56 protein-coding genes (1 of these 56 running past the window's edge) are annotated in these 57,350 nt (G+C 60.2%); 14 read left to right on the top strand and 42 right to left on the bottom strand.

The annotated features are described in order from the left end of the window. The 6 genes from VKV28_06265 to VKV28_06290 all read right to left on the bottom strand — a co-directional run. A partial coding sequence (locus VKV28_06265; GenBank protein ID HLH76399.1) for an alpha-amylase family glycosyl hydrolase occupies positions 1–653 on the bottom strand: 653 nt, incomplete at its 3' end. After that, positions 650–2,587 carry an alpha-1,4-glucan--maltose-1-phosphate maltosyltransferase gene (locus VKV28_06270; GenBank protein HLH76400.1) on the bottom strand — a complete coding sequence of 646 codons (1,938 nt, stop codon included), beginning with the start codon at positions 2,585–2,587 and terminating at the stop codon, positions 650–652. The genes VKV28_06265 and VKV28_06270, both read right to left, overlap by 4 nt. 183 nt (positions 2,588–2,770) lie before the next feature. Continuing rightward, positions 2,771–3,856, bottom strand: coding sequence for an LLM class flavin-dependent oxidoreductase (locus tag VKV28_06275; GenBank protein ID HLH76401.1), 1,086 nt, complete (start codon positions 3,854–3,856; stop codon positions 2,771–2,773). A gap of 35 nt (positions 3,857–3,891) precedes the next feature. Continuing rightward, positions 3,892–5,211, bottom strand: coding sequence for a Rieske 2Fe-2S domain-containing protein (locus VKV28_06280; protein HLH76402.1), 1,320 nt, complete (start codon positions 5,209–5,211; stop codon positions 3,892–3,894). A 225-nt stretch (positions 5,212–5,436) separates the two neighbouring features. Further along, positions 5,437–6,816, bottom strand: a complete 1,380-nt coding sequence (gene dnaB / locus VKV28_06285; protein ID HLH76403.1) for a replicative DNA helicase — start codon at positions 6,814–6,816, stop codon at positions 5,437–5,439. A 141-nt stretch (positions 6,817–6,957) separates the two neighbouring features. Continuing rightward, positions 6,958–7,653: a rhomboid family intramembrane serine protease gene (locus VKV28_06290; protein HLH76404.1), complete on the bottom strand. Its 696-nt coding sequence runs from the start codon at positions 7,651–7,653 to the stop codon at positions 6,958–6,960. 226 nt (positions 7,654–7,879) lie between these two features. Between VKV28_06290 and VKV28_06295 the strand changes: the two genes are divergently transcribed. The 4 genes from VKV28_06295 to dapB all read left to right on the top strand — a co-directional run bounded on the left by VKV28_06295 (position 7,880) and on the right by dapB (position 10,823). Next, a complete protein-coding gene (locus VKV28_06295; GenBank protein HLH76405.1) occupies positions 7,880–8,500 on the top strand; it encodes a DUF1054 family protein in 621 nt (206 codons plus the stop codon). 30 nt (positions 8,501–8,530) lie between these two features. Next, entirely contained in the window at positions 8,531–9,523 is a 993-nt protein-coding gene (locus VKV28_06300; GenBank protein ID HLH76406.1) for an NAD(P)H-dependent glycerol-3-phosphate dehydrogenase, read from the top strand. Between the two features lie 14 nt (positions 9,524–9,537). Continuing rightward, positions 9,538–9,750, top strand: a complete 213-nt coding sequence (locus VKV28_06305) for a hypothetical protein (protein ID HLH76407.1) — start codon at positions 9,538–9,540, stop codon at positions 9,748–9,750. A 275-nt stretch (positions 9,751–10,025) separates the two neighbouring features. Next, on the top strand, positions 10,026–10,823 hold the full coding sequence (gene dapB, locus VKV28_06310; GenBank protein HLH76408.1) for a 4-hydroxy-tetrahydrodipicolinate reductase: 798 nt from the start codon (positions 10,026–10,028) through the stop codon (positions 10,821–10,823). A 70-nt stretch (positions 10,824–10,893) separates the two neighbouring features. Here the strand turns inward: dapB and VKV28_06315 are convergent, their stop codons facing one another. The 12 genes from VKV28_06315 to VKV28_06370 all read right to left on the bottom strand — a co-directional run bounded on the left by VKV28_06315 (position 10,894) and on the right by VKV28_06370 (position 24,805). Beyond that, positions 10,894–11,724, bottom strand: a complete 831-nt coding sequence (locus tag VKV28_06315; GenBank protein HLH76409.1) for a cytochrome c oxidase assembly protein — start codon at positions 11,722–11,724, stop codon at positions 10,894–10,896. Positions 11,725–11,742: 18 nt separating this feature from the next. Continuing rightward, positions 11,743–12,063 (bottom strand): cytochrome C oxidase subunit IV family protein, encoded by a 321-nt coding sequence (locus tag VKV28_06320; protein HLH76410.1) that lies wholly within the window; start codon positions 12,061–12,063, stop codon positions 11,743–11,745. Further along, positions 12,060–14,531: a cytochrome c oxidase subunit I gene (gene ctaD / locus VKV28_06325; protein HLH76411.1), complete on the bottom strand. Its 2,472-nt coding sequence runs from the start codon at positions 14,529–14,531 to the stop codon at positions 12,060–12,062. Before ctaD ends, VKV28_06320 begins: the two co-directional genes overlap by 4 nt. A gap of 7 nt (positions 14,532–14,538) precedes the next feature. After that, positions 14,539–15,588 carry a cytochrome c oxidase subunit II gene (coxB, locus tag VKV28_06330; protein HLH76412.1) on the bottom strand — a complete coding sequence of 350 codons (1,050 nt, stop codon included), beginning with the start codon at positions 15,586–15,588 and terminating at the stop codon, positions 14,539–14,541. Continuing rightward, a complete protein-coding gene (locus VKV28_06335) occupies positions 15,585–16,736 on the bottom strand; it encodes a hypothetical protein (protein ID HLH76413.1) in 1,152 nt (383 codons plus the stop codon). Before VKV28_06335 ends, coxB (VKV28_06330) begins: the two co-directional genes overlap by 4 nt. Continuing rightward, the gene (locus VKV28_06340) at positions 16,733–17,254 is read right to left on the bottom strand and encodes a cytochrome c (GenBank protein HLH76414.1); all 522 of its coding nucleotides are present in this window, start codon (positions 17,252–17,254) and stop codon (positions 16,733–16,735) included. Before VKV28_06340 ends, VKV28_06335 begins: the two co-directional genes overlap by 4 nt. Then, positions 17,238–17,750 carry a DUF3341 domain-containing protein gene (locus tag VKV28_06345; protein ID HLH76415.1) on the bottom strand — a complete coding sequence of 171 codons (513 nt, stop codon included), beginning with the start codon at positions 17,748–17,750 and terminating at the stop codon, positions 17,238–17,240. Before VKV28_06345 ends, VKV28_06340 begins: the two co-directional genes overlap by 17 nt. Beyond that, positions 17,747–19,081: an NrfD/PsrC family molybdoenzyme membrane anchor subunit gene (nrfD, locus tag VKV28_06350; GenBank protein ID HLH76416.1), complete on the bottom strand. Its 1,335-nt coding sequence runs from the start codon at positions 19,079–19,081 to the stop codon at positions 17,747–17,749. The genes VKV28_06345 and nrfD overlap by 4 nt, the downstream gene beginning before the upstream one ends. Before the next feature lies 1 nt (position 19,082). Then, positions 19,083–21,989, bottom strand: a complete 2,907-nt coding sequence (locus VKV28_06355; GenBank protein HLH76417.1) for a molybdopterin-dependent oxidoreductase — start codon at positions 21,987–21,989, stop codon at positions 19,083–19,085. Positions 21,990–22,000: 11 nt separating this feature from the next. Further along, on the bottom strand, positions 22,001–22,522 hold the full coding sequence (locus VKV28_06360) for a cytochrome c3 family protein (protein ID HLH76418.1): 522 nt from the start codon (positions 22,520–22,522) through the stop codon (positions 22,001–22,003). Between the two features lie 13 nt (positions 22,523–22,535). Continuing rightward, positions 22,536–23,117, bottom strand: a complete 582-nt coding sequence (locus tag VKV28_06365) for a cytochrome c (GenBank protein ID HLH76419.1) — start codon at positions 23,115–23,117, stop codon at positions 22,536–22,538. Between the two features lie 158 nt (positions 23,118–23,275). Further along, on the bottom strand, positions 23,276–24,805 hold the full coding sequence (locus VKV28_06370; protein ID HLH76420.1) for a YifB family Mg chelatase-like AAA ATPase: 1,530 nt from the start codon (positions 24,803–24,805) through the stop codon (positions 23,276–23,278). A 242-nt stretch (positions 24,806–25,047) separates the two neighbouring features. Here VKV28_06370 and VKV28_06375 point away from each other — a divergent pair, with 242 nt between their 5' ends. After that, positions 25,048–25,740 carry a pirin family protein gene (locus tag VKV28_06375; GenBank protein ID HLH76421.1) on the top strand — a complete coding sequence of 231 codons (693 nt, stop codon included), beginning with the start codon at positions 25,048–25,050 and terminating at the stop codon, positions 25,738–25,740. Positions 25,741–25,759: 19 nt separating this feature from the next. Here VKV28_06375 and VKV28_06380 read toward each other — a convergent pair whose 3' ends face one another. From VKV28_06380 to VKV28_06395, 4 genes are all read right to left on the bottom strand, one after another. Then, positions 25,760–26,026: a hypothetical protein gene (locus VKV28_06380; protein ID HLH76422.1), complete on the bottom strand. Its 267-nt coding sequence runs from the start codon at positions 26,024–26,026 to the stop codon at positions 25,760–25,762. A gap of 45 nt (positions 26,027–26,071) precedes the next feature. Beyond that, entirely contained in the window at positions 26,072–26,608 is a 537-nt protein-coding gene (locus VKV28_06385; GenBank protein HLH76423.1) for a hypothetical protein, read from the bottom strand. Beyond that, positions 26,592–28,823: a cytochrome c oxidase assembly protein gene (locus VKV28_06390; GenBank protein HLH76424.1), complete on the bottom strand. Its 2,232-nt coding sequence runs from the start codon at positions 28,821–28,823 to the stop codon at positions 26,592–26,594. The genes VKV28_06385 and VKV28_06390 overlap by 17 nt, the downstream gene beginning before the upstream one ends. 295 nt (positions 28,824–29,118) lie before the next feature. Then, a complete protein-coding gene (locus tag VKV28_06395) occupies positions 29,119–29,601 on the bottom strand; it encodes an adenosine-specific kinase (protein ID HLH76425.1) in 483 nt (160 codons plus the stop codon). An 86-nt stretch (positions 29,602–29,687) separates the two neighbouring features. Between VKV28_06395 and VKV28_06400 the strand changes: the two genes are divergently transcribed. Next, the gene (locus tag VKV28_06400; protein ID HLH76426.1) at positions 29,688–30,221 is read left to right on the top strand and encodes a hypothetical protein; all 534 of its coding nucleotides are present in this window, start codon (positions 29,688–29,690) and stop codon (positions 30,219–30,221) included. Between the two features lie 39 nt (positions 30,222–30,260). Here the strand turns inward: VKV28_06400 and VKV28_06405 are convergent, their stop codons facing one another. The 3 genes from VKV28_06405 to VKV28_06415 all read right to left on the bottom strand — a co-directional run bounded on the left by VKV28_06405 (position 30,261) and on the right by VKV28_06415 (position 34,618). Further along, entirely contained in the window at positions 30,261–31,787 is a 1,527-nt protein-coding gene (locus VKV28_06405; GenBank protein ID HLH76427.1) for a hypothetical protein, read from the bottom strand. 405 nt (positions 31,788–32,192) lie between these two features. Then, complete coding sequence (locus VKV28_06410; GenBank protein ID HLH76428.1) at positions 32,193–33,266, bottom strand: sugar phosphate nucleotidyltransferase; 1,074 nt, start codon at positions 33,264–33,266, stop codon at positions 32,193–32,195. Beyond that, a complete protein-coding gene (locus tag VKV28_06415; protein ID HLH76429.1) occupies positions 33,263–34,618 on the bottom strand; it encodes a phosphomannomutase/phosphoglucomutase in 1,356 nt (451 codons plus the stop codon). Before VKV28_06415 ends, VKV28_06410 begins: the two co-directional genes overlap by 4 nt. 70 nt (positions 34,619–34,688) lie before the next feature. Here VKV28_06415 and VKV28_06420 point away from each other — a divergent pair, with 70 nt between their 5' ends. From VKV28_06420 to VKV28_06440, 5 genes are all read left to right on the top strand, one after another. Then, the gene (locus VKV28_06420) at positions 34,689–35,426 is read left to right on the top strand and encodes an SDR family oxidoreductase (GenBank protein HLH76430.1); all 738 of its coding nucleotides are present in this window, start codon (positions 34,689–34,691) and stop codon (positions 35,424–35,426) included. A gap of 81 nt (positions 35,427–35,507) precedes the next feature. After that, positions 35,508–36,572: a hypothetical protein gene (locus VKV28_06425; protein HLH76431.1), complete on the top strand. Its 1,065-nt coding sequence runs from the start codon at positions 35,508–35,510 to the stop codon at positions 36,570–36,572. 26 nt (positions 36,573–36,598) lie between these two features. Continuing rightward, complete coding sequence (locus VKV28_06430; protein ID HLH76432.1) at positions 36,599–37,300, top strand: DUF1499 domain-containing protein; 702 nt, start codon at positions 36,599–36,601, stop codon at positions 37,298–37,300. Positions 37,301–37,315: 15 nt separating this feature from the next. Then, positions 37,316–37,591 (top strand): DUF507 family protein, encoded by a 276-nt coding sequence (locus tag VKV28_06435; GenBank protein ID HLH76433.1) that lies wholly within the window; start codon positions 37,316–37,318, stop codon positions 37,589–37,591. A 4-nt stretch (positions 37,592–37,595) separates the two neighbouring features. Next, positions 37,596–37,871, top strand: coding sequence for a DUF507 family protein (locus VKV28_06440; GenBank protein ID HLH76434.1), 276 nt, complete (start codon positions 37,596–37,598; stop codon positions 37,869–37,871). Positions 37,872–38,137: 266 nt separating this feature from the next. On the opposite strand, the gene VKV28_06445 is transcribed toward VKV28_06440, so the two are convergent. From VKV28_06445 to VKV28_06460, 4 genes are all read right to left on the bottom strand, one after another. Further along, complete coding sequence (locus VKV28_06445; protein ID HLH76435.1) at positions 38,138–38,860, bottom strand: acetate uptake transporter; 723 nt, start codon at positions 38,858–38,860, stop codon at positions 38,138–38,140. A gap of 331 nt (positions 38,861–39,191) precedes the next feature. Continuing rightward, positions 39,192–40,709 carry a glucose-6-phosphate dehydrogenase gene (gene zwf, locus VKV28_06450; protein HLH76436.1) on the bottom strand — a complete coding sequence of 506 codons (1,518 nt, stop codon included), beginning with the start codon at positions 40,707–40,709 and terminating at the stop codon, positions 39,192–39,194. Positions 40,710–40,760: 51 nt separating this feature from the next. Further along, positions 40,761–42,071, bottom strand: a complete 1,311-nt coding sequence (bamD, locus tag VKV28_06455; GenBank protein ID HLH76437.1) for an outer membrane protein assembly factor BamD — start codon at positions 42,069–42,071, stop codon at positions 40,761–40,763. 65 nt (positions 42,072–42,136) lie between these two features. Further along, positions 42,137–42,799 (bottom strand): hypothetical protein, encoded by a 663-nt coding sequence (locus VKV28_06460; GenBank protein HLH76438.1) that lies wholly within the window; start codon positions 42,797–42,799, stop codon positions 42,137–42,139. Between the two features lie 170 nt (positions 42,800–42,969). Here VKV28_06460 and VKV28_06465 point away from each other — a divergent pair, with 170 nt between their 5' ends. Both VKV28_06465 and recO read left to right on the top strand, forming a co-directional pair. Next, positions 42,970–44,088, top strand: a complete 1,119-nt coding sequence (locus VKV28_06465; protein ID HLH76439.1) for an AAA family ATPase — start codon at positions 42,970–42,972, stop codon at positions 44,086–44,088. Positions 44,089–44,096: 8 nt separating this feature from the next. Further along, on the top strand, positions 44,097–44,852 hold the full coding sequence (recO, locus tag VKV28_06470) for a DNA repair protein RecO (protein HLH76440.1): 756 nt from the start codon (positions 44,097–44,099) through the stop codon (positions 44,850–44,852). A 233-nt stretch (positions 44,853–45,085) separates the two neighbouring features. Here the strand turns inward: recO and VKV28_06475 are convergent, their stop codons facing one another. The 12 genes from VKV28_06475 to coxB (VKV28_06530) all read right to left on the bottom strand — a co-directional run bounded on the left by VKV28_06475 (position 45,086) and on the right by coxB (VKV28_06530) (position 55,116). Continuing rightward, positions 45,086–46,111 carry a cytochrome d ubiquinol oxidase subunit II gene (locus VKV28_06475; protein ID HLH76441.1) on the bottom strand — a complete coding sequence of 342 codons (1,026 nt, stop codon included), beginning with the start codon at positions 46,109–46,111 and terminating at the stop codon, positions 45,086–45,088. Then, positions 46,108–47,424 carry a cytochrome ubiquinol oxidase subunit I gene (locus tag VKV28_06480; protein HLH76442.1) on the bottom strand — a complete coding sequence of 439 codons (1,317 nt, stop codon included), beginning with the start codon at positions 47,422–47,424 and terminating at the stop codon, positions 46,108–46,110. The genes VKV28_06475 and VKV28_06480 overlap by 4 nt, the downstream gene beginning before the upstream one ends. 51 nt (positions 47,425–47,475) lie before the next feature. After that, positions 47,476–47,913 carry a GatB/YqeY domain-containing protein gene (locus VKV28_06485; GenBank protein HLH76443.1) on the bottom strand — a complete coding sequence of 146 codons (438 nt, stop codon included), beginning with the start codon at positions 47,911–47,913 and terminating at the stop codon, positions 47,476–47,478. 65 nt (positions 47,914–47,978) lie between these two features. After that, complete coding sequence (locus VKV28_06490) at positions 47,979–48,419, bottom strand: DUF420 domain-containing protein (GenBank protein ID HLH76444.1); 441 nt, start codon at positions 48,417–48,419, stop codon at positions 47,979–47,981. A 26-nt stretch (positions 48,420–48,445) separates the two neighbouring features. Next, positions 48,446–48,877: a cytochrome C oxidase subunit IV family protein gene (locus VKV28_06495; GenBank protein ID HLH76445.1), complete on the bottom strand. Its 432-nt coding sequence runs from the start codon at positions 48,875–48,877 to the stop codon at positions 48,446–48,448. A 17-nt stretch (positions 48,878–48,894) separates the two neighbouring features. Continuing rightward, positions 48,895–49,527, bottom strand: coding sequence for a heme-copper oxidase subunit III (locus tag VKV28_06500; GenBank protein HLH76446.1), 633 nt, complete (start codon positions 49,525–49,527; stop codon positions 48,895–48,897). A gap of 48 nt (positions 49,528–49,575) precedes the next feature. Continuing rightward, positions 49,576–49,818 (bottom strand): hypothetical protein, encoded by a 243-nt coding sequence (locus VKV28_06505; protein HLH76447.1) that lies wholly within the window; start codon positions 49,816–49,818, stop codon positions 49,576–49,578. 211 nt (positions 49,819–50,029) lie between these two features. Continuing rightward, complete coding sequence (locus VKV28_06510) at positions 50,030–50,647, bottom strand: cytochrome c oxidase subunit 3 (protein ID HLH76448.1); 618 nt, start codon at positions 50,645–50,647, stop codon at positions 50,030–50,032. A 149-nt stretch (positions 50,648–50,796) separates the two neighbouring features. After that, positions 50,797–51,696 (bottom strand): heme o synthase, encoded by a 900-nt coding sequence (gene cyoE, locus VKV28_06515; GenBank protein HLH76449.1) that lies wholly within the window; start codon positions 51,694–51,696, stop codon positions 50,797–50,799. After that, entirely contained in the window at positions 51,693–52,625 is a 933-nt protein-coding gene (locus VKV28_06520) for a COX15/CtaA family protein (GenBank protein HLH76450.1), read from the bottom strand. The genes cyoE and VKV28_06520 overlap by 4 nt, the downstream gene beginning before the upstream one ends. A gap of 63 nt (positions 52,626–52,688) precedes the next feature. After that, entirely contained in the window at positions 52,689–54,431 is a 1,743-nt protein-coding gene (locus VKV28_06525) for a cbb3-type cytochrome c oxidase subunit I (protein ID HLH76451.1), read from the bottom strand. A 16-nt stretch (positions 54,432–54,447) separates the two neighbouring features. Continuing rightward, a complete protein-coding gene (gene coxB, locus VKV28_06530; protein ID HLH76452.1) occupies positions 54,448–55,116 on the bottom strand; it encodes a cytochrome c oxidase subunit II in 669 nt (222 codons plus the stop codon). A gap of 273 nt (positions 55,117–55,389) precedes the next feature. Here coxB (VKV28_06530) and VKV28_06535 point away from each other — a divergent pair, with 273 nt between their 5' ends. Continuing rightward, the gene (locus tag VKV28_06535) at positions 55,390–57,168 is read left to right on the top strand and encodes a long-chain fatty acid--CoA ligase (GenBank protein HLH76453.1); all 1,779 of its coding nucleotides are present in this window, start codon (positions 55,390–55,392) and stop codon (positions 57,166–57,168) included. Between the two features lie 40 nt (positions 57,169–57,208). Here VKV28_06535 and VKV28_06540 read toward each other — a convergent pair whose 3' ends face one another. Then, positions 57,209–57,350 carry the 3' portion of an ATP-binding protein gene (locus VKV28_06540; GenBank protein ID HLH76454.1) on the bottom strand. Its footprint extends 1,352 nt past the window's final position, so the window shows 142 of its 1,494 coding nt (coding positions 1,353–1,494); the start codon falls outside the window, past its right edge; it ends in the stop codon at positions 57,209–57,211.

Raw genomic sequence — 57,350 nt, forward strand, 5'->3', positions numbered from 1 at the left:
CGCTTATATAGGTAGGGCACGGCGTCCAGGCGCAATCCATCAACCCCCAGCCCTAGCCAGAAATCAACAATCCGCAGCATCTCGCGGCGTACCGCTGGGTTGTCATAATTAAGGTCAGGCTGATGAGAATAAAAACGGTGGAAATAGTACGCCTTTGCCGCATGATCCCAGGACCAGTTGGATGGCTCGAAATCCTGAAAGATTATCCGGGCGTCCTTATAACGTTCAGGATCGTCGCTCCAGATGTAATAATTGCGGAAATTGCTGCCAGGCGGTGAATTACGCGCCCGCTGAAACCATTCGTGTTGACTGGAAGTGTGATTCAAGACCAGCTCAATTACGACATGCAGGTTGCGCGCGTGCGCTTCACGCAGAAATTTGCGAAAATCGGCCAGCGTGCCGTAGTCGGGATGGACATTGGTATAATCGGAAATGTCGTAACCGTCGTCGCGCAACGGAGAGGGGAAAAAAGGCAATAGCCAGAGCGTCGTAACCCCCAGTTTGTAAAGGTAGTCAAGCTTCGCGGTGAGCCCCGCGAAATCGCCGATCCCGTCGCCATTGCTGTCGTAAAAGGAGCGCACCCTCAATTCATAGAAGATGGCGTCCTTGTACCAGAGTGGATCGGAAGGTGAGTAGCCTCCGTTGCGTTTCATAAACGGCCGTCAACCCGTAAAATGTGCGCCGGCTCGATGACCGGGTCCAAGCGAACGTAGTTGCGGTCGCCCCATTCATAGACCGCACCAGTGAGCAAATCGGTCACCCGATAGCGTTGTCCAGGGGCCACGCCCACCACCTCTGGGGGCACGAAAGCGGTGCAATAATGAGCCTGGAAAGGATCGAGGTTGACAGCAACGAGGATAACGTTGCCCAAATCGGCAGTTGCTTTTGCATATAGAATTATGTCTTCACTGTCGGTGGTTAAAAAGCGCAAATTGGTAAACTCACGTAGCGCGGGGTTGGCGTTGCGAATCTGGTTGATCAGCGCTACGAACTCCTTGATATTTCCCTTCCGATTCCAATCACGAATTTTTATCTGGTATTTTTCCGAAGCCAAATACTCCTCTGTTCCCGGTTCTGCTTCATTTTCGCACAGCTCGAAACCGCTGTAGATACCATAGGCGGGGGAAAGGGTTGCCGCGAGTATGAGGCGCATCTTGAAAGCCGGCGCACCGCCCGTCTGAAGAATCGGACTTAGAATATCGGGAGTGTTCGCGAAAAAATTGGGGCGGAAAAAATCGCTTACCGCGGGCTGCGTTAGTTCGCTCAAATAGTTGGTCAACTCAACCTTGGTATTTCGCCAGGTGAAATACGAGTAGGATTGAGTGAAACCGGCCTTTGCCAGTGCCATCATCATTTTTGGCCGAGTGAATGCTTCGGCTAAGAATATGACGTCAGGGCGAACAGTCTGGACCTCTGCGATGAGCCAGGACCAAAACGCAACCGGTTTGGTGTGCGGGTTATCGACCCGGAAAATGCGAACCCCGTGAGCAATCCAATAGCGGACAATGTTGAGCAGTTCCTGCCGCAGCGCTTCATAATCCGACGTGTCAAAATCGATCGGATAAATGTCCTGGTATTCCTTGGGTGGATTTTCGGCATACTTGATTGAACCGTCGGGCCGATGCTGGAACCATTGCGGGTGTTGTTTGACCCACGGATGGTCGGGCGAGCATTGAATGGCAAAATCCAGCGCGACCTCCATGCCTAGACGGTTGGCGGCGGCCACGAAACGGTCGAAATCTTCGATCGTGCCCAGCGCCGGGTCAATGCTTGTGTGACCGCCCGATTGATTGCCGATCGCCCACGGGCTGCCCGGATCGCCGTCCCGGGCGTGCAGGCTATTGCCCGCCCCCTTGCGGTTGGTCTCGCCGATGGGGTGGATCGGGGTTAGGTAAACTACGTCAAAGCCCATGTCGCGAATCGCCGGCAAGCGCTGCTCGGCTTGGGCAAAGGTTCCGGAATGACCGGGCTGATCGCCCTGAGAGCGCACGAAGATTTCGTACCAAGCGCTAAAGCGCGCTTGTTCTCTATCGACAATCACACGAACCGCCGGCTCATATCGGGTCTTGTCGGGGCGTACAAGTGCGCGACCCATGGCCTGTGTCAGCTCAGGCTGCGTGACGATCGCAAGCGCCGCGGTCGCGTCGTTCAAAGGCGTGAGCTGAGCGATTGCGCGCAAGATCAGTTCAGCGTCTTCAGCTTGGGCGTAGCCATTGCTGTCGCGCAATAACGCGATCCCCTCCAGCAAATCGCCCCTGACCGCTTTGCCGGCGTGGACTTTTTTGATGAAATCACTCAGCCAGGAACCAAACCGGTCAGTCCAGGCTTCGATGGTAAAAATGTGAGGGACGTTGTCGAGAGGAACAAACTGGCCGCGCCAGCGGTCGTTGGCCAGCGCCTGCATTGGTACTTCATTGAACCCTTCAGCGTCGGCGCGTCGCCATAGCAGCGACGCTTTGAGGAGTTGGTGGCCATCGCGAAAGACGTCCGCTTCAACTATGCAGGCCTCGCCCACTACCCGTTTGATTGGATAACGGCCGCATTCGCCGCAAGGCGTTACCCCTTCAATGATAATGTGACCGACCATCTTCGAAGACTTCCCTTCAGCACCACAGTATAGCAGCGCCTTGCTTTGCCTGTCGGCACTTTTACGACCGACCGACGGCAAACAGGCAGCGCCATGCAATAAAGGCTAAAAGAAAACCTGGCTCAATCAAAGGCGGTCCGCGCTATTAGCGGTACAGTTACCGCGCGCGACGCCCTAAGCGATTTAGCGAGCGGGCGCGCGCTGTGACTGACGCAGACGGGGCATCACCTGAGCTGCAAAAGCCTCCTGCGAAGCGCGCGCCAAGTCGGCGTTCATCGCGCCCAAGTTCATCCAAGCTAGGAAATTATCAGCTCCGGTACGCTGCAGCTGGGTGGCGATGCTGCGGGCCACGGTATCGGCCCCGCCGACCACGATGATCCCGGCCTCGATAAGATCCTCAAAGCTCAAGTTTCGCTTTAGGAATGCGCGATAAAATTCGCTGTAAAATTTGGTCCCGGCCGGCCATTGCCTGATCTCACCCTTGATCCCAGGCGGGGAAAAATAGCGGAACATGTCATTGATCGGGCCTTCGCTGTCGGCGCGCGCCTGCGCGTCGGTGGCTCCAACGAACACCGGGCGAGTGACGAGAATTCGCTGGGGCCCGGCAGTGCGGCCGCGTCGCTCCATCAACTGGCGATAGAGGTCGAGCTGGCGGCAAATCGCTTCGGTCGGCACCAGGGTAAATCCCACTGAAAAATTCTTGTCCGCCGCCCAGCGAATCGTTTCGTCGCTGTAGGCGGCAGCCCACACCGGCGGGTGAGGTTGCTGCAGCGGTTTGGGTGAGACTCGCACCGGGCCCAACTGGCGGAACTGGCCGTTGAACTGGACTACATCCTGGGTCCAGGCTTGAAGCACCAGTTCCATTCCCTCCATCACTCGCGCACGTCCCTCTTCCCAGGCCAAATGGTGGCCCTCGTATTCGCGAATGCTGACCCCTCGCCCCACCCCGACATCCAGCCGTCCGCCACTGAGCAGATCCAGCATCGCGCTCTCGACCGCGACCCTGAGGGGATCGTGAAAAGACAGCACGTTGACCATGACGCCGAGGCGTATGCGCCTGGTGCGCTGTGCAAGGGCGCCAAGCAGGACGTTGGGCGAGGGAGTCAAGACTGAGTTGAAGTGATGCTCAGCAATATAGACGCCGTCAAAGCCGAGCTGCTCGGCTCGTTCCCATTCATCCAGGCGCTGAGCATAGACCGCGGCGGCAGCCTGAGGGTCAAAGGTCGAATTCGCCTTCCATTGTAAGGTATCGAACAGTGCGATGCGCATGCGGCTCCGAAACGGTGGCGCAATTGGTACGCCGACTAATAGATGACCCGGCTTTCGTGTGCGAAAGCCTCCAGAAATTGATGGAGCTCGGCGGCGGGCGAAAGCGCGCCCAGCGCGCGAACCCGATAGATCTCGCCGTGGCTGGCGGCGTACGGTTCGATTCCTTGAGTCAGGTCGCGCGCCATCTTGAGCAGAATTCGGCGCGCGGTTATCGCCGGCACATCGGAGTACACTAGATGCTCGCGGCTACGATCGACCGCGCCGGAGGCGGCGGCGCTGCCCGGCATGTTCTCCTGCAGAGCTCGATCCTGTTCATTGATGCCGTATATGCCGGTATAATTAATCCGCTTCTGCATCGCCCGGTCAATGAGGTAGTCATTGCCCTTGTTTGCTAGCGGCAGATACGTATCGATTACATAGCCGTCGGGAAGCTGGTAAGCGCCACGATGGATGCGCGGGGGAAAAGCATTGCCGTTTTCGAGGTAGGCGATTTCCTCGGCGGTAAATGGACGATCGGCCCGGTAGTTATAGCCGAAAGCCATCACATGATTGTCGTCCACCGGAACCCAGGCGCGCCCACCACGCGGAAACTCTTGGCTGGCGATGAGGCTGTACATCGGCACCAGCCAATGAGTAATCCGCCAGTAGAAGTCGCCTGAGACACGGTTGCGCCGCGCGCCGTAGCGATAGCCGTACGCAGTTTCCTCCAGAGTCATGACCGGCGAGCCGTCTGCCCCTGCGAGGACCACCGGCGCAAAGGGGCTGGTCTCCTCTTCGCGGACCATCTGACGATGAAGAAAGCTGATATGGGAGCTATCGATTTCTCCCTCCATGCCCTGCGCCCAGTTGCTGCGCTGCAACCAGCGCGAGACATGTGTATGCCCGCTGGGCGCCAAGACCCATTCGAACTCGGGCAGTTGCGGCATCTGCTTGCTGCCTCCCATGTATACCCAAATCACGCCACCGGCTTCCCGGGTGGGATAGGCTTTTAGCCCAACCTTGCGCTTGAGGCTGTCGGCGTCCTTGAGGTCGGGGACGTTGGGCACGTCCACGCAATTGCCGTCCACGTCGAACTTCCATCCGTGGTAAACGCAGCGCAGTCCGCAATCTTCATTGCGCCCAAAAAACAGCGGTGCCAGCTTGTGCGAGCAATAAGCCTCGACGATTCCTACCCGCCCCTGACTGTCGCGAAAGCCGATCAGGTCCTCGCTCAGGATTCGCAGCCGCACGGGCGCACCGTCCCTTGCCACCTCGGTTCCCAGCGCCGCCGGTAGCCAGAAGCGACGGAACAGTTCACCCATTGGGGTGCCAGGTCCGGTTTGCGTCAGCAGTCGGTTGTCTTCGTGCGACAGCATCAGAGTGTCTCTCTTCCCCAGGTAGCTTTCTTGGCCGCCAAGCTGCCAGCTGGAGCCCTTCAAACCCGATTCATAACGCGAGGATGGTCTCAATTACAAACCCCCGCCGCCGCAGAGCTGTTGTTCTTCGAAGTCGCGGAATGGCACCGGCAGGGTCGGCAAGCTGAGCGCGACGGTAAATTGCCCGATCGCAAGCCGTGTCAGGCCAGCGCGCCAGCCGCCTTGTCAGTACTCGCCCTCGACGTAACCGGCCACAGCTTCGTAATTCTCGAAGCGGGTGAACTGGTTGAGATAGGTAAGAATCGCGGTATCGGTGGGACCGTTGCGTTGCTTGGCGATGATGATTTCGGCGGTGCCCGCCGCCTTAGAGTCCTTGTGATACATCTCGTCGCGATAAACGAAGGCGATCACGTCGGCGTCCTGCTCGATCGCGCCCGATTCCCGCAGGTCGGCTAGCAACGGACGGCGGTCGGGGCGAGTTTCGACCTGGCGGTTGAGCTGCGAGAGCGCGATAACCGGCACGTTCAGCTCCTTGGCCAGGCTTTTGAGCGAGCGCGAGATTTCGGAGATTTCCTTCTCTCGCGATTCGCCCGGCCGCGAAGATCGCATCAGTTGCAGATAATCCACGATGATAAGGCCCAGGTTGTTGCTGCGCTCGCGCGCCAGCCGGCGGCATTTGGCTTTAAGCACAATGGGGCTGGTGTCCGAGCTATCGTCGATAAAAATTGGTGCCTCTGACAGTCGCGCCGCGGCCTGCGCTAGCTTTGGGAAGTCGTCACCTTTGAGAAATCCGGCGCGGGCCCGGCTGCTGTCCACGCGCGCCTCCGAACAGAGCATACGCAACACGAGCTGCTCCTTGGACATCTCCAGGGAGAAAAACGCCACCCCAACTTTGGGTTCGGCTTGCATCGCCGCATAGGCGGCGATATTCAGCGCCAACGCGGTCTTGCCCATGCTGGGACGGGCCGCGATAATGATTAAATCGGCCGGCTGGAGGCCGGCGGTAATGCGATCGAGGTCGGTGAAGCCGGTGGGCACGCCGGTGACCAACTCGCGCCGCTCGTACAATCGCTCGATCAGCTTGAGCGACTCACGCGTCAACTCCGCCATCGAATGGAAGGAGGGGCGAATCCGGCGCTCGGAAATTTCAAAAATCTTGTGCTCGGCTTCGTCCAGGAACTCGTCGGCATCGGCACGTGCTTCGTAGGCCGAGCCGGCGATCTCGGTGGCGACTGAGGCCAAGGAGCGCAGCACCGCCTTCTCGCGCACGATACGGGCATAATGGGTAGCATTGGCCGCGGTTGGAACGCGCAGCGCCAGCTCGGCAATCACGCTTGGGCCGCCCACCTCTTCCAACGCCCCTAGCCGGCGCAAGGCGTCTGTCAGCGTAATCGCATCGACCGGCTGGTTGTGATCGGCCAGATCGACCATCGCCCGATAGATCCGACGATGGGCGTCGCGATAAAAGTCCTCGGGGCTGAGGATTTCGACCACGCTGTTAAGCGCGTCGTTGTCGAGCAAGACCGCGCCAAGAACCGATTCTTCGGCTTCCAGATTTTGCGGAGGAACTCGCCGCAGAAGATCGCTGCCCGCCGCTGCCGCCACCAACCCACCACCTCGGTGCCTAAGATCGCACCCGCAATTAGATTATAGCGCCGTAAAATACTTGGCAGCTAGTCGTTCGGCAAGCTGCAAGCGATCGGAAATCGATACACTCCTCAACAGCTTGATCGGGTTGTTAACACCTCAAACTGCCACCGCCCGCCGCGCAACCGGCTTGTGATAGGCTAGCAGAGGCGCGCTTGCGACCCCAATCAGAAAGCCGCCTACATGAACCCACCAGGCGACTCCCGCGGCAGCTCCGTGTCCGCTATATAAGCCGGCGATAAGCTGGATAGCGAACCACAGCATCAGGTAAAGCAAGGCCGGCAGTTGGATAAATTCAATCAAAATAAATATTGGCAGCACAGTTTTGACCCGTGCCTTGGGAAAAAGCACCAGGTATGCGCCCAACACTGCGGCGATGGCCCCGCTGGCCCCCACCATCGGCGTGGGCGAGGCCGGATCGATCGCGACCAAGGCCAGTCCCGCGACCATCCCAGCTATCAGATAAAACGCCACATAGCGCCGAGGGCCAAATCTGGCCTCGACGGCTGGGCCGAAAATAAACAGGTAAAGCATGTTACCGGCCAGGTGCAAGATACCGCCATGCACAAACATCGAAGTGAGCAAGGTCAGCAGTGCCCAGCCTTCGCCTTTGCTCAGGGCGGTTAGTCGCGCTGGCACCAAGCCATACGTCGCGATCATGGCGGGCGCTTGGGACCCGAGGCTCAGCTGGTAGGCAAACACAGCGACGTTGACCATAACCAGCAGAAAGGTGACCGTTAAAAACCGCGGGAAGCCTAAATCGTCGTGCAAGGGAATCATCGTGCTGCATTCCACTATACCGAGCCTTCACCCACGTAGGCATACCGGCCAGTCCGGTTGAACAGATGAAACGCTTCAGCCTCGGTCACTGGCCACCCCGCTCTTAGCCAGGCGACTGGTCTGTCCTTAAGGCGCAGAGGATCCCGCTGGCGAGGCGGGGGCGGCGCCTTGGCGGCGAGTGCGTGAACCCTGTAAACTCTGGCAGCGGAAGCGGCGGCGCTCTGGAAGGAGATTAATTACGATGGCGACCCTGGGTTTTACCGGCGCGGATTTCAGAGTTTTTGAAATCGAGGGTTTCAGCCAGCGCATGGCCCAGATTTACGCCTTGGTGCGGCCCAAACTGCTGCGCCTGGGCGATGAGCTGGCCCCGGCCCTGGCGCGGCGGCTGCATCTAGAGTTTTTCCCTCATGTTGCCAAGCACGCCCGCCGCACCGTCAATCCACCGCCTGAAACCTGGTGCGCCTTTGGCCCCTCGCCCAAGGGCTACAAACGCTATCCCTACCTTGGCTTGTGCATTTCGGGCGCCGGTCTGCATGCCCGGGTAGTGGTCAAGCCCGAGGCCGACCATCGTCCGGAGATGGCCGCCGTGCTCAAACGCAAAGGTGGCGAATTGAGCCAAGGCCTGCGCAACACGCCATTGGCGCGCTACGATAATTGGGATTTCCACACCCTTCCGGCGCCGATCCAGGATATGGACGAGCTATGGGCAAGCTTGACGCAGGCGCTCAACAAGAAGACGGGTGGGATCGATATTGGTTTCGGCTGGTCCGCCAAAGATTCGCTGCGGCTGGAGCGCGATGAAATGTGCGAAGCGTTTGCCGAATTGGCACCTCTTTATAGGCTCTGCCGTTCGGCGACCTGACCGCTCTATCGCCGGTTGGGAAAGCGCTCGATGAGCGGTGGGAGCATCGTGATTCTTGGCGCTGGCGCCTGGGGTACGGCTCTGGCCGTTACACTCAGCCGGGCCGGCCGAGAAGTCACCCTCTGTCCCCATCGTGCGGAGCAAGCCGCCGCGTTGGAACGAGAGCGTGAGAATCGAGGCTACCTGCCCGGGATCGAACTGCCACCAAACCTGCGAATTAACCCTCGATGGGAACCGGAGGTGGCCGTCGCCAAGCTCATAATCGTGGCCATCCCCTCGCAGTTCGTGCGCGCCTGCCTGACTCCGTTGGGCGCGCTCTTCGCTCCTGATGCAATCGTGGTCAGTGCTACCAAGGGGCTCGAAGAGCATACGCTCGGCACGATGACACAGACGTTGGCGGAAATACTTCCTTCCAGCGCCGCCGTCGCCGCGCTGTCGGGACCGGGCTTTGCGGTTGAAATTGCACGCGGCAAGCCGGCCGCATTGGTGGCCGCGGCGCGCGATCCCGCCTGCGTGCGCATGGTACAGAGGCTGCTTGCGCAGCCGCTTTTACGCATCTACCGTAGCTCGGATGTGATCGGCGTGGAGTTGGGCGGCGCCCTCAAAAATGTGATCGCGATCGCGGCCGGCATCGGCGACGGTCTGGCCCTTGGCCTAAGCGCGCGCGCGGCCGTGATTACCCGCGGCCTGGCGGAAATGATCCGCCTGGGCAATGCGCTGGGCGCCCGCACCGAAACCTTAGCCGGCCTGTCAGGCCTTGGGGACCTGGTGCTAACCTGCACCAGCGAGCTGTCGCGCAATCATGCATGGGGCCTGGCTATCGGCGCCGGCCGCCTTCCGCGGCTGGCCCCGGGACAGGTGGCCGAAGGGGTGGTCAACACCCGATTGCTGGCGGAACTGGGCGCGCGAGCTGGGGTCGAACTGCCCCTGGTCGAGGCGGTTGGCCGGTGCCTCTATGAAGAGCAGCCGCCACGGACTATCGTTGAGAATTTGTTGAGCCGCGAACTTAAAGCGGAATTTTAGTCAAGGAATGGCGCATGGCCGACGAAGCAACCTGCAAAGCAAGCGATTGTTCTCATCAGGTAATAGCCAAAGGCTATTGCCGTAAGCATTACCGGCTGTGGAAGCGAGGCGAAATGCCCAAGGCGCGCTATCGCACCTGTACTGAAGAGAAATGCCGCAAACCACGCTTCAAGGGAAGCCTATGCGAAGAGCACTATAAGCTCGCCCACGGCAAGAAGGCCGCCTAGCGGGCTATGCGATACCTTTGCGCGGCTTGCACTTTTTCTCTTATCTGCCTGAACATAGCCGTCTGCCTGGATCGCCCCCTGGCCCCCTTCCCCACGAGGTGCCGTGGGGAAAAGCTGGAGTGGGAGTAACGTGCCGGCTCAGTCATCGCGCAGGATCCCGCCCTCGCCAGCGGCCTCGACGTACTCGATACTCACACGTCGGCGGGCCTCGCACCCATGAGAATCTCCCGCTGCTCAGAGGGAAATCAGCAATCAGCTCACGCCGTGAGGTCTTGATGACTAAGCTCATTATCACTGGAGCCGCTGGGCGAATGGGGCGCACGCTGATCTCGCTGCTAGCGCGGGAGCCTGAGCTGACGCTGATCGGTGCGGTGGAAGCGGCGGGCTCCGCGGCTTTGGGGCTGGATGCCGGTACGTTGGCGGGGGTTGAGCCCATGGGGGTGCCAATCGGCGCGGATTACGCCACGCTGGCCGCGCCCGATACCGTTACCCTGGATTTCACTAACGCTAGCGCTGCCCTAAGCCATCTGGAAATCGCCGCCGCGCGCGGTGCCGCGATCGCGATTGGCAGCACCGGCTTCGCTCCCGATATGATGGCACGTGCGCGGACGCTGGCGTCGCGTACCCGGACCCTGATCGCACCCAACATGAGTTTGGGCGTCAACGTACTCAGCCGTCTGGTCAGCGAAGTGGCCGCGATGCTGCCCGAGTTTGACGCGGAGGTGCTCGAGCTGCATCACCGCACCAAGCTCGACGCACCCAGCGGCACAGCCTTGGCTTTAGGGCGCGCTATCGCCGCTGCGCGCGGTCAAGATTTTGAAGCCAACAAGCTGCACGGTCGTCAGGGAATCATCGGTCCGCGTCCTGAAGGTCAGATCGGAGTGATGGCGCTGCGTGGAGGCGATGCCGTGGGCGATCATACGGTACTTTTTTGCGGCGGTGGCGAGCGGCTTGAGCTGATCCATCGAACCCAAAGTCGCGAAGCACTGGCCCGTGGCGCCCTGCGCGCCGCTCGCTGGCTGGCCGCTCAGCCCAACGGACTTTACTCGATGGCCGACGTGCTCGGACTGTAGCTGGCCACCCCATCAACTACGGTCTGGTCAGAAAAATACCAACCTGAAGATCACCGAGTACGCCCAACACTCAGCGGACTCGCGATAGGTGAGACACCGGAGGTAAAGTAGCTACTCCCACCGGGGGTTCGTCACGGTCTTCCCAGCTCGCCCAGCGATAGAAGATCAGACTTGCCACGCAGATCTCGTAAAAGCCCGCACCCACCCACATCATCAGGCCGCCGGCCACCTGGTCAGCAAGCGGAGAGATGCCGAAGGGATGAGGTCCCTCTAGATACCACTTATAAACTACCGTTTGCGATAGCGAAATCGGCGCAGCCACCGCAGCCATCGGAATCAGCATCGCAAACAGGTACAGCATCTGGGCCGGGTAGCTTAGTCGCGGCAGCTCGGGCAAGGGGCTAAGCAGCGGCCACCACATGATGACGCCAGCGGCCATCAGAATGATATGCGCCGTGATATGGAAATTCTCGTTGCGGCACATCAGGTCATAGACTCGTGGTGCGTGCAGCAAAGCAAGGGACAAATTGTAGATAAAAAAAGCGATGATTGGGTTCGTCACCATGCGCGCCACGGGGCGAATTCCGCGCGCCAGCATGATCGGACGCAGCATCCAGTCGCTCACGCCCAACAGCAGCAGCGGTGGCATCACCAGGCACAGGAGCAAATGTTGCAACATGTGCGCGGCAAACAGTCGGCTGTCTTCGAGCTCGTCGATTGGGCCGCACAAGGCAACCAGCATCACCATCAGGCCAGCGCCAAAAGAAAGCGCATGTAGCGTCCGGATTTTACGCCCGCTGTAATGAGCCGAGCCGGCGTAGAGGCCGGCAAGAATCAAAACTCCGATAATGACGCTGGGATGCAGGTCTTCCATCGCATCCTTGACGCCTGCGGTTTTCATCGGCCGCAGGCGATGGTCTTAGAACCCCGAAAAATAACGCATCATCAGGCCGAGAAGCACCAAAATCACGAACGCAGCCAGAAACAGGAACGGCACAAAAACGCCGCTGAAAACCCAATTGTCGTAGTGCAGATGCATGTAGAATAAAGCCACCAGCGCGAACTTGGCACCCGATAGTACCAACAGCATTGGCACCAGCACCGGGAGCAGAGCTGGGATGTACGAGATCCACACCTCGGCAGCAGTCAACGCAGTGAGGATCAGCGCCACCAGCAGGTAGGTGGCAGTGCGAGATTCGTGAATTTCGTGTTCCAGGTGACCTACAGCGCTGCCGCTCATGCCTTGGTAACCGCCCTCATCAGGTAGATTAACGAGAATATCACAATCCAGACAACGTCGACAAAGTGCCAGTAGAGAGCCGCCTCTTCCACTGCCATGTCGCGCCGGCGTTCGTCGAACCATCCGAAATAAGAAGCGCCGACCAAGCAGGATAGGATAATCACCCCGATCAGTACGTGCAGCCCGTGAAATCCAACCAGGGTGTAGAAGGTTTCGCCGAACAGATTGGTGGAAATACTGAGTCCCCGCATGTAAAAATCATGGAACTCGAAAACTTGACCACCCAAAAAGACCAGCCCCAGGAGGATGGTCGCCAACAGCCAGCGCCGGCCCCATCGGTCGGATTTGATCCGAAAGGAATCCTGCGCCAGGACCATCGTCAAGCTGCTCATCAGCAGGACGAAAGTGGTGGTGCTGGTAAGCGGAATATTGAGAATAGTTTCGGCGGTCGGTCCGACTAGGTCGCGCCCCTTGTACACCATGTAAGTGGCGATCAGCGAGGCAAAGAAGATGGACTCGGAGCCGATGAACGACCAGATCCCCACCTTGCGGTTGTCCAGACCAGTGCTTTCGCCAATCGCGCTGTGGACCTCGGCACCGGCCGCCGGATACTCGAATGCCATAGCAATCACGGTGAACACGGTCAGAAATACGCCGGTTAGCGCGATTCGCAGCCATAACAAATATCCGGCGATCGCCATGGTCATCCCCAGGGCGATCAGTAGCGGGTAGATCGACGGCGATGGCAAATGGATCTCCGTGGCTGGTTCGGCCTCCAGTGCCGCTACGCCGACGTCAGATGCGGAGGCGCCTCCGGAAATACGCCCATGGGTAGTGGCTCCCGTCCCATACTTGTCGAGCCAGAAGACATCCCGCCCATGGACGATCGGAATGCGTTCGAAGTTGTACTCCGGTGGGGGCGAGGGAATTGCCCATTCCAGCGTCCGCCCATCCCACGGATCCGCGCTGGCCCTTTCACCATCGCGCAGACTCATCGCCATGTTAATCAGCAACAGCAGGATGGCGAAGGCGATGATAAAGGCGCCCACGGTGGATAGCATGTTGAGACGGTTCCAACCCATATAGGGCAGATAGGTGTAATTACGCCGCGGCATGCCCCACGCGCCCAGCAGGTGCATCGGAAAGAAGGTGACGTTGAAGCCGATCACGGTTAGCCAAAACTGCCACTTGCCCAGCTTCTCGCTCATCATCCGGCCGGTGACCTTTGGCCACCAATAGTACAGGCCGCCGAGCAAGGCGAAGAGCGAGCCGCCGAAAAGCACGTAGTGGAAGTGGGCTACTACGAAGTAGGAATCGGTTTGCTGCAAGTCGATCGCCGGCTGGGCGTGCATGATGCCGCTTAGCCCACCCATCGTGAACTGGATGATGAAAGCCAGCGCATAAAGCATGGGGACTTTGAGGTTAAGTTCGCCGCCCCACATAGTCGCGATCCAGGAAAATATCTTGATGCCAGTGGGAATCGCGATCAGCATCGAGCTGAGCGCGAAGGCGGCATCGGCGGTCGGTCCCATCCCAACTGCGAACATGTGATGGGCCCACACGCCGTAGGACAAGAATCCGATCAGCACGGTGGAGTACGCCATCACCGGGTAGCCGAACAAAGGCTTGCGCGAGAAGACCGAAACAATCTCCGACATGATCCCGAAGGCGGGCAAGACCATGATGTAAACTTCGGGATGGCCGAAGAGCCAGAACAGATGCTGCCACAAAAGAGGCGTGGCGCCGGCCACCACGTCATAGAAATGGGCGCCGAAGAAGCGGTCCATCACCAGAAAGATCAGCCCTACAGTCAAAGGCGGAAAGGCGACCAAGATCAGGATAAACATAATGAGGACCGACCACGTGAACAGTGGCAGCCGCATAAACGTCATCCCGGGCGCGCGCATGTTGATGATGGTGACGAAGAAATTAAGCCCCGACAGAATGCTGCCCACGCCGGAAATCAAAAGGCCAAGCGACCAGAAATCGACGTTAAGTCCTGGCGAATAGTAGCGCTCGGTCAGGTTAGCATAACCAAACCAGCCTGCGTCGGGAGCGGCATTGCCCAGCCAGCCCAGATTAAGCACAATCCCGCCGCACAAAAAAATCCAAAAGCTCAGCGCGTTTATGCGGGGAAAGGCGACGTCGCGGGCGCCAATTTGCAGGGGCACGATGAAGTTGGCGAAAAAGCCCAGTCCTACCGGCATCACGACCAGAAAGATCATGGTGGTGCCGTGCATCGTAAACAGCTCGTTATAAACGTAGGCGCTGACGAAGTGCGAGTCTGGCCGCGCCAGTTGGATACGCATGAGCAGCGCTTCGATGCCCCCGAGCAGGAAAAAAAACAAAACCGTGACACCGTACAGGATCGCGATGCGTTTGTGGTCGACGGTGGTCAGCCAGCCCAGTATTCCACCGCCCTCCAGGTAGGTCTCTTCGTGGCCAATTTCTTTGGGTAAAGCCGCCATTGACTTCCTACTTAAGGCTCTCTAGGTATGCGACCAAATCCGTCAGCTCAGGGCCCCGGAGGCCCAGCGCTGGCATCTGCGCGCCCGGCTTCATAGCTTCAGGATTGGTAATCCATTTTGCCAGATTGCTTGGGGTGTTGGCGAAAGTACCGCCTGCCAGCGTGGTCCGCGTCGCGAAATGAGTCAGATCCGGAGCAATCGTGCCCGCGGAAAAGCCTTTAATCGTATGGCACGGGGTGCAAGCACTGGTGGCAAAGATGTTCTGTCCAGCCCGCACGCGGCCACCAACCGCAGGGCGCGCAGCACTGGCCATATTGGTGGCCCAGTTGTCAAATCCAACCTTCGTATCGACGAAGATGCGAAACCGCATGTTGGCATGAGAAGTGCCGCAAAACTCGGCACATTCGCCGAAATCCTCGCCGGTCTCGCTTGGAGTAAAGGTGATCTGATTGGTGTGACCGGGCACCACGTCGCGCTTGGCGCCTAACTGTGGCATCCAGAAGCTGTGGATGACGTCGGCCGAGGTTAGGATAAAGCGCACCGGGCGCCCCACCGGTAGATGAAATTCATTGGCCGTATGAATGCCATACTGGGGATAGGTTGCTTCCCACCACCATTGATGGCCAGTGATTTCAACGATGAGAGCGTTGGGCGGCGCTGTCACCTGCTGTGAGGCAAAGACCAAGCGAATGGAAGGAATCGCGATCAATAGCAGAATCAACGCGGGACCTGCCACCCAGGCGATTTCCAGCGCCAGGCTTTCAAATTCCTCCGGGGGCGGCTTTTTATCGGGTCCGGGACGGGTGGAGTACTTGACCAGAATCGCGAAAACCAGTGCGCAAACCAGGATTAGGATTGCGGTGGTCCAGACAATTACCTCCCAATACAGCCCTTGGATGGCCTTGGTCAGATCCGAATGGGCAACGAAGGTATTCGCCGGAAACTTGACGCCACAGGCGGACAACAGCGGTAACACTGCCAACATGACAGCCCAGCCAGCATGCGCCACCCGCCCGCGCAAGTCCCACCAAGCCACCAGACCTCTGCCCGCCATCATGCACCCTCCCAGGAAGCCGGACGCATCGGGGGCGAGACCCGGCGTAGACCACTGATGGCAGCCAGGCCAAACAGCCCAAAAAATCCTACTGTAATCAACACTTCAACCCATCCGAAGGGAATGTGTCGCGGCGATACCGAAGGCACCACGAGCAGATAGAGATCGATCCAGACTCCGATCAACCCCAGCACACTGACTGTGCCCAGAACAGCCGGAGTGCGCTTGCTGCGCTGCCCCATCAGAACACAAAAGGGAATCACCCACATCAGTAGCAAGGTAGCCCAGCCCAGGGCACCCCAGGGCAGGAGCTGCACCCGTGGCACGACAAAAAAGGTTTCGGAGGGAATATCGCCATACCAGATCACGATGTACTGGGAAAACAACAGGTAAACCCAGAACACCGAAAAGGCGAAGACCATCTTGCCGATGTCGTGCATCACCCCGAGGTGGGCCTCACGCTCATCGGAGCCGAGTTGCCGCTGCGTGATGATGGTCAGCAGCGCTATCGTCACCAGCGCGCTCCAGTAGGCAGTGGCAAAAATCCAGGCGCCGAACAGGGTGCTGTGCCAGCGTGGCGCCATCGACATGATCAGGTCGAAAGCCAGCATTGTGTAGACGACCGCGTACGCTCCGGCCAGCACGAGTGCCAAGCGACGTACAGCCGACGGGGGATGTTCGATATTGGCGGAATTCTCGGCCCAAGCGCGCACCTCTTCGCGCCGGGAGACGCGCACAAAGACCAAGCTCAGCAGGCACATCAGCAGAATCCCCAACCCGTCACGAGTGAAAAAGAAGGGCACGTTGAGCCAAGCCGCCTTGTCGGGGAGCGGATGGTCAACCCACACCCATAAGGCATGGCGACCGCCATACAGAACCCAGAACAGGACGAAGGCTATCGGCAGATAGCCGGCAAAGGCTTCCGCCAAGCGGTACATCGCGGCCCCGCCCCAACGCGCGTGGGTCAGGTAAAAGGAGGCCGACACCACCACGCCGCCTTGGGCGATAAACATGAAGAAAAGGAAGTTGACTAAAAACGCCTCCCAAGCCCGCTCGGAGAGGCCGTGGGTAAGCGCGACGAAGAACGTCGCCACGCCGATCAGCACCGCGACTATCAGCGCGGTCTTGGCGCCCTGGTGGTTGCCGTTCATTTCGCAGCCACCTTCCCTTGCAATGAACGCACGTAAAGTACCACTTCCCAGCGCTCCTCAGGCGACATCGCGTCGCCGTACGAAGGCATGATGTAACTGCCGTTGCGGATGGTCGCGTAGATATAGCCGTCGGTGCGCTCAGTGGGTTCGCCCGCGGTCAAATCCGCCGCCGGCTCCTTGAGCAGATGGCGCACCGTACCGTCGCCGCGCCCGTCCTCGCCATGACAGGGGCTGCAATCGTTGATCCACAGCCGCTTGCCTGCCGCCAGCACGGCGGGGGTAGGAGTGAGCGGATTTTTAAGCACTTGTGCCGCAACATCCCGAGTCATGGGCGGCTCGCCGTTGACCGCCAAAGTCCCCGGCGGCTGATTGCGCGGGGCCTCGGCCATCGGCTGGATCGCGGCACCGCGGAACATATCGATACTCCAGGGAAAGGCGTGCACCGCAGGAGACGCCACCAACAGTCCCGCCGCGCCCAGGATTAGACCCGCCGCTGCGGCTTTACGCAACCGATTCACGTACAACCTCCTCGGCGCCGGCGTTGCGGAGCAGGGTTTCGACCTTGGACCGATCGTTCTCGGTGCACGACACGGCGATGCCAAAGCGATCGCCCGCAAAACTGGGCAAGAATCCTTCCGCCGATTCCAGACGGGGAAATCGCACCAAACCAAAAAATCCGGTCAAGCCGGACAGAGCGCCGCACAGAATCATCAGCTCGAAGGCAATGATCACAAATGGCGTCAGCGACACAATGGGTTTGCCCCCCACGTAATGGGGCCAGTAAAGCGACGTCCCGATCGTCAGGGCAAAACCGCTGAGCGCGCCGATAATGCCACCGCACAGGACAATCGCTCGCACCGGACTCTTGGTATGGCCCAGCGCGGCCAAAAGCCTAGCGCAGGGAATTGGAGAAAAGACCCGCGGCTTGCGATAGCCGGCGTGGGCCAGCGCGTGCACGGCTTCGATGCATTCTTCTTCGTCGGCGAAGGCGCCGATAACCATCACCTCGCTCATGCTGCCTCCGCTGAGTCTTCCCGCAAGGCCTGGCGCAACCACCCTATCCCTTCCTTCAGTTCGGTCATCGATACGATCGGCAGGAACTTGGCAAACAGGCTGAACAGCATCAGAAACCAGGCAAAACTGCCCACAGTGATGCTGAACTCGGTGATGCTGATCTGGTATGGGCCCCATTGCGAGGGCACGAAATTTGACGACAGCGAACCGGCAATAATCACGAAGCGCTCGAACCACATCCCGATATTGACAAAGATCGAAATCACCCACACTGCTGGCATGTTGCGCCGGATGCGGTCAGAAAACAGCGGCAGCGGCGCCAAGCAGTTGCAGAAAATCATGATCCAGAAGCCGTAATTCATGTACCGCACGTGAAAGGTCATCATCTCGAAAGGATCGTGGGTGTACCACACCATGAAGGACTCGCAGGCATAGGAGTAGCTCACGATGATCGAAGTGAACAGGACTATCTTGGCCAGATTGTCCATGTGCCACAGGGTCACGACCTCTTCTAAGTGCAGCCAGCGACGCATCGGAATGAGCAGGGTCAGGACCAGCGCGCAGCCCGAGAAAATAGCCCCGGCGACGAAATAGGGCGCGAAGATGGTGCTATGCCAACCCGGCAACTGCGCCATCGCGAAGTCCCACGACACCACGCTGTGAACCGAGAGCACCAGCGGCGTGGCCAGCCCGGCGAGCAGCAAGTACAGCATCGAGTAGTGGCGCCATTGCTCGTCGGTGCCCTGCCAACCCAGCGATACGACGGAGTATAAGACGCGCCGCCAGCCCTTGGAGGCTTCGCGCGCGTTGGCTACGTCAGGAATCAAGCCCATGAATAGGAATACGATGCTGACGGTCAGGTAGGTGCTGACCGCAAACGCGTCCCACACCAAGGGCGAGCGAAAATTGGGTTGTAGCGCGCGCTGATTGGGATAGGGCAGTAGCCAATATAGAAACCAAACCCGCCCCAGATGGATCATTGGGAAGAGTCCGGCGGTCATGACCGCAAAGGCGGTCATGGTTTCGGCGCAGCGGTACACCGCGGTCCGCCAGCGGCTGCGGAACAGGTAGAGGATGGCGGAAATCAGCGTTCCGGAATGAGCAATACCAACCCAGAAGACAAAGTTGGTGATGTACACCGCCCACATGGTGGGCTGACGCAACCCGGTTACGCCCAAACCCTCGTAAATCTGCCGGGTCCAGCACAGCGCCCCCCAGACGATCAATAAAAAGAGAAAGCCAATCCACAGCCAATACTTGAACCCCGGAGTTTCCAGGGTGCGCAGTACCGCCTGGTCGATTTCGCGGTAGCTCGGCTTTGTAACAGCCACCTCAGACTTCTCCTCTGGGCCGATAGACCTGGCGCAAATAGGTTATCGCCGGGCGGGTGTTGAGCGGCTCGAGCGCTCGATAAGTGCGTATCTGATTGTCCGCTCGCCGCTGCATCACCGCGTAATCTTCATGCTTGGTGTCGCCGAAAGTAATCGCACGCGCGGGGCAGGCCTGCGCGCAGGCTGGCACAATCTCGCCGTCGCGCAAATCTCGATCCTCTACCCTCGCCACAACTTCGGCGGCTCGAATCCGCTGCACGCAGAAAGTGCATTTCTCCATCACCCCGGCTCCCCGCACGGTCACGTCGGGATTGAGCTGGAGATTGAGGGGGCTAGGAAATTCCGGATTGAACCAGTTGAAACGGCGCACCTTGTAGGTACAGTTGTTTTCGCAATAACGGGTGCCCACGCAACGGTTGTAAACCTGCAAGTTGAGCCCTTCGTCGTTGTGCGAGGAGGCAAACACCGGACAAACCGGCTCGCAAGGCGCGTGATCGCACTGCTGGCAGAGCATCGGCATGGTGTACAGCGGCGGCGCGTCGTCAGTGTTGGGAATGTAGCGCTCGATCCGAATCCACGACATGATCCGGCTCTTGGCCACCTGCTCCTTGCCCACCACAGGTACGTTGTTTTCGGCGTAACAGGCCGCCACGCAGGCACTGCACCCGGTGCAAGCGTTGAGATCGATCGTCATCCCCCACTTGTGCACCGGATAATCGACGTCCGGGTAGGTTTCCCACGGCTGTGGCAACGGCTCCTCCCACGGCTTGGGCACGATGCCAGCCTGGAAGTCGGTGAATTTCATGGTCTCCACCAGCGGCCGGTCCATCATGTTGGGCGAATACAGGGCGCTGACCAGGCTGCGGCGCATGCCTGAGCGCGTCGCCTTGACCGCTACGCTCAAACGCCCCGCCGGCAACATTGGCCAGGGATTGGCGCCACGATTACTGGCATAGCGACCGTAATGGGTATGCCCCTGACCGATCGGCACCCCAAGCGCAGCCGGATCGACCCCTCGCGTCAAATGTGCTGGCTGTTCGATCGTCACCCCGTTGGCGGTCAACTGAAGCAGGTCGCCTTCGACCACGTCCAGCTTTTGTGCCGTGTCGGGATGGATTTCCACCCAGGAATCCCAGACCACCTGATTGACCGGCTCGGGAATCTCCTGCAACCAGGGCTTGTCCGCGCCACGCCCGTCGTACCAGAAGATATGTGGATAGGAAACCATCGTGAGCGCGCCGGCTTCGGGTGCCTCGGGCAGGCTAATTGGAGTCTGGAGCGCGCCTGGCTGCACGTTGACGGCGCTTACCGGGGTGGGATTGAATACCCCGCCATGGCGCAGCGAATTGTCCCAGAACTGCTCGAAATCACCGCTTACGGCCTGGCTTTTCTGTAACTGCGACCACTTGGCTCGCACCAGCGCCTGGGTGTCGGCGTAAGGCATCGGATTGCCGGCGGCGCGGGCCGAGTCACACAGAATCTGGCCTAGCGCACGGCTGTAAACCACCGGCGTCATGGTCGGTTGACGCAGCAGATTGACGCCCGCGCGCGGTTGCGCATCGCCCCAGTCTTCCAGCCAATGATGGATTGGCAACAACAGGTGCGCGAGCTGGGCGGTTTCGTCGGGTACGCCGCCCGCCCACACCACGGTAGAAACCTTGCCCAGCGCGTCGGCAAAATGGGCGGCGGCAGGTAGGGTGAATTGCGGATTGGAGTTGATAATCAGCGCTACGTCCACCGAGCCGGCGTTCATCGCGCGTAAGATTTCGGCCCGCCGCTCAGGCGAGGTGGTGGTTGCTGATGGTGCGCTCAGGGCTACGGTTTTGCCGATATTGCCGCTTGCGGCGTTGAGCAGCCAGACCGCAACGTGAGTAGCGCTGTCGTTGGTCCCAGCCATCGCGATCGCGCCGTCGGCACGGCCGAAATCCTGAGCCATGCGCTCAATCAGCTCGGCCTTTACCCCAGCCATTTGGGCCACTTTGGCGGTTTCATAGGGGGCGACGAATTGGCGCAGCGCGCTGGCATCGATGCCCGCCTCGCCTTGCACCAGGCCATGCTCGACCATCACCCGTAGCATCGCCAACGCCACCGCAGCCTCGTAGCCGGGTCGACACGAGAACCAATGGTCGGTGCGCGATGCGGTTAGACTCATGCGCGGTCCGACGTAGTAGGCAAGTCCGAAATTGGTTCCACCAGCGTCGTGACGGGGATGGCGGAAGGCGGCGTATTGGCGGGTTAACTCCACCGGTGAGCGCCAAGTTTCCAGAAAATCGGCGCCGAAAGAGACCAACACCCGCGCCCGGTCGATCGAATAGATCGGCGTGTATTCCTGCCCGAAGCAAAAACGCAGCGCGGCGCGGTCGGCCTCATAGTCGATGGCTTCATAGTTAAGCCGCAGTTTGGAATTGAAAACCCCCAGCCATTGCTGGATCAGCCCTTCATGAGCCGGACCCATGTCGGGAGCGATCACGGCGACCCGGTCGGCACCGGCGGCACGCGCCTTGGTCAGGGCCTCGTTGAGGGCGGCCATGGCACTATCCCAGCTGATGGTTTCCAACTGATGATGATGCGAGCGCTGCTTGGGATGGACCAAACGGTCGGGATTGTAAAGGTCCTGCAAAGCCGCCTGACCGCGGGCACACAGCGCGCCGGCGCCGATAGGATCGGCGGGATTGCCCTCCAGCTTAATCGTGCGCCCTTCGCGTATCCGTGCGACCACACCGCAACCCGCCCCGCATTCGTTGCAAGCCGTGGCGTAAAAGGTCGGCATCCCCGGAATTACGTCGTCCTGGGGAATGACGTAGGGAATCAGATGGCGGGCCGCGGGTTTGCACCCGGGTACCGCCGCCGCCGCGCTGGTGGCGGCAGCCAGTTTAAGAAAGGAGCGTCGTGAGACTTCGCCTGACATTCAGCCGTCCCCTAGTAGTGGCACGTCGAGCATTGAGTGCTGACGCCCCTGCTCTTGTGGCAGTCAATGCAAAAACCCATGTTTATCTCGATCGTGGGGGTAACCCGGTCCATCGTTTCAACCGGCCCATGGCAAGTCTGACAAGCCAACCCGGCATGGATATGGGGCATGTGCCAGAAGCGGACGAAATCGGGCAAGGTATAGACGCGATTCCAGCGAATCTCGAAGGGCGCTTGCTGCCGATCGATCCAGGGCTTGCGAACCGGCTGAAGCGCCGCTTGTTCGGCGACTCCGGCATGACAGCCCTCGCAACGCTGGACCGGCGGAACCCCGGAGTTCTCCGAGCGGCGCGCGTATTCGTGGCAATATTCGCAGGGGATTTTATTGACCCCCGCGTGGATACGATGACTGAACGGAATCGGCTGCACCACGTTGGGCAACGGCGCCCACGGCCGCTGCGAAAACAGCGCGACCCCTACTCCAGTTACCAGGACCAGGAGCGCCACTACCAGCGCGCCGATTTTCGCATTCATCGCGCCGCCGCCCCTACTTGCTCTGCTGGCCTTCGATCACCGGGGTGTTGGGACCACCTGTGCCGCCGCCGTTATCGAGTGCGGGCGACAACGAGCCCCCGCTACCCAGCCGCTGCTGCAGCTTGGCCAGCGACATCCGCCCGGCATCCGCCTCATTAAGCTGCTCGCCGTTGGGCTTCTCACCGTTGGCATCCAGGATATAGGCGATGATGTCCCAATATTCATCGGCGGTCAGGCTGGCAGGTTGATCCGCAGGCATCACCGCCGAGGCGAAGTCATAAATGTCGCTGACGGTGTGGAACTGAAAATGGCGCATCACCTGATAGGGCCGCGGATTGACGGTCAGCGCGCCGGGTCCGATTAGCTGGGGAGCAGTGAGGCCTTTATAGACGTCGCCCATTCCCTGGCCATCGGGACCATGGCAGCGCGCGCATTGCAGGCGGAAGGTCTCCTGACCCTTGTTGACCTGCTCTTGAGTGAAGGCGCGCGCTCCGCTTTGCAGGAGCAACACGCCGCCCAATGCCAGCGCCGCTAGCGTGAAAGCCTTGAACCCGGCGCGGGGCAGACCCCGACAAAATTCGACAAGCTTATACATTGGTTTTGAGCGCATAAGGTTTACTTTCGGGATTAAGACATTGGTCGGGCCCTGATGCAAGTTCTTGACGCGATTTTTTATGCGCCGCTGATGTCCCCAACCGTGACACCCGCAAGCCGCGATTAGCAGATACCAAGCCTTTTGTCACCCCTTGACTCTCAGGCTACCGCCCGGTCCAGCGAGCGGTACTGGATGGCCTCGCTGATATGCGTGGCCGCGATCGGCCCGCCGCCCTCCAGATCCGCGATAGTGCGGGCCACTTTCAAAATCCGAGCGTAGGCGCGCGCGCTCAGCCCCAATCGATTGATCGCCAACTCCAGCAGGCGCTCGCCCGCGCCATCGATGCGGCAGTATTGCTCCAACTCCGCCGCCCCCATCTGGGCATTGCAATACAACCGATGGCCGGCCAGGCGCTGGAGCTGCAACTGGCGCGCATCTCCCACGCGTTGGCGAATCGTCGCCGAGGACTCCGCGCGTTGCCGCTCGGCCAGCTCGCGGTACTTCACCCCGGGCACCTCAACGTGGATATCGATCCGATCCAACAACGGCCCCGAGATCCGCGAGCGGTAGCGCTGTACCATCATGGGTGTGCAAGCGCATTCATGCTGTGGATCGGTGAAAAAGCCGCACGGACAAGGATTCATCGCTGCTACTAGCATCACGTGGGCGGGAAAGGTCAAACTCCCCATCACGCGCGAGATCGTGATTCGCCCGTCCTCTAGCGGCTGACGCAGCACCTCCAGCACGTTTTTGCGAAACTCCGGTAACTCGTCCAAAAACAGCACGCCGTGATGGGCCAGACTGACTTCACCCGGCCGCGGCATCGGGCCGCCACCGATCAACCCGGCATCGGAAATCGTGTGATGGGGTGCACGAAAGGGGCGCGTAGTGACGAGCGCCTGGCCATCGAGCAGCCCCATCGCGCTATGCACCTTGGTGGTTTCGATCGCTTCCTCGAAGGTGAGGTCGGGTAGGATGGTGGGTAGCCGCTTGGCCAGCATCGTCTTACCCGACCCCGGCGGCCCAATCATCAGCGCGTTGTGGCCACCCGCCGCCGCCACTTCCAAGGCTCTTTTGGCTTGCTCCTGACCGCGCACCTCACTGAAATCCACCGGATAGTGGCCGGCGTTGCGCAACACCTCGCCCGGGTCGCCGCGCACCGCGGTCAGCGGCCGCAAGCCATGCAGAAATTCCACTACCTCGCCGAGGCTTTCCACCCCGTAAATGGTCGGCCCCTCGCCGATCACCGCGGCTTCCGCCGCGTTGTCACGCGGCAACAGGACCGCGCTGAAGCGTTCCCGCCGCGCCAGCAGGGCGCTTGAAAGCGCCCCCTTGATTGCTTTGATGCGACCGTCCAGCGCCAATTCACCCATGATCAGATATTCTTTCAAACGATCTCGTTTAATCTGATCGCTGGCCGCCATGATCCCCAGCGCCATCGGCAAGTCGAAGGCCGACCCCTCCTTGCGCGTGTCGGCAGGCGCCAGATTGACCGTTATCCGACGGTTGGGAAAATCGAATCCCGCATTCTTAATTGCTGCCTTGACCCGCTCCTGGGACTCGCGCACCGCACCTTCGGCTAACCCGACGGTGCGAAAACCGGGGAGACCACTGGCGATATCCGCTTCGACTTCAACCCGGTAAGCGTCAACTCCAGCAAGCGCGCTGGACATGATACTGGCAAGCAAGCGGCGGTGACCCCTCCCGTATTGGTATCGGACGAATTCGGCAGAGGTAAGATAGTTACAGACGGCTACATCTTGCAAATGCGAAATGCATCCCCATTTCTTGACGAAGCGCGCCAAGGGCGTGGTTTCCGCTGCCGCTCACGCTGCGCGTGCCGACAGTATATTTGCATTCCTCTGACACCAAATTGTTGCGCTGCGCTAAAGACCAGTTCCTGATAAAATTGAGCGGCGAGGCTCAGCCAATGATTGCGATTCGAAAAAGCCAGGAGCGGGGACTAACCAAAACCAGTTGGCTTAACAGCCGCCATACTTTTTCCTTCGCCGACTACCATGATCCGAAATTCATGGGGTTTCGCAGCTTGCGCGTGATCAACGAGGACCAAATTGGCCCTGGCGGCGGATTTCCCACCCATCATCATAGCGACATGGAGATTTTAACTTACTTGGTAAGTGGCGGCCTCGAGCACAAGGACAGCCTGGGTAATGGCTCGGTTATACGACCAGGGGAGATCCAACGCATGACCGCCGGCACCGGAATCGCCCACAGCGAGTTCAATCACTCGCGCGCCGAGCCGGCTCATCTGTTGCAAATCTGGCTGCTGCCCGCGCAAAGCGGCCTGACTCCCGGCTATGAACAGCGCAGCTTCAATCCGCTGCCGGGCGCGTTACTGCCTTTGGCCGGCCCAAACGCACCAGCCACGGGGGTAACGATCCATCAGGACGCAACCTTGGCGGTGGGCTTACTCCAACCAAACCAGACTCTCGAACTAGGTTTGAGAGCAGGCCGCTTTGGATGGTTACAGGTCGTGCGTGGCGCGCTGCGCTTGGGCGAGCTGCAGCTTAAGGCCGGCGACGGCGCGGCGTTGGATTCCCAAGAAACGGCGCTGCTTCGGGCCAGCGCTGCGACCGAGCTGCTCTGGTTCGATTTGGCCTGATCGCTGAGAGGCGTGGACGCTAACCGTGCATCGGATGGTTATAGCCAAAATGACTGCCCCACAAGTATATCAACAGCTCCCAGCCAAAGCCGGCCAGCACGGCTATCAGAATTGCGTCGTCGATCCAGATCACCACTTTGCGCGCATACCCCTCGGGGATAAGCCAAGCTACCAGCCGGCCGGCTAACCCAAAGACCAGGATGGCGAAGATACCGGCCGTGGCATGCCGGGATATTGCCTGAATGTTTTCCCAATGAATCCAGTTCTCCAACGTGCCCACGGTCACCTCAACCCCACAGTCACACCCACCAGCAAGGCTGCCCGCCGGAAATCATGCGATCGAATGCGAAGGGCCGACGCGCTGGCGATGCGATAACCATTGGTTCCAACCGAACAGGAAAATTACCAACACCACCAACGCGAAGTAAGGCCAGACCTGCGTGAAACTTGCGCCGGGCACCACTATCAAGGAAAAACTGCCCTCTAGCTTCCGCGCACCCGCTGCCACTTGCAGGTTAGCCGTCCAGCGGCCGGGCCGAGCCAAGGTGATACCGCCGGCATAGAGCAGCTTGTCCGCCGCCTCCCGATGAGTCAGCCTAACGCGCAAAGATTGTGAACGCGCGCCCTCGCTTAACACCAGTACAACTCGGGCGTCGAGAATGGGCTGGAGGTCACGTGCATCCTGGACCATGACGGTCAGATCGCTTATTCCAGGGGTCAGCGGCAATGCGGGACCAAATAGGCTTACGCGCAGCCCATCCTGTGCACGGCTGAAGTAAAGGGCGCCGCCGTCGGTCCATCCCGCGCTTGGACGCAGCAGGCCCAGCAGCAACGCAAGCGCCAGGGCTGCCCTAGCGCCGCCCGCCATCGCTTCTCAGGTCGAGGGTCGCGCCGGCCGAAGTACCCATGAGCATTCCCCGCATCTGCATCGGCGCCATCACGATCCAGGTTCCGGCAAGGTACAGTGCGAGGGCCAGCACTGCCCAAGGCATCATCCGCGTCAGGACGGCGCGCGCAGGTGCGCTTTGAGCCTCGGTTAGCCGCCAGATCAGATAAAGCGAGGTCAGCAAACCGAGATCGAGTAGGACAAGGTCCACGGCGTGAAGGGTGTGCAGACCGATCGCCGGCGCCATTCCCTGCCACTGCGGTGGTCCAAACCAGCCCGGCCCAAGCTTCAGTGCAAGATTGGCCAGGACCCGCTGCATCACCGGCCACCCGCTCGCCAGACCAGCGCCGAGATGGAAGCAAAAATGGGCCGTCCACATCGCCAACCCCAGCGGAATCAGCGCCAGCGCCATGCGGCGGCGCTGTACCGTGCTCTGACGCCTTCCCGCCAGGCGATAGGCCAGAGTAGGTACTACAACCATCCCAAGTGCTAATAGGAGCGCGCTAGCTGGTAAGAGCGAGTGGATACCGAAGACGCGATCGAGCTTGAGTTCAAGCCGGTTAATCGGCCCGACCATCGCGGCGGCATTGGCAAAAGCGCCGAAGGTTACCACCAAGGCCAGCGCAACGATATCGGGGCGCATCGACAACCGCCCAAGCGAGCTGCGAAAGGGGTCATTCAGCAGATTTTGGCCGGGTGGATGAAGCAGGATGCCGATGTTGTCGTGGGGGCAGGCGCGCACGCAGTCCAGGCAAAAAGTACAGTCCAGATTGCCCACTTTGCGCGGCAAGTAGAGCTCCAGCTCGCATCCGCGATGGCTTGGGTTACCGCGCAAACAATCGTGGGTGGCGCAAGTGGTGCAGCGCTGGGGCGCGCGCACCCGCACTTCCAGCGGCGAGGCCAGCGCTTGGGCGAATTGGAAGTTGCCGATCGGACAGAGGTATTTGCAAAAGCTGGCGCCGGAAAAGAGCAGGTCAACCGTAAAGGCGCTGACAAAGTAGGCGATTATCAATCCGGCGGTCGCACCCGGGCGGTTCCACAGTGAAAGTAATTCATAAGTGAAGAAAAAAACCACCAGCAGCCCAAGCGCGATCCACTTGGTCCGCAGCCGACGCGGCCAGCGCCAGCCTCGAGGGCGGACTCGGGCGGCTAATTCCCGCGGTAGGGTGAACGGGCAGGCGAAACAAAACAGATTGCCGGCCACCAGCAAACCGACCATTAGCAGCCCACGCCAGTAAGTCCAAGGCAGCACACCGGCCAGGTTCATCGGTGCCATCGCGGGGCCCCACCACCCGTCGGCGACCACCCCGACCGCCAACAGCAGCATCAGTCCTTGCACCGCTCGGCGCGGATAATTGGTTCGTAACAGCGCGCCCAGGACGGGAACTCGCAACAGGTCGAACGGTTCGGGACTCGCCCTTTCCATTGGCGATGGCCGGCGATAATGGGTCGCCGCCAGGGCGCGTGGCGAAAGCAGGTTGTATACCGCACCGACCGCGGGAAGCAAGAAAAAGAGGGAGGCCGGAACCCACATGATCGCGCCCGCGATCACCTGGTCCGACAGGGCCGATATCCCCCACAGCCGAGGGACCGAGTCGTAGTAGGGGTAGATGACGCGCCCGGACAAGGTCAGAATCGCCGCCAGCAGCGAGTTCTGGAATCCCGCCAGTAGTAGATAGGGAACCACGCTCCAGCGCGGCCATCGCGACTTGCTCGGCCAAGGTTGTACGACCGGCCACCAGAACAGCAAGCCGGCCGCAAAGAAACAGCCATGTTCTACGCCGTGCCAAGCCGGATAGCGGAGCGCAGCCTGATAAGCGAAAGGGAGATGCCAGCCCCAGTTGACCAGCAGCAGCACCAGCCAACAGGTAGCGGGATGGGTTAGCGCACGCCCGCAACGGCGCAACCCGGGAGACTTCAAAAACGGACCGAGGGCGTCGCGAGCCACGCCAGCCGGCAAGCCACGCATAAGCGGATTGATCGGCGCGCCCAGCACAATCAAGCCTGGAGCGGCGAACATGAGCAACAGATGCTGGAGCATGTGGTCAGCCAGTAGCAGATTGTCCAGAGCCGCTAACGGCGAGCCGATAGCGAGCAGAAGCAGTGTCAGCCCGGCCATGAAGCAACCCAGCCGCCAGGGCGGAAAATGCATTGGTAGCTGGCGCGAAAGGCGCCGCCAACCGCGCCAGTAAAGCATCCCCAGCGAGGCTAAAGACACCACGGCCGGCAGCGGAATTTGCCACGATGTCAATATCGCTTGGGTGATCGGGGACACAGCCGGTACTCGCGTCCTGAAACACTACACGACTGTACCGCCAATCGCATCGGGCACGCCGGCGTCGTGCCTCGCGAGAAATAAACAGGACCAATCACCTGTACAGCCGCCACCCGGCGTCGAAGTCGAAGCATGCCTCCCCAGGTTGGAAACCGAGATCGGCGCAGTCAGACCACAAATGAAAGAAGTAGCAGAAGAGGCGGCCGGCGTGGGCGCTTTACTGCTTGTAGCCGAAGCGGCGCAGCAAGCCGTGCCGCTGGGCGCGATCCGCCTCGCCTTCGACCCCCTTGGGTGCGCTGCCGTCGATAATGCCGAGCACGCCCCGACCCTCCCCTTCGCACGCAACTACTACCTGGAGCGAATTAGCGCTGGCGCAGAAGACTGTGCAAACTTCCGCCACCGCTTTCACAGCATTAAGTACGTTAACCGGAAAGGCCCGCGCCAGCATTACCACGAACAGGTGCCCGGCCCCGATGGCCTGGGCCGCCTCGACCGCGCAAGTTTCCAGTTGGGGGTCAGTCCCGGTATGCCGGACAAGGCAGGGGCCCGAGGCTTCGTTGAAGGCCACCCCGAACTTTATCTCTGGTACGGATTGCACCAGCGCTTCGTAAAGGTCTTCAACGGTCTTGATGAAATGGGCTTGCCCAATGATGCAATTGACATCGACGGGCTTGCCAATTGAGATAACCTTGAGTTCCATTATCGTTCTCCTGCGGGGAGCGAAGCCGATTGTAGGCCCTGCGAACATGGCGATGAAACTTCGCGCGAGTCTGACTAGGAGCCGCGATGGCTGAGCGTAGTACGCTACCGGCATGGTTTTACCGGCTCTCGGAGCGCGCCCAGCGATGCTATCTGCGCAGCGAAGCGATCGCGAGTTACGACTTTACTCCGGGTCCCGCCACGATTGAGCGTACCCGTGCGGCGGTTGTGGCCCTAAGCGGAGGTTCGCTGGGCACGATCAACGCTGCCTGCCAAGCGCTGGCTGATGAGATTTGCCGCGAATTGGGCGTGGGCTTGGTACGCGTGGAGATTCGCGGGGCGCGCCCGCGCGATAGCCGGCGCGAGTTGCACGGAATTTTTTATCCCAATGCGCGGCCGCCGCGGCTGATCGTCTGGATGCGTACGGCGCAGCGGCGCGAGGTGGTGCGACCCAAGACGTTTTTACGCACGCTGGCTCATGAATTGGGCCACTACCTAGACTATGCGCTGCTGAAGCTAGGCGATTCATTCCATACGCGCGGCTTTTTTCAACGCGAATCGTTCCTGGCTCGCCGCTTATTCGCGGCGCTGGAGAGCGAAGAAGGGCCGCGCGCCGGTTGATTGCCGGCGCGCGGCCCTTTTGGTCAGGTCAAGACAATCCTACTCGACCGGGTAGGAATTGTTGGGCGATAGCCCAAACACCCAAACGCAGCCCTTGGTGCAACTGAAGTTGCCCGGCGAGGTCGCGCCGTTGGGAAAGGTCAGCGATGCGCTGTTATCCCAGGTGTCGTTGTTGAGCGGACCCGGCATGATGACATGGCCGTTAACAGAGTCCGCAGTGACGCTGTGCGGCGGCGGGGTGTGTGCCATCAGGAAGTTGGCCACGACGGCGTTGGTGGCAGCGTTGGTCGCACCCAACTGTACCGCGCCGCCAGGCAGGCCGGACTCGTAGTAGACGTTGTTAAAATCGTCATACCACACCTCGTCAGCCTGCACTCCAGTCAATGGCACTGCCACGACTAACCCAGTGTCGGCGTTCATGACCTCCGCCAGATTGGTCGCGCTACCGGTGGTCGGAAAGGGCGAAGGAAAATTAGAATTCGGGGCGACCGAGTTCGCGCAACCGAGCAGCATGTTACGGTTGGCGGGGTTAATCGTGCTCAGACCGTTGGCGCTGCAACTCACGATCGTCGAGTAGGGGGCGGTCGGAGTGGTCGGTACGCTGACTGTGACCGACAGCGGGTTGACGGAATTGATCTTGATCTTTGCCACGGCGCCAATTGGGTTACCATTGGCGTCATTGCCAAGATCGCTATCGTAAGGAAGGTTAACGAAAAACGTGTCGGTTTTGGCATCCCACTGCGACTGCTCGATGCCGTTGGTGGCTTGGGGAAACACGATCTGTCCCAGCACTTTGCCGCTTCCGGCGTTAATGATGTTTACGTAGGGTCCGCAGTTCTGGCCCACCGCTGTGGCGCAGCCGGCTGGATTGGTCGTGGCGTTCACCAAGCCCGGAGACGGATGAGGCACCGCGATCAAGATCACATCATCGGTACTATCATACGATAGCTCATCGGCCCGCTCGATCTGAGCACCCGCCGACGGGCAGGCAACAGGGTTGAGGCTCGCATTGCTCGGGTCGCCGCTAATTGGGGTCAACCCTCCCACACCGCAGTTAAGCGCGATGGGGCCGCCAAAATTCGCGGTCGGCGGAGTCTTGGTCAGGTCGAACGCCCAGATCTGAGGCGAACCCGTACCGCAAGGCGTGGGCTTGGCGATATCACCCACCCACAATTCGTGGAACGAATTGTTGGGGCCGATTGCGGTTACCGCGCCGTTTGGTCCGTTGCAGTCATGATCCGTAGGCGAATTGTTACCACCGAAACCGCCCTGGTTTATGTACTGAACGAACGTGTTGTTCGCGGTATCAATCTGATCCACCGCGTTATTCCCGGCGTCGGTAAACCAGACATTCTGATTGCCCTCGAAATCGTCGAACCAACTGATGTCGAAGGAAGCCAAAATTGCCGGCTTGTTGTTAATTGCAGGCAATTGCACGGTCGCCAGCAAGCCAAAAGAGCTCGGCGTCGGCGGCGGCGTGCTCTTGGAACTGCTTCCGCAGGCGCCCACCACCAGCGCCAGGCTGAGCAACCCCAACATACGAACATTCACCCAATCGCGTCTCATTCTGCACCCTCCCGTTGTTCGAACCAGTTGATAAAGAAAGACGTTCCCCAAACCCGGAAGGGACTTCTAGCGCTTTCACAACAAATTTGCCAACCCAAAGAACACATTAGCCGCAACAAAAGGTTTCGCGCCCGGACAGTATTTTCGTTCATAATGCTCAACAGGTAGTCGATGCCAACGAGTGGACGGTGTCGGCGATGGCGTAAAAGAGCAATATTGATAGCTATAGCTAAAATAACTGGCAAGATAGTTTTGCCATGGCTTAGCGCCGACAGGTCACCGAAAACCTGGTCCGAAGGCAGTCAGCCGGCGCTGGAGGCAGCGCAGTGCGTAACCGATGGCTCCGTTCCTTATCTGCTCTCCTGACCATGAGGGGATAAGCGAGAGGGGATAGAGCAGTGTCCGCTAGAGATATGCCGCCAGACCGCGCCGCTTGAGTTCTTCGATCACCCGGCGCACCTCCTGGGTGCGTTCGCGATGGGCGATCAGTAGGGCGTCATCGGTATCGATCGCGATCAGGTCTTTTACCCCCAGCAGGACCATTAGGCGGCCGTTGGCGCGCGCCAGCACCTGAGTCGAGTCCAGCGCCAGAACTTGTCCCAGCAAGGCGTTGCCATCGCGACCGCGCTGGGTTTCCCACAACCCGTTCCAGCTCCCGACGTCATCCCAGCGAAAATTCGCCCGTACTCCAATCACGTGCGCACTCTTCTCCAAGAGCTCATAATCGAAGGAATCGAACTTAAGCCCGGCGTAGCTCCGCTCCCATCCTTGCTGCTGCTTGACCAACCGCTTGCACGCGGCCGCCAGCCGCGGCACCTGCACCGCCAACTCGGCGTCCAGGCTTTCCTGGCTCATCACGAAGATTCCGGCATTCCACAAGAATCGGCCTGAATAGACCATTTTGCGGGCGAGTGCCGCAGCCGGCTTCTCGACGAAGCGCTTGACGCGGTAGCCACCCGCAATCGGTACTCCGGCTTCCTGATAGCCATATCCCGTATCGGGTCGCGTGGGTGGCACGCCGATCACCACGATCGCTTGCCGGCGCGCAGCAATCGCGATCGCGCGCGCCAAGGTGGCGCGAAAACGGTTGGCGGGTTCAATGAAGTGATCAGCCGGCATCACCGCCACCACCCCCTCGCCCATACGCTGCTTGATCAAGGCACAGCCGTAGGCGATCGCTACCGCGGTGCCGCGCGGTTGCGGTTCAATCAGCAGGTTTTGCGCTGGAATCGCTCCCGCCAGCGCCGCCGCAAAGGGCTGCACCTGTTGTGCGGGAATCAGGACAAAAATCCGCTCCCGGGCGATCAGCGGCGGCAGGCGACCGATGGTATCGGCCAGCAAAGTGGTTTTGCCGTCCAGGCTGAACAGCGGTTTGGGACGCAGGCGGCGGCTGGCCGGCCAGAACCGAGTGCCCTGCCCGCCGGCGATTATCAGGGCGCTGGCGGACGCGGCTCTCCGCGCCCCATCCGCCTCGCTCACATCACCCCCTGCTGCTTGAGCTGCTGCTCGAAAAGGGTACGAATTCGTTCCAGTTCCACCTGATTCGGCGCCTCGAAGCGCAACACCAAGGCGGGCTGCGTATTGGAGGCCCGCACCAGCCCCCAGCCGCCATCGACCTTCACCCGCAAGCCATCAATATCGTTGACCTCGTAGCGCGGGCGGAAAAAGTCGGCCAGCTTGCGCACCACCTCAAATTTGCGCTCATCGGGACAATCCACCCGGATCTCAGGCGTGTTCGCCATCGCGGGCAAGTCGGCCAGCAGCTTGCCGATTCCGCATCCGGCACGATCGATTATCTCCAGCAAGCGAAACGAGGCGTAGATCGCGTCGTCAAAGCCGTAGTAACGATCGGCAAAGAACATGTGGCCGCTCATCTCGCCCGCTAGCGCCGCATGCTCCTCCTTGAGCTTGCTCTTGAGCAAGGAATGGCCGGTTTTCCACATTATTGGCCGCCCGCCGCGCCGGGCGATGTCGTCATATAGCCGCTGCGAGCATTTTACTTCGCCGATAATCGTCGCCCCGGGCTGCTGGGCCAAAATCGCCCGCTCAAAAAGAATCAGCAGCTCGTCGCCCCAGATAATACGGCCGTTCTCGTCCACCGCCCCAATTCGATCGGCATCGCCGTCGTAGGCAATCCCAACGTCGGTGTGGGACCCGCGCACCGCCTTAATCAGGTCCTGCATATTGTCTTCGACCGTGGGGTCGGGATGATGATGGGGGAAACGGCCGTCCATCTCGATATACAGATCAACCGTCGTGAACCCCAGTTCGCGCATCAGCGGTACTGCCACCACCCCGCCACATCCGTTGCCCCCGTCTACCGCCACGGTCAAGGGGCGCGAGAATTTAAACTGACTCCGGATGTAGTCGCGGTAGTCGGGCAAAACCGGGCGCGCGTGCAACCGTCCCCGCTGGCCTCCAGTAAGAAAATCGCGCCGCTGCATAATCCGGGCAACTTCTTGGATTTCCTCGCCAAAAATGGTCGAGCTGCCCACCCCTAACTTGAAGCCATTGTATTCGGCGGCGTTGTGGCTGCCGGTGATCATCACCCCGCCATCCATTTGCCAATGCACCATCGAAAAGTACAGCAGCGGGGTCGGCACCACGCCGATATCCACCGCGTCGATTCCGGCCGGCAACAATCCCTCCAGCAGTAGATCGCGCAGGCGGTCCGAAGATAACCTGCAATCGCGTCCTACCGTGATGGTCTTTTTACCGGCGCGATGCAAAAGCGTGGCATAAGCGCGCCCCAAATCGACCACAAAGCTATCGTCGAAGTCTTCCTCGACCACGCCTCGGATGTCATATTCCCTGAATACTTGTAGATTCATCTAGCCTCACACCGGCACTGTTGTGCTTCTAGTCTGAGAAACCTGGCATTCTGGCGCAAGCATCAAAGCAATGTTTCCAGCAGCTCAAAACTCAGCAGAGGGCAAAGTTGCCCTGATCACAGGTGCTGGACGCGGGATCGGGCGCGCGCTTGCACTGAGGCTGGGCGAAAGCGGTTTCAAGCTGGCGCTAGCCGCGCGCAGCGCCGAAGAGCTGGCTGAAACTCGCCGCTTAAGCGGCCTTGCGCCGGCCGACTCGCTGATCGTGTTGCTCGACTTGGCGCAAAATGACGCGGCCCAGGCGTTGCTTCAGACCACGGTGGAACGCTACGGGCGGATTGACGTGCTGGTCAACAACGCCGGCTGGGCCCCTGCACGCCAGCCGTTGGTCAAAACCAGTGAAAGCGATGTCGACCGGATACTGGCCGTCAATCTCCGCGCCCCCATCGCACTAGCGCGCCTGGCCGCGATTCAAATGATCGCTCAAGGAGCGGGGACAATCGTCAATATTGCTTCCGCAGCCGGCCGCCAACCACGCGGCGGTGAGGCGGTCTATGCGGCGGCCAAAGCTGGTCTCATCGCCTTCAGCCATGCCTGCTTCGAGGAATGGCGCAAGCATGGCGTGCGTGTGGCGGTGGTGCTCCCTGGTCTGGTCGATACCGCCCTGGTTCCACCCAACAAGCGACTCAACCGCTCGGCGATGCTGCGCCCCGACCAGGTCGCCACGGCGGTGGCGCAGATAATCGCTAGTCCGCCTGGGCTGTGGCCGCTGGAGGTTACCGTCCTACCCCAACACGATCCGTTGGCATGATCGACAAGTTGCGCGGACGCACGAAAAGTGCCAAGAGATCGAAACACGACATAAACCGGTTCGCCTTTGGGAGGCATCGCCATGGGTGAAATATTGGGCATCGGAACAACCCACTACCCGGGCTTGGTGGTGGCCGACGAATTCATACCGGCAAGCTTCCTGCGTATCATGAATGCACCCAACGTTGATCCGCGCTACCGTGACCGGGCCAACTGGCAGGCGGAGGGGCTGGCCGAACTGGGCGAGGATAATGGGCTTGCGACCTCTCGTCGTTATCGGGCTCGCATGTGGGAGAATTTTCGCCGGCTGCGCGCCGAGGTGGACGCCTTCAATCCCGACTTTATCGTGATTTTTGGCGACGACCAGTACGAAAATTTCAAAGAAGACATTATCCCGACCTTTTGCATCTTCGGCCTAGACGACGATCTTGAGGTGCGGCCATGGTCGCATGGGCAATGGTCCAAGGTTCCCAACGCCTGGGGCGAGCCCAAGGACTGGACCTTGCGCCTGCATGGCCATCGCAATGGCGCCCGCGCGCTGACCGCCGGATTGATCCGGCGCGGGGTTCCGATGCCGTATGCCTACAAGCTTCATGGCGACCTGGCCCACGCCTTTGTCAACACCGTGTTGTACCTGGATTGCGATCGCCGCGGCTTCCAGCATCCCATCGTACCCTTTCACGTTAATTGCTACGGCAGTGCCGTGCTGTCGGCGGGCGGTGCTTTCGATCACCTGTTCAAGGAGCCCCGCCAGGAAGCGATGCCTGATCCGCCGGGCCCCAGCCCCGCGATGTGCATGGAAGTGGGAGCCAAACTGGCGCAGGCCGCAGCCGAGAGTCCTTACCGAATCGTCCTGATGGCCTCCTCGAGCTGGTCGCATGCGTTTTTGTCGAGCGCCATGGGCTGGGTCATTCCAGACCACCAATCTGACCGCCAGATGCTGGATGCGCTGCGCCGCGCCGATTATGATTTCTGGCGCTCGCGTACCCAGGCTCAGGCCGAAGCGGCCGGACTGCATGAGATGCTTAATTGGTGGGTGCTGGTCGGAGCGATGGCCGAGTTGGGGCGCAAACCAATAATTCACGACTATATCGAAAGTCAGATTTTTCTTTCCGATAAGTGTTTCGCCTCCTTTCCAGCCAAATAGTCAATTCTGGCCGATCCGGAGCGCGGGTGGCAAAGCCTAGGCCGCGCTCCGCCCAGCGCCGGCGGGCGAGCACCCGCCCCCAGCGATACAGCCGTCACGGCCTGTTATTGACCGCAGCCGGAGCACTGGGCCTGCTGTTGAGCGCCGCCGCCGGTGCGATCGCGCTCAACAATGTGGCATTGCTGGCGCCGCCGGGCCTGCGCGCCCGCTTGAGCCGCTACCTGTGGCGCAACTGGGCCGCGACCAGCGTGCGAGGCGCGAGCTTGGCGGCGTGTGATCAGCTCGCGCCCCGCGCCAGTGGCCGGCGCGCGGCGCGAGCATCGTTAACACGCGCCCTTTCGCCCCTCACGCCCTCTGGCCCGCGCTTTCCAGAACTCGTTCAACGCGGCTTTCCGGGCCTTACCCCGGATCAACTCTTTGCGCTCAGCCGCCAGACCGTTCAAAATCTTGGCGGATGGCGTTTGGTGGGCGTTGATTCCGCTTCCCGCACGCTGCAATGTACCTATAGCTCACGCCTGCTGGGACTGGTTGACGACATCAAAATCGTAGTTTTGCCCGACAGCGAGATCGCCTTATGCTCGCGCTCGCGACATCTCTTGCCCGACTTCGGCGCCAACCTGGGTCATATCCAGGAGTTTTACGCGGCCCTGAGCCAACCCGTCGAGCAGGCCTATGTCAGCCAAGCTCAAATCCTCCAGCAACGCTTACGCGCCAGCGGGTGGCGCTGAAAATGGGAGTATCTTGTGCCGATTAGAGAGTCTGAAATCGACGCTCTGGCTCACGCCTTGATCGAGGGGTTGATTGCCCACGGGCAACTCGTTTTGAAAGCCCCAGTGCAAGATGTCATTGCCTGCGTGGTCGAACTTTTCTCCGACAACTTCGAGATCGAAGCCAAGCTGGACGAGGAGGCCGAGCGGATGGCCGAGACTCAGGCTCGCCAGCATCCGGGCGTCGACGCCACCCGGCTGCGCACGCTCATCAAGCAGCGCCTAGCCGAACAAAAGGGGTTTACCCTGTAGTCAAATGAAGCTGAGCGAAGCGCGGATGCTGTTTTTAGTTCGTGAAGCCCTTACCCGCTTGCGCGACGAAGGCTTGGCCGAGATTCCTAATTTCTCCCTGGCCCTGCGCCGGGGGCGTGAAATAGTGGGTCAATGGGCCGAGCGTGGCGACCAGCTTGATGCCGTGGTCCGGCGCAAAATCGCCTCCCTGCGCCGCGGCGTGGTCGAGGGCAGCAGCGAATGGCAAATTCTCTATCGCCGCTACCGTGAGGAAGAGCAACGCAAAAAAGGGCCGCGCTGACCGCGAGACTTTCTGCAAATGCCGTCATCTATAAATTGCTGAAGCTTCTCCCCCGACCAGTAGAGAGGTGGGGGTAGATGATGGCGAAGGATTTTTCTCAGGCTAGGCTGTCTATGCCCGGCGGCGGCTCTTAGGGCGGGCGTCTCGGCCCCTCCATGTCGCGCAAGCCTTTCGGCCAGGCGCCTCCGCCAGCCTTGATTACAAAGCAACACAAAAAGTGCAAAGCCGGGGAGCTTACACCCCCGGCTTTGCCAAACGAGGATAGCTCAGGCGTGCAGATCGGTATGAGGCTGGATCGTGGACGGCGTCGGTCCGGCGCGTAGCCCTTCGGCATGCAGCCGTCGAATGCGCTCGTACTCCTCGTTCTCTGCGCGATCGCGCACCGAAGGGATCAGCCCCACCGGCATCACCTCACTGCGATACGCCTCGTTGAAGGCCTCGGCGAACGACCCGTAAGCAGCGCCCAGCGAGCTTAAGATGGCGGCGGCGCCGCCTGCGATCCCCACCAAGCCATACGGGCCAAAGTGTGCGATTCCCAGCAACACCCACGACAGCCACAAAAACAGCAGGGTGCCGTTGAGGGTGGCCGATTCAGCGAAGGAAGCCACCCACAAATAGGCGATAATCACACCCGAGACCAACAATACCATGCCGATGGAAATCGAGGCGCTGGCGCGGATGGTGGCGCTGGAGGAGAGCATGCCGAAGGCCGCCAAGTTAGGGGCGTTAATCAGCCCGAACCAGGCATAAAGGACGCCAACGTAGGAAAAGAGGGTCGCGCCCATCGTATTGCCATAAGCAAAGCTCCACATTCCAGCCAACAACTCACCGACGCCGCCGATAAGGACGGCCTCGCCGAAATATGGCATCCAGCCCGTCGGCGATTGAAACAGAACGGCAAAACCCAACAAGAAAGTAGTGATTCCAAGACAGGCCAGCCCCAATGGAAACGGGTTGGCGATTCCTTTATCTTTGCCCGGCGTCAGCATAAAGGCTCCTCCATCAGTGCAATGGTTAAGGGCCGACTTGGTCCCGCGCGCGGCGCGCTTGGAAAGGACAGACGGAAGGTTAAGTGCAACCGGCCGGGCTAAACCGGCACGATCTTTGTCTCTATAGACAAAATTTTATGCCCCTGATTTCCCCCGCGAAACTTTTTATCCGCGACCCGCACCCCGACTGCCATGCCGGGCAATTTACGTGGCGCCGAGACGGAGGAACAGCCGGCCTCAGCTTGAAGGTGCGCGTACTTCAAGAACTAATGCTCTAAACTGGGTACCCTTTGCGTCAAGAAGCGCGACGCGCTCGGCCTTCGGGGCCTGATTAAGGCTCGCACCAGAGGTGGCCGCCGCGCGCCAGCAGCTCATCCGCCGCCGGCGGTCCCCAACTTCCGGCCGGATAAACCGCCAGCCGCGGCGGGTTCTCCCCGCGCCAAGCGTCCAGAATGCTCTGGACGAAGCCCCACGAACGCTCCACCATGTCCGCGCGCACGAACAAGGTCTGATCCCCCAACATCACTTCATACAGTAGCATCTCGTAAGCCTCGGGCGAGGTGGCACCGAAGACGCCGGCGTAATGGAGGTCCATCCGCACAGGCTGGATGGTCAAGCCCAAGCCCGGATGCTTGGCCGACACCGTCAGAGAAAAACCCTCATCGGGTTGAATCCGCAGCATCAAAATATTGGCCGGCAAATCGGCGTGCTCGGCGAACAAAATCCGCGGCAAGGGCCGGAAGTGGATTGCGATGGAGCTGGTGCGTTTTGCCAGCCGTTTGCCGGTGCGCAGGTAGAAAGGTACTCCCGACCACCGCCAGTTGTTGATAGACAGTTTGAGCGCCACGAAGGTTTCACTTTGCGAGCCGGCGCTCACCCCGGCCTCTTCCAGATACCCCGGGACCGTCTGGCCCTCGATTTGTCCACTGGTATAGCGCCCCCGCACTACCTGGTTGGCGACCTCGGCGGGCGTAAGCGGCCCCAGTGCGCGCAGCACGTTTAGCTTGGCCTCCTGAATAGCGTCGGCCTCCAGCGTGACCGGCGGCTCCATCGCAATTAGGGCCAGCAGTTGCAGTAAATGATTCTGGACCATATCGCGCAAGGCGCCGGCATGATCGTAATAATCCGCGCGCGTGCCCACCCCTTCGTGTTCCGCCACCGTGATCTGCACGTTATCGACGTGATGGTTGTTCCAAACCTGCTCGAAGATGCTGTTGGCAAAGCGCAGCACCATGAAATTGCGGACGGTTTCCTTACCCAGGTAATGGTCAATTCGAAAAATTTGACTTTCCGCTAAGTAGCGATGCAGGCCCTGGTTGATCGCCAATGCGCTGGCCAAGTCGTTGCCGATCGGTTTTTCCACCACCACTCGGGTAAAGCCCGCAACCTCGGGGGGATTGATCAATCCAACCTGATGGAGCCATTCCACCCATTTCTGAATCGAGCCGGGCGGAATAGCCAGATAGAAGATGCGATTAGGTGGCAGGTTGGCGGCAGCTTCAATTTGCTGCAGAGCGTCGCGCAAGTGGGCGAAGCCGGTGGCGCCCTCCGCTCCGGGCACATAATGCAGGCGAGCGGCAAAGCGCCGCCAGCATTCGTCATTAAAGCCGCTGCGGGAAAAGCGTTTGATCCCCTCGGCCGCGTGGGCACGAAATTGCTCCTGGCTGAGAGGACGACGCGCGGCACCTACAATTCGCGTGGTCTCGGCCAGCATCCCCTGTTGGCAGGCATCGAGATCGTAAAGCGCCGGCATCAGCTTGCGCATCGCCAAATCGCCGGAAGCACCGAAAATCACTATCGAGCATGGGGGCACCGCGGCGGCCCCGGCTAACCGTACAATTTGAGCCATCGCTAATTCACCTTAGCTCGCCGCCCGGGGCGCGAATTTTGGCTTATTCGATCAGGGCTGATCGCTCGACGCGTCGCCTTCCTGACTGTCCGTGGTCTGGTCACCCGCCTGGCCCAAATCGGTTTCATCACTGGTAAAGGTTATCAGCAGGCGCGAGGGTTCTTCGAGCGGAATGATCGCAAAGCGGGCCACATGGGTGGTATTGACCACCACCGTAGTGGAGGTACCGTCACTTTTAATGTCGGAATCGCGAAAGATCGAGCGGTCGAACACCATATGCTGGTCCAGCTTGGAATCGGGCTGGGTATTAAGCATCCGCACGGTCAGGGTGCTGAAATCGGGACCGCCCTCAAAATGCTTTTGGAACTTAACCGGACCGCTCAGATCGAAAATAATCGATATCGGCTTGGGCGAAGAGGCCAGCCGAATCCCGCGCAGCGTAACCGGCGGGCCGTTGTCGGCGACTGCCGGGGTCAGCGCCGCGCCACCAGCCACCGGCGCCGCTCCGGCGCTCATCCCGTCGCGTTCGTGATGACTAACGGTTATCAGGGGCGGTTCGTCCTGAGGGGGGCCGAAGCCGCTTTCCGCCAATACCAGCCTCAGTGGATCCTCTTCGGTATCGACCGGCTGGTTAAGTTGCTTTAGCTCCTTGTCGGCAAGCGCGGCATATTTGGTTTTGCCGTAATCCGCCTTGATCGCTGCGAAAGCCTGTGCCGCCGAATATTTCTTGCCTTCTTTCTTCAAGGTTTCGGCCAAATCGTACAATCCCTTGGGTGCCACCGGCGTCTCGGGATACATCTCCATCAGTTCGGCATAACGCGACTCGGCGGCGGGAAAATTGGCCTGCTTGGCGTAGTAGCTGCCAATCATGTACTCGTTGCCAGCCAGCACCTGCCGGCAGACCTCAATCCGCTGATGGGCCAACTCGGCGAACGCACTCTCCGGATAATGCGCTTCTAACAACCGGAACTGCTCCATCGCCGACTTGGTGTTGCTCTGGTCCTGGGCCGGTCCGTGCATCTGGTCGAAATACGACATCCCCAGATAATAGCTCGCCAGCGGCAGTTCCTTGTTCATGGGATGCATTCGGACAAAATCGCTCAAGGCACTGATCGCCTCGGGATAGTCATGCATCGTGTAGTAGGTCAGCCCGATCTTAAGTTCCGCCTGCTCGGCCAAGGGACTAAAGGGATACTGGTCGACTAGGCGCTGGTAGTTTTCGATCGCGCCTTTGTACACGCCGCGGTCGTAAAAATACTCGCCCTGCGAATAGTAATCGTGGACCGAGGGAACCTTTTTGTTGGCGCAAGCACCAGTCAGGAGCGCCAGGCAAAGTGATAGCGAAAGTAGCCGAACTTTCATTTGGAACCCCTAGCAGCCTATGAAATGAGGGGGGCGAAGGCAAGCTGAGCATCTCACCAGCTTGCTCACTTATGCGGCACAAAATTAGCCACCTTCCGCGCGTAGCAGGCGCGGAAAATGGGACGGCCGGCACGCTCGAACTTGCGCCCGAAAGTACCGCGCAGGTCGTCGGTTCCCGGCCTTTGGACAAGTTCGAAGCCCCCCTCCTCCATCAGCTTGCTAAGCACGCAGAAATAGGCCTGCACGTCGGTAGCTAGATAGACTATGCCGTCGGACTGCAGGCATCGGGCCAGACCGGCTACGAAGGCAGGAGAAAAAAGCCGGTGGCGCTGATGGCGATTTTTTGGCCAGGGATCGGGAAAATAAATGTGGAAGGCCGCGACGCTGGCTGCCGGCAGCATCAGGTTAACCACGCTGCGAGCGTCGGCGTGAAGCGCGCGTAAATTGGGAAGCCCAGCGTCGATTACCGCCCGCATCAACCAGTGGAAAGCCGAGCCGCCCAGTTCTAGAGCCAGAAAATTGTGAGCCGTATGGGCTCGGGCCCAAGCCACGATGAAGTCGCCTTTACCGGCGCCGATTTCGACTTCAAGCGGTGCCGGCCGGGAAAACCATCCTTCCGGATCAACGCGGAAGACGCCACCACGTGTCACCTCCTTGTCCAGCTCAGAAAGTGCCAAGGCAAAGGCAGGATCGCGAAACAAGCGCGCGGTGTTGCGAATTCGTGCCATCGAGGCTGACTGCGGGCGCTCAACCCTTTGCCAGGCGAAGTCCGGGGGGCGAGCGCAGCGGATATCAACGATGCATCACGCTAGCCGATCGCGCCGCCAGCCGCGAGAGGCGAGCCAGCCGAGGCTAGGTTATTTGAGGGGCGGGCGGGCTTTGCTAACCTGACGGGAAAATGAGCGCGCACGAAAAATTGGTCCGCATCCGAGAGGAGCTCAACGGGCAGTTTCAAGAGCGCGGCGAGTTGGTCGACGGTGCCCTGTGCGCCCTGCTAGCAGCCCAACACGTGTTGATCGTTGGACCGCCGGGAACCGCCAAATCGATGCTGGCCGAAGAGCTTTGCCAACGTATCGAAGGCGCTACTTACTTTCAGTGGCTGCTGACCAAATTCACCACCCCCGAGGAGCTGTTTGGCGCGGTCAGCCTGCGCGCCCTGGAGCATGACGACTACCGCCGGGTGACCAGCCACAAACTGCCTGAAGCCCATATCGCCTTTCTCGACGAGGTCTTCAAAGCCAACTCGGCCATTCTCAACGCCCTGCTGACAATCGCCAACGAGCGGTTTTTTCACAATGGCCGAGAGCGCATGGCGGTGCCTTTGATCACGCTGTTCGGCGCGTCGAACGAATTGCCCGAGGAGGACGACCTCACCGCGCTCTACGATCGGTTTCTGCTCCGTTTCGTGGTCGACTATATTGTCGAGGATTTTCGCTTCCTCAAGATGATCGAGGCTCAGGCTCCGGTGCAGCGCACCCGTATCCAATTCACTGAATTGGCCGAGCTGCGCCAAGCCACGGCTGCCATAGAGCTGCCGGCTGGGGTGATGCACACCGTAGCAGATTTGCGCCGCGAGCTGCGCGCCCAGCAAATAATCGCCTCCGATCGACGTTACCACCAAGCCCTGCAGGTGCTGCGCGCTCACGCCCTGTTGATGGGACGGGAGCAGGTCAGCGAGGAAGATCTGCCCTTTCTGCAGCATGTGCTGTGGAAGGATCCCGAGGAGCGCGGCAAGCTGCGCGACGTCATCCGCCAGCTCATCAAGGGCTACGAAGAGACCGCACGCGAGTTGCTGATTCAGAGCGAAGAGCTCCACGAATACGCCAATCGCGCTTGGGAAAGCCAGGAATTGCGCGACCGCGCGCGGTTCGAAGCCACCGCCAAAATCGCCAATATCCTGCTGCGCTTCGACAGCCTGATGCGCGAAGCAAGCAACAGTGGGCGACCCCTGGCCGCAGTCGAAACGATGCGCGCGCAGGTCAAGAAAATCCAGCAGACGATGCTTCAAGAGTTGTAAGCGCCGCCATGCCGGCCGAAGAAGTTTCTCCCGCCATCGTACTGCGCACCCGCGACTATGCCGAGTCCGATCGGATTGTCACCCTGCTTACCCGCGATTCCGGCAAGTTGGCCGGTATCGCCAAGGGCGCCAAGCAATCGCGACGCCGCTTCGAGCGTAAGCTGGAAGTCTTCTCCCATGTGATGGTCTATTATCGGCGCCGCCCGCAGGGGGAGCTGGTGTTCATCACCCGCGCCGAAGCCGCCGCCCTGCCCGCCTTCGATTTGACCGACGACCTGGGCAAAATCGGGCTGGGCAGCTATCTAGTCGAATTGACCGACGCGCTTAGCCGCGAACAGGGTGACAGCGCCGGCGCTTATGAAGTCCTGGCGGCCGCGATGCTAGCGCTGACCCGCCTGGGCCCCAGCCCGGCCTTGCGTCAGGCTTTCGAGTTGCAACTCCTGCGCTGGGCCGGCTATCAGCTTGAGTTTACCCGCTGCCGCCTATGCGCCGCCAAGCCCGGGCCTCAGGTCAAAAGCTTCGGCTTCATGGTGTCTCATGGCGGGATCGTATGCCAAGCCTGCCGGGTCGGCGCCGACAACGAGGCCATCAACCTGGATGCCGCCAGTGTCGCCGCGCTCAGCCGCCTGGGCTCGATGCCATTGGCTGAAGTCGGGCAAGCGCAGTGGGCCAGCCCACAGGCGCAAGCTGCCATCGGCCGCTTCATCTCTCCGCTGCTGGAACGCAAGTTGCGCTCGCTGAGCTTCCTTGAGCAGGTGCTGTAACCGACCTAGGGCATTGTCGCCAGAGTGGCGAAGAGGCCTAGAGGGGCTGTAGGCCGATGATTCGCCGTCGGTAGACCTTCTCTGGCCCCCTGCTGTGAAAGTGCCGCTGCTTCGGCTGGCAGCGGCGCAGCTCGAAAAGATACCACCCCTATTAAGTTCCTCTCTGATCCAGGAGAAAGAATTGCAACTGCGCTCGCATGACCATCATCGACCGCCGACCGTAACCGCTTCCCTCACGCCCGCAGTCGGCGCCCCTTGAACAGCCAATAAAGCCCCCCGAAGGATGGAAACAGAATTAGCGCCCCCACAACCAACGATACCAGCAAGTAGCGCAGGGTGCTTGCTACTGCACCCGAGTCAAACACGGTCAGATGCGCGACTACCAGATAAGGAAACTGAGCCAACCCCCACCCCCATATCACCAGAGCCACCTGCGCGATGGCACAGGCTCGAGCAAAATGAAAACGCCTTTGCCATAGCATCACGAAGGCTAAAAGTCCCAAAAGGATAGCCGCAATTTGCGGCGGCCAGGACCACCAATGTCGAATCAACCCGGTCCACAGCACGGGCGCGTCGCGCTTGGCGCTAAGGTAGCCGCCGGCGGCCCCGACTGCACCCACCGCGCCAGCAACAAGCGCACGCAAGCGAAAATCATTTTGCAACGCGAGGTCTCCCTCGGCTTCGACAGTGAGATAGACCGCCGAGAGGTAAGCCGCGAGTGCCAGGGCAAAAAAGCCGATCCACAATGGGAACAGTCCCAGCCAAGGCGTGAAGAAGTCGGCGGCGCGCTGGGGCTGTTGCGGCAAACGTCCCGAGGCGACCGCGCCCAGTACGATACCGAGTAAGGCCGGCACGATGGTGCTGGAAATCGCGAAAAGATGCGTAGCCAGTTTTGCCGCTCGTGCCGAAAGCACGCCCTGGGTACTAAAACTGAATGCGGTGCCGCGCAACACGATCCCCAGAAGCATTATCAATAGGGGGACATGTAGCAGTGTAGTGATATGTGCAAACGCCAGCGGAAACCCGGTCCACAAGCCAACGATAATAAGAACCAGCCAGACATGGTTGGCCTCCCAGATGGGTTCCAAAGCCTGTGTAATAAGCTTGCGCTGTGCGGTTTTGCGCGCACCCGTGGAGAGTAAGTCCCACACCCCGCCGCCAAAGTCAGCTCCTCCCGACAAAAAATACAGCGTGAGCGCGGTTAGCAGAGCGCCCGCCGTCATTCCGGGCAAGCTGAACATTGGAGCCAAACTAGTCATGCTAGCTCTGACGTCCGGCGAGGCGAATCAATCGTCATCATCCATAACTGTTGAATCACCACGGCCATCAGCAGCAGATAGACCAGAGTGATCGCAATGAAGGGTGCGATCAGTCCGGGCATCGGCGTGACCCCGCTGGAGGTGCGCATTATTCCGTAGATAATCCAGGGTTGACGCCCAAGCTCGGTTACGATCCAGCCCAATTCGACCGCAATCATTCCCAACGGCGCCGCGCAGATAAGCGCCAGCAAAAATCCCCGGCTGGTCGGTACTTGCCGCGTCCGCCAATAGCTGCAGACCCCCCAGAGGGTCAACGCCAGTAGCAGAAAGCCGATCCCGACCATCGCGTCAAAGCTCAGATGGAGCAGCGGCAGAAAAGGAGGCCAGTCCTGGCGCGCGAAGGCGTCGAGCCCGCTCACAGTAGCGTTTGGATCGCGCAACGCGATCAGGCTAAGCAGGAGCGGAATCCTTAGCCCGTAGACCGTCCGCCGTTGGGCGGTTTCGACGTAGCCGCCAATGGTCAGAGGCGCTCTTTTTTCAGTTTTGAACAATCCTTCCAGGGCGGCTAGCTTGGCGGGTTGATAACGAGCCACGATCTCGCCCGCCCGATCGCCGCTGATGGGTTGAGTAACCGCCGCCAACCCTCCCACTATCAGCGCAATAGCTAGGGCACGGCGATGGAAGACGCTGGTGGGCTCTTTAAGCAGTCCCAGCGCATGGATTCCCGCAACCAAGAAGCCAGTGGCGACATAAGCAGCGGAGGTCATGTGCAGGCCATGGGAGAGCGCCGCCGGATTGAGCATGGCAGCCATCGGATCGACGGTTGCCGGTTTGCCGTCAATAAGCGTGAATCCGGCCGGGGTGTTCATCCAGGCGTTAGCCGAGACTACGAACATACTGGAGAGGGCGCCACTAATCGCGACGATCACGCCGGCACCCAGATGCATCCCGCGCGACAACCGCTCCCAGCCGAACAGATAAATGCCCAAAAAAATCGCCTCAGTGAAAAAGGCGAAGCCTTCCAGGGCAAAGGGCCAGCCGAAGATGGCACCCGCCAAGGCCATGAAGCGGGGCCAAAGGAGACCTAGCTCAAACGACAGTACTGTGCCCGAAACCGCGCCAACGGTGAACAGAATGGCGGTCCCGCGCGCCCATCGCCGGGCCAGCACAAGGCTGGTTTGGTCGCCGCTCCGCGCGTAATGCGCTTCGGCCATGACCATCATCAGGGGCATTGCCACGCCGATGACCGCGAAAACAATGTGGAATCCTAGCGAGACCCCCATCTGACAACGAGCTGCAATCAGATTGGTCATAGACCGTGCCTTCGCAGCCAAATGCGTTCGGCGGGCTGCTATGCACTTCGACTATTTACTCAGCTTCCCCAGCGCTGAGCGGATCAGATCGCTGGCCAGCTTGTTGTCCAGGCGGGCGCCAAAGCGCTCGCGCAGGCTCTTCATGATCGATCCGATCTGATTATGTCCAGCATCAATCTCCGCGGCGATGGCGGCTCGTACCTGCTCGGCGTCCACCGCGGCTGGAATATAGCCGTCCAACACGCGCGCCTCGGCTTCGTACTGCTCGATCAGATCCTGGCGATTCCCCTGGCGGGCAAACCCAAGCGCTTCCTCGCGCCGCCCCCGCTCGCGTTTGAGCACCGCCATCACTTCAGCTTCGGTGGCCGGATGGCGCGTATCTTTCTCAGTGCGGGTAATCTCGGCCAAAACTCCACGAATGGTCATCACCCGGATATTATCGTGGGCTTTCATCGCCGCCTTCAGATCGTCCTGCAATCGCTCTTTCATGGCTTCAAAATACCCGGCCCACTCCGCCCGCGCTAATCATCACTGCCGCCAAAACCGCTCCAATGTTAATGGATGTTAGGCGGTCCATAGGCAATGTAGACCAGAAAATAGACGATCACGCCGGTGATTGAGACGTACATCCAGATAGGCCAAGTAAAGCGCGCGATCCGGCGATGAGCCTTGAAATTACCACGCAAAGCACGCGTCAAGGTGATAATCGCCAGCGGCGGGACGGCAAAGGCGAGCAGGATGTGAGAAATCAGGAGAATGAAGTAGGCCGGGCGGATAAGGCCCTGGCCGCTGAAGCGCACGTCGCCGACCTGGTAATGGTAAAGCAGATAGCAGACCAAAAAGACCACCGACACGACGAAGGCCAAGACCATGCATCGCCGATGGGCCGTGACCCGTCCCTGCCGGATAAAGTAGAAACCCGCGCCCAGGAAGATTGCCGCCACCAGGTTGAGGGTTGCGTTAGCCGTGGCCAGGTAAGGCACCCCAGCAAGCATCAGCTCGACTCTCCGATACTTGCCACTCAGCGGACCCTATCGGCGCCTTGAGGATTTGCTCCCGGCAAACTATCACTATTGGGATTAATGTTTTGCAGATTATGCGCGACCGCGCGCACCATCCAGGCTACCTCGCCGCTGCCGTGGCGGGCGTAGTCGCGGGTAGAGACGTCGGGCACCAGCACAGTGACCATCACCATGATGAGCAGCAGCGGGCTTAGCGCCACCACCAGCATCCCGCGCCGCTCGAAGCGCAAATGCATGAAATACATCGCCACCATCGCGACCTTGGCCCACGCCAAGCCGATCAGCAGCCCAACCATCAAGGCCTTGTCCAGGCGCGCGTAAACCACCAGCAACTCGAGTCCGGTCAGAACCGCCAGATAAAGCCAAATCGCCAGATAATTGGGCTCGATATATTCCACCGGCACGCGGCCGGGCTCAATCGCCTGCTCCATCAAAGGTCGCCTCGGCGCTAGATCAGATAAACGAAGGTAAAAATCAAAATCCACACCAGGTCAACAAAATGCCAGTACAGCCCCGCCACTTCCACGGTACGGGCCTGCGCCGCGCCCAACTTACCCAATAGCCCTCGTATCAGCAGAACACTCAGGAGCAGTACGCCGGCAATGACGTGGCATCCGTGAAAACCGGTCAGCAGAAAGAAGGTAGCGCTGAACAAACTGGTTTTGATCGACAAGCCGCGCGTGAAGATGAGATGATGCCATTCGCGCGCCTGCAGTCCCAAGAACAGCAACCCGCCCACGACCGTCAGGAACAAGAAGACGCGAAACGCCAGCTGTCGGTCTTGACGTATCGCCGCCAACGCCTGCACCATCGTCATACTGCTGCAAATCAGGACGAAGGTCATCAGGGCAGTGGCAGGAATGCCCAGGATCGTGGAAGGCAGAGGCCAGTTGAGGTTACCGATCCGCAGTGCCGCGTAAGCCGCGATCACGGTGCCGAAGGTGGTCGCGTCACCCACCAAAAAGATCCACATCCCCAGTTTGCCGCGGCTACCGGGCGTAAGCGGAGTTTCAACTGCATCTTCAAAACCGCCGTGCGCCTGGGGTTCTGGCGTGCCGACGGCCGTCGAGCTTTCACTCATTGGTTCCCTCTAGCGGCCAGCTAACGCACGCGGCCCGAAAAACGTCCGTCACGGCCGCGCTCCCGCGCCCTTGTGCATCCGCTCTTGGATACGCCGCCGGCCGTTACGATAGGCGCACCATCCCACCACCGCCGCGATGGCGCAGACGGCATAGGGTACCGCCATCATGAATAAGATGCTGGTATCGAAGGCGTGAGCGGCGTGGTCACCCGCCGGCAGTCCGCACACCGCGCAGGCCCAAGCCAGTTTGGGAACCACCACGCTCAGGAGCGCGACCAGGCCAACGGTCATTTGCCTGACCCAAGACCCCATTGTCCTGGTTGCAACCCACCCTCCCTGAGCAGGGATAGGACTAAGGGATGGGCATCTGCAAAAAGGGACAGGCGGATGATTGGTCGTGCTGACGCAGACCCTCGCCCGCGCGGCAACTTGCCAAGCAAATCCATGCCAGCCGCGATAAATCGTTTTTTGGCTAAAAAACACTGTGTCTACCCTATCGAGCCTAAAAATAGACCAGGCCGAATAACAGGGGCCAGACCGCGCAGACAAAATACCAGTAGATGGCGCACACCTCGACCGCGGCCCGTCGATCCTGCCCCGGCCGTGCAAGCACGACGGCCACGGTCACGCCTAACAACCACAGAACTGCGCATATAACGTGAAGAGCGTGCAATCCGATCAGAACGTAGAACGTCGCGCCGTAGTTGCCGCTATGTAGATGCAGGCCATGAGCCTCCAAGCGCGTCCATTCGCTGCCTTGAACCGACACAAACAGCGTGCCCAGCGCAGCGGTCAGCAACAACCAGGCGCGCAAATGGAATCGCCGGCCTTCGCGCGCCGCTTCAACCGCCAGCTTCATGGTCATGGCGCTGCCGAGCAGGACCATGGTGTTGGCCCAGGTCACAGCGATCGGCAAGCGCGGCAGCCCCGGCGGGGGCCAGAACGGTGCGCTCAGTTTGTAGATCAGGAAGGCACCGATAAATCCGCCGAACAACATCGCTTCGGCGCCAAGCAGGATAAGCACCGCCAAGCGGCCATTGCTGATAAGCGGTGCTGGAGTTTCAAAGTCTGAGACATGACGGACAGTGCGCAGGCGTCTCAGTGCGATTGCCCGTGCCATCACTTAATTCTAGTGGTGCAGCAGAATAGTCGCTGCTGCAACCAGACTAAGCAGTCCCATGGCAGCTACCAGCATGGCGGCCAGTCGTCGATTGCTAGCCGGCAAGTCGGGCCCGGCAAACCATCGCTTAAACGCTGAACGCAAAGTCCTCATATTTTATCCAACACCATTGCGATCAGGATCAGCGGCAAATAGACCAGCGAGGCGAACATCACATGGCGCGCTGCGCGCAAGCTGGGTTTGAGCGCTAAGCGCACCCCACAGCTCAACATCAGAACGCCCAGGGCGAAGGCGATTATGCCGTAGGCCAGGCCGGCAAAACCCATCAACGTAGGCAGCAGCGCCACGGCGAGCAAGGCCAGGCTGTTGCTGACGATCTGGCGTGCGGTCGAGCCGCCGTCAGGGTCCTCGGTGGGCAGCAGATGGATTCCGGCGCGGCTGTAATCCTCATGGTAGAGCTGAGCTATTGCCAGCGAATGGGGCAGTTGCCACAAAAACATGATCGCAAACAGCACCCAAGCCGGCGCCGCCAGGTTGCCATGAGCCGCTGCCCATCCCGCCACTGGCGGCAAGGCGCCTGGAATAGCGCCAACCACGCTGCAAATCGAAGAGACGCGCTTGAGCGGGGTGTAGATCAGCAGGTAAACCACGCTGATAGCGGCGGTCAGGGCTGCGGTTAGGGGATTGACCGCGAAATATAGATATCCGACACCAACCAAACCCACGATTACGCCAAACCACAACGCTTCAGCCGGACGCAATCTGCCTTCGGGTAGTGGACGAGTCCGCGTCCGCAGCATCCGAGCGTCGAGGTCGCGCTCCATGAATTGATTCAGCGCCAGCGTTCCGCCGGCGGCCAGCGCGGTGCCTGCCAGCAGGGCCATGATGAGCTGTGGTTGCCATACCCCATTGGCGCCTAGATAAAAGCCGCACAGCGTGGTCACCAGGACCATCGCGACCACGCGCGGCTTGGTCAATTCCCAATAGTCAGCCAGCCGGCCGTGGGCGCGCTGCAATTCAAAATTGAGAACCGCGCCTTCGGATCTCATGCGCTCACCGCCTGAGTCGCGGCCTGCGGCGCGAGGACTTCGATCAGCCGATACGCGCGTATAGTCAGGACCAGACAAGTAGCCAGCAGTGCCGCACCCACCGCGACGTGTGCCGTGGTGGGAACCACAGGGCGGTGTCCCAGCACGGTAATCGCCCCCAGGGTAATCTGAAGCGCCAGCAGGACCACCAACCCTAAGGCCGGCCGGCGCAATTGGGCTACTTCGCGATAGCCACGCAGGACCCAGACCACGCTCCACAGCACGAAGATCGAGACCACCACCGCTCCCACTCGATGGGCGAAATTGACCACCACGTCGGGCGAATTCAACGGGGGCACGAAATGGCCGAAGTTCAGAGGAAAGTCGGGAATCGCCAGCCCCGCTCCCATATGGCGCATCACCGCGCCAATCAGGATCTGGCAATAGACGATGGCGGTGGTCAAAGCCGCCAACGCGGGCAGCCGCGGCCAGTCCTCGCTGCATGGCACCGCGCTGTAGTGCTCCCAACGCGGATTGGTGATCAATGCCAACGCGACGGTCAGGCAAAAGAAGGCTTGCGCGCAGGCTGCATGGCTGACGGCCAGGGTCAGGGGCAGCAGCAGCAGCACGGTCAAGCCGCCCAGCACCGCCTGCACCACCACCAGCAACACCGCAATCAGCGCCAGCCTGCGGACATAGCGGCGCGGCTCGCGTCGCCACGCCCACAATGCCAATCCGAGCGTAAGCAGGGCCACCATGCCGGCGACCATCCGATGGCCATGTTCGAAGAGCACGCCCCCGCGCATCGGGGGAAAAAACCGGTGGAAGGAAAGCGGCCAATCTGGCACCGCCAGAGCCGATCCAGTCGAGGTCACCAGCCCGCCGATAAAGATCAGGCAGAGCGTAGCCGCTGCCAAGACTAGCGCGTAGCGATGGAGTCCCGCCGACAAGTTAGCGGGTTCCCTTTTCAAATCACCTTTACCCATGACGTTCGAGTCGCATTCTGTTTTTCTTCAGGGTGCACTGACGATTTTCCCCGGAGCTGCGTTTTGTGGCCAATAATCCAGGTCGTGCAGCGGCGAGCTATATTCGTAAGCTCCGCGATGCACCTCGGGCAGCGCGCCCGGCCAGTTCCCATGCATTAACGGTGGCGAGGGCGCGCTCCATTCCAGGGTGTTGGCCAGCCAGGGATTATCGCTCGCCCGCCTGCCCCATCGCGCACTCCAGATAAAGTTTATCAGCAGGATGAACTGCGCTGCGCCCAGCACGAAGGCGCTGATGGTTATAAATACATTAATTGGCTGCAGCGGTTTGAGAAAGTCGTACTGCAGCGGGTTGTAAATCCGACGCATCGCGCCGTTGATGCCCAAAATATGCATGGGAAAAAAGGTGCAGTTGAAGGCGATCAGGGTCAGCCAGAAATGGAGTTTGCCCAGCGGCTCGCTCAGCATGCGGCCGAACATCTTCGGAAACCAAAAGGTAAGTCCGGCGAAAATCGCGAACAGGCTGCCACCGAACAGCACGTAGTGGATGTGGGCGACGATGAAATACGTGCCGTGGATATACATGTCCACTGGCGAGGCCGCCATAAAGATTCCCGACAGACCGCCGATTACAAACATCCCGACAAAGGCCAACGCGTGCAACATCGGGGTGGTGAAACGCAAATCACCACGGTACAGCGTGCCCAGCCAGTTGAAGGTCTTCACCGCCGAGGGCACCGCGATCACCATGGTCGACAACATGAAGCCGGTGCCCAGGGCCGGATTCATGCCAGACTGAAACATGTGATGGCCCCACACCAGCCACGACAACAGGGCGATCGACATCATCGCATAGGCCATTGCGCGATAGCCAAAAATCGGCTTGCGCGAAAAAACTGCGATCACCTCCGAGGCGATCCCCATCGCGGGCAAGATCATGACATACACCTCGGGATGGCCGAAGAACCAAAACAGATGCTCCCACAACAGCGGCTCGCCACCGCCCTGAGGCAAAAAGAAATGGGTACCCGCCATCCGATCAAAGAGCAGTAAAGCGCAGGCAGTAGTCAGCACCGGCAGCGCCATCAGGACTAGAACCGAGGTGACTAGCAGCGCCCAAATCACCAACGGCAGGCGAAAGAAAGTCATCCCGCGGGTGCGCATGTTGACGATGGTGGTAATGTAATTGATTGCCCCCATCAGCGAGGACAGGCCCAGCACGATCAGGCTGATACACCACAGGTTCTGGCCCCAATCCACGCCGGTATAGCTGGCCTGGGCCGAGAGCGGAGCGTAAGCGGTCCAGCCGGTGGCTGCCGCGCCGCCGGGCACAAAAAAAGAGGACAGCAGGATAGCTCCGGCCAGCGCCCCGGTCCAAAACGACAACATGTTGAGGCGGGGAAAGGCCATGTCGCGCGCCCCCACCATCAGCGGTATAAGAAAATTGCCAAAGCAGCCCAACAAGATGGGCATCACCACAAAGAAAATCATGATGGTGGCGTGCATCGTGAAGATCGCGTTGTAGGTATTGGGAGGGATAGCGCCCTCGTACATCGTCGGCTCCGGCACCCAGCCCATCAGCGGAACCGCGGTTTCGGGCCAGGCCAGCTCCCAGCGCAACAGCATTGCCATCGCCCCGCCCAGCGCCATCATGAATAAGGCGACGAACAGAAACTGGCGGGCGATCATCTTGTGGTCGGTGGCGAAGATATAGGTGCGCCAAAAACCTGGCGCCCTAGCCTGTGCCACCTTACCTTGGATTGCTACCGCCATCGCGCCGCGCTCCCCACTAGCGATTGCCGGCGTAAAATTGTTTGAGCCAGCTCTGGTAATCAGCCAGCGTCTGAACGTACAGAGTTCCCTTCATCCCGGAATGGCCGAAGCCGCACAACTCGGCGCACGGAATTTCGTATTGACCCACGCGGGTCGCCTCGAACCAGACCTGGATCTGGCGGCCCGGCACCGCATCCTGCTTAAGCCGTAGCGCGGGAACAAAAAAACTGTGGATCACATCGTTCGAGGTGAGCGTAAACCGCACCACTTGCCCCACCGGAACGTGGAAATCGTTCTCACTTACCACGTCGTCCGCCGTGCCCAGGCGACCGTCGGGACCGGGATAGGTTATCTCCCAGTTGAACTGGCGCGCATTGACCTTGTAGAAGTCCTGGCCGGGTGGCCCACCTTCTTTGATTGCGGCCCAACTGGCGCGACTGAGCAGGGCCAGCCCGATCAGGATGGCCGCGGTCACCAGGGTCCACACCGCCTCTAGCCAGGGATTACCCTCGATATAGGCGGCCTTGCGCCCGGGCCGCGAGCGGTAGCGGAGCAGAAACACCAGCATGATCAAGGTGACCAGCACCCAGACCGCGGCAACGATCCAGAAAATCAGGGTAAAGAGAAAGTCGATTCTAGGCGCGTAAGTGGAAACCGCGCGTGGCAGCCACAGATGCTCAAACATGCCGGAACTCCGGCCGATGCTTACCACCAGGCGTTTTGCTCATGGAAGCGGACTGAACGGATGCTCTCAAAATGGTGCGCACCAGCCCCCGCGGCGTTCCCCTTGAGGGCTCGTCCAACTAATACTCGCAAGTGGCGAAATTTAACCAAGCTTAATCGTCACCAAACCAGTGTCAAGTATCGACCATCGCTGTCTACCAGTCCATGCCCCCGCCAGACGGCAAATTGAACTGCACTTGGTCCCATGCCATTTTCGGGCTAAACCAGAACTCTAATGGATGCCCGCACCGCGCCGACTTTAAGCCAGCTTTTTCATAGCCAGGCCGCCCACTATGGCCCGCGAGCCTTTCTTCGCGAGCGGACCGACGGCAAATGGATCGACCACTCCTGGAGCGAGATAGCGGCGGCCAGCCGGCGGCTGCAAACTGGGCTGGCCAGGATCGGGCTTGGGCGCGGGGATCGAATAGCGATTCTAGCCGACAACTGTCCCCAATGGGTGGTCGTCGATCAGGCGGCGCTCGGACTAGGCGCAGTTGTAGTGCCGCTTTACCCCACCAGTTCCAGCGAGGAGATCGGCCACATCGTGCGCGATTCGGGCAGCCGCGTGATCGCGGTGCGCGGCCCGGAGCATCTGCGCAAACTTAGCGCCATCTGCGCCACGATTCCCACCGTCGCCGCGCTGATCGCGATCCATCCTCAGGCCGCCCCAGCCAGCGGCAAGCCCACCATCCTAACCTTGCCACAGCTAAGCGAGGGGCCCGAAGCGCCGCCGCGGGAGGGCAGGCGCGACGAGTTGGCGACAATTATCTATACCTCCGGTACTACTGGCGCCTCCAAGGGCGTGATGCTCACGCACGGCAACCTGCTGAGCAATTGCGAGGCGGCGCTGGCCGCGCTGCAACTTAACGATCGCGACGAGACCCTATCCTTTCTGCCGATGGCTCACTCCTTCGAGCGCACCGCCGGCTATTACACCGTGATGGCGGGCGGGGGCACCATCGCCTATGCCGAGGGGCTGGGGCAAATCGCCGCCAATCTGCTGCAAATCAATCCAACCGTGGTTCTCACCGTGCCCCGCTTGCTGGAGGTAATCCACGATCGAATCGTGCGCACGCTGGACAAGGCTCCCGGCTGGCGCCGTGCGCTGTTCGCCCAAGCCTTGCGAATCGGCGCGCGCGCGGCGGCCTACCACTTTCGTGGCGCGCCCGTCCCACTTTATCAGCGCGTTCAGATGGCGCCGATGCGAGCGCTGGTCCTAAAGCGAATTCGTGCCCTGTTCGGCAATCGCTTGCGCTATCTGATTGCCGGCGGTGCGCCCTTATCCAAAGATATTTTCGAGTTCTTTTCGGCCGCCGAACTGCCCTTGGTCGAGGGTTACGGCTTGACCGAGGCCGCCCCGGTAGTCGCGGTGAATCTACTCGGCCAAACTCGTCCTGGCACAGTCGGCCGCCCGCTGGCGGGAATCGAGGTGCGCCTGGCCGGGGATGGCGAGTTGCTGATTCATGGCCCGAACGTGATGCAGGGCTATTTCAATCTGCCCGCGGACAGCCGCGAGGCGATCGACGAGCAGGGATGGCTGCATAGCGGCGACATCGCAACCATCGACGCCGACGGCTATATCGCGATTCGAGACCGCAAGAAGGAGATTATCGTTTTGTCGGGCGGCAAGAACGTCTCGCCCGCGGCCCTCGAAGCCAAGCTACTGGCCGACCCGAGCATCGCCCAGGCCTGCGTGGTGGGCGACCGGCGCAAACACCCCGCCGCGCTATTGGTCCCGCGGTTCGAGCGGCTGGAGGAGTTTGCCCGCCAGCAGGGGCTGGGTGACAGAAGCCATCAGGAGTTGCTGGAGGAGCCGTTGGTACGCGACTGGTATCATCAACGCATGCGCCAAATCAACCGCCAGTTGGGCGATTACGAGCGCTTGGGTAGCTTCATGCTGATAGCCACACCCTTCACCCAGGAAAGGGGCGAGCTTACTCCCACTCTGAAGCTGCGCCGCAAAGCGATCGTCGAGCATTATCGGCGAGAGATCGATCAAATGTACGAAGGCTGACTGGGTACCCGAGTCGCTGAGTTCGGGCGGCCCCCCGCACCTATTTGCCGGCCAGCACCTGCTTGATAGTGTCGAGCAAAGTGGCAGGTTCGAGCGGTTTGCCCACGTGGGCGGCGAATCCCGCCTTCAAGGCGCGCTGAATGTCCTTATCGCTGCTGTAAGCGGTAACGGCAATCATCGGC

The sequence above is a fragment of the Candidatus Binataceae bacterium genome (assembly GCA_035294265.1).
Taxonomy (GTDB): domain Bacteria; phylum Desulfobacterota; class Binatia; order Binatales; family Binataceae; genus DATGLK01.

Excerpts from the sequence above, each read along its gene's own strand:
- VKV28_06495 (HLH76445.1), bottom strand. The coding sequence starts at position 48,877 with ATGGAGCAGGCGATTGAGCCCGGCCGCGTGCCGGTGGAATATATCGAG.
- VKV28_06360 (HLH76418.1), bottom strand. The coding sequence starts at position 22,522 with ATGAATGCGAAAATCGGCGCGCTGGTAGTGGCGCTCCTGGTCCTGGTA.
- VKV28_06345 (HLH76415.1), bottom strand. The coding sequence starts at position 17,750 with ATGAGCGAGGTGATGGTTATCGGCGCCTTCGCCGACGAAGAAGAATGC.
- VKV28_06400 (HLH76426.1), top strand. The coding sequence starts at position 29,688 with ATGGCTGAGCGTAGTACGCTACCGGCATGGTTTTACCGGCTCTCGGAG.
- VKV28_06280 (HLH76402.1), bottom strand. The coding sequence starts at position 5,211 with ATGCTGTCGCACGAAGACAACCGACTGCTGACGCAAACCGGACCTGGC.
- VKV28_06535 (HLH76453.1), top strand. The coding sequence starts at position 55,390 with ATGGATGCCCGCACCGCGCCGACTTTAAGCCAGCTTTTTCATAGCCAG.
- VKV28_06425 (HLH76431.1), top strand. The coding sequence starts at position 35,508 with ATGGGTGAAATATTGGGCATCGGAACAACCCACTACCCGGGCTTGGTG.
- VKV28_06505 (HLH76447.1), bottom strand. The coding sequence starts at position 49,818 with ATGACCGTTGGCCTGGTCGCGCTCCTGAGCGTGGTGGTTCCCAAACTG.
- VKV28_06295 (HLH76405.1), top strand. The coding sequence starts at position 7,880 with ATGGCGACCCTGGGTTTTACCGGCGCGGATTTCAGAGTTTTTGAAATC.
- VKV28_06385 (HLH76423.1), bottom strand. The coding sequence starts at position 26,608 with ATGGCGGGCGGCGCTAGGGCAGCCCTGGCGCTTGCGTTGCTGCTGGGC.
- zwf (HLH76436.1), bottom strand. The coding sequence starts at position 40,709 with ATGGCTCAAATTGTACGGTTAGCCGGGGCCGCCGCGGTGCCCCCATGC.
- VKV28_06355 (HLH76417.1), bottom strand. The coding sequence starts at position 21,989 with ATGTCAGGCGAAGTCTCACGACGCTCCTTTCTTAAACTGGCTGCCGCC.
- VKV28_06320 (HLH76410.1), bottom strand. The coding sequence starts at position 12,063 with ATGAGCGGCAGCGCTGTAGGTCACCTGGAACACGAAATTCACGAATCT.
- VKV28_06395 (HLH76425.1), bottom strand. The coding sequence starts at position 29,601 with ATGGAACTCAAGGTTATCTCAATTGGCAAGCCCGTCGATGTCAATTGC.
- VKV28_06275 (HLH76401.1), bottom strand. The coding sequence starts at position 3,856 with ATGCGCATCGCACTGTTCGATACCTTACAATGGAAGGCGAATTCGACC.
- VKV28_06445 (HLH76435.1), bottom strand. The coding sequence starts at position 38,860 with ATGCTGACGCCGGGCAAAGATAAAGGAATCGCCAACCCGTTTCCATTG.
- VKV28_06300 (HLH76406.1), top strand. The coding sequence starts at position 8,531 with ATGAGCGGTGGGAGCATCGTGATTCTTGGCGCTGGCGCCTGGGGTACG.
- VKV28_06460 (HLH76438.1), bottom strand. The coding sequence starts at position 42,799 with ATGGCACGAATTCGCAACACCGCGCGCTTGTTTCGCGATCCTGCCTTT.
- VKV28_06365 (HLH76419.1), bottom strand. The coding sequence starts at position 23,117 with ATGTATAAGCTTGTCGAATTTTGTCGGGGTCTGCCCCGCGCCGGGTTC.
- VKV28_06270 (HLH76400.1), bottom strand. The coding sequence starts at position 2,587 with ATGGTCGGTCACATTATCATTGAAGGGGTAACGCCTTGCGGCGAATGC.
- VKV28_06480 (HLH76442.1), bottom strand. The coding sequence starts at position 47,424 with ATGACCAATCTGATTGCAGCTCGTTGTCAGATGGGGGTCTCGCTAGGA.
- VKV28_06315 (HLH76409.1), bottom strand. The coding sequence starts at position 11,724 with ATGAAAACCGCAGGCGTCAAGGATGCGATGGAAGACCTGCATCCCAGC.
- dapB (HLH76408.1), top strand. The coding sequence starts at position 10,026 with ATGACTAAGCTCATTATCACTGGAGCCGCTGGGCGAATGGGGCGCACG.
- VKV28_06465 (HLH76439.1), top strand. The coding sequence starts at position 42,970 with ATGAGCGCGCACGAAAAATTGGTCCGCATCCGAGAGGAGCTCAACGGG.
- VKV28_06415 (HLH76429.1), bottom strand. The coding sequence starts at position 34,618 with ATGAATCTACAAGTATTCAGGGAATATGACATCCGAGGCGTGGTCGAG.
- VKV28_06405 (HLH76427.1), bottom strand. The coding sequence starts at position 31,787 with ATGAGACGCGATTGGGTGAATGTTCGTATGTTGGGGTTGCTCAGCCTG.
- VKV28_06490 (HLH76444.1), bottom strand. The coding sequence starts at position 48,419 with ATGCTTGCTGGGGTGCCTTACCTGGCCACGGCTAACGCAACCCTCAAC.
- VKV28_06510 (HLH76448.1), bottom strand. The coding sequence starts at position 50,647 with ATGGCACGGGCAATCGCACTGAGACGCCTGCGCACTGTCCGTCATGTC.
- VKV28_06375 (HLH76421.1), top strand. The coding sequence starts at position 25,048 with ATGATTGCGATTCGAAAAAGCCAGGAGCGGGGACTAACCAAAACCAGT.
- ctaD (HLH76411.1), bottom strand. The coding sequence starts at position 14,531 with ATGGCGGCTTTACCCAAAGAAATTGGCCACGAAGAGACCTACCTGGAG.
- VKV28_06500 (HLH76446.1), bottom strand. The coding sequence starts at position 49,527 with ATGAGTGAAAGCTCGACGGCCGTCGGCACGCCAGAACCCCAGGCGCAC.
- coxB (HLH76412.1), bottom strand. The coding sequence starts at position 15,588 with ATGATGGCGGGCAGAGGTCTGGTGGCTTGGTGGGACTTGCGCGGGCGG.
- VKV28_06525 (HLH76451.1), bottom strand. The coding sequence starts at position 54,431 with ATGGCGGTAGCAATCCAAGGTAAGGTGGCACAGGCTAGGGCGCCAGGT.
- bamD (HLH76437.1), bottom strand. The coding sequence starts at position 42,071 with ATGAAAGTTCGGCTACTTTCGCTATCACTTTGCCTGGCGCTCCTGACT.
- VKV28_06305 (HLH76407.1), top strand. The coding sequence starts at position 9,538 with ATGGCCGACGAAGCAACCTGCAAAGCAAGCGATTGTTCTCATCAGGTA.
- cyoE (HLH76449.1), bottom strand. The coding sequence starts at position 51,696 with ATGAGATCCGAAGGCGCGGTTCTCAATTTTGAATTGCAGCGCGCCCAC.
- coxB (HLH76452.1), bottom strand. The coding sequence starts at position 55,116 with ATGTTTGAGCATCTGTGGCTGCCACGCGCGGTTTCCACTTACGCGCCT.
- VKV28_06420 (HLH76430.1), top strand. The coding sequence starts at position 34,689 with ATGTTTCCAGCAGCTCAAAACTCAGCAGAGGGCAAAGTTGCCCTGATC.
- recO (HLH76440.1), top strand. The coding sequence starts at position 44,097 with ATGCCGGCCGAAGAAGTTTCTCCCGCCATCGTACTGCGCACCCGCGAC.
- VKV28_06440 (HLH76434.1), top strand. The coding sequence starts at position 37,596 with ATGAAGCTGAGCGAAGCGCGGATGCTGTTTTTAGTTCGTGAAGCCCTT.
- VKV28_06475 (HLH76441.1), bottom strand. The coding sequence starts at position 46,111 with ATGACTAGTTTGGCTCCAATGTTCAGCTTGCCCGGAATGACGGCGGGC.
- VKV28_06485 (HLH76443.1), bottom strand. The coding sequence starts at position 47,913 with ATGAAAGAGCGATTGCAGGACGATCTGAAGGCGGCGATGAAAGCCCAC.
- VKV28_06390 (HLH76424.1), bottom strand. The coding sequence starts at position 28,823 with ATGCTTTACTGGCGCGGTTGGCGGCGCCTTTCGCGCCAGCTACCAATG.
- VKV28_06335 (HLH76413.1), bottom strand. The coding sequence starts at position 16,736 with ATGAACGGCAACCACCAGGGCGCCAAGACCGCGCTGATAGTCGCGGTG.